The sequence below is a fragment of the Azospirillum sp. B21 genome (genome assembly GCF_008364825.1).
Taxonomy (GTDB): Bacteria; Pseudomonadota; Alphaproteobacteria; order Azospirillales; family Azospirillaceae; genus Azospirillum.
This window is the reverse complement of the sequence record NZ_VTTO01000008.1, coordinates 1-56,671: the sequence shown is the minus strand read 5'-3', so window position 1 is coordinate 56,671 and position 56,671 is coordinate 1. Positions and strand designations below refer to the sequence as shown.

The 56,671-nt window shown below is 68.6% G+C and carries 48 protein-coding genes, 1 pseudogene and 1 other annotated feature (1 of these 50 cut by a window edge); of the genes and pseudogenes, 22 read left to right on the top strand and 27 right to left on the bottom strand.

All coding sequences use genetic code 11. The features are described from left to right. The 3 genes from FZ983_RS19595 to FZ983_RS19585 all read right to left on the bottom strand — a co-directional run. Positions 1-93: the 5' end (the start) of a UdgX family uracil-DNA binding protein gene (locus FZ983_RS19595; RefSeq protein ID WP_149225204.1), read on the bottom strand. It extends 1,356 nt beyond the left edge of the window; only the first 93 of its 1,449 coding nucleotides appear in the window; its start codon is at positions 91-93; its stop codon lies off the left edge, out of view. A gap of 11 nt (positions 94-104) precedes the next feature. Continuing rightward, complete coding sequence (locus FZ983_RS19590; protein ID WP_149225203.1) at positions 105-1,316, bottom strand: putative DNA modification/repair radical SAM protein; 1,212 nt, start codon at positions 1,314-1,316, stop codon at positions 105-107. Positions 1,317-1,419: 103 nt separating this feature from the next. Further along, entirely contained in the window at positions 1,420-3,459 is a 2,040-nt protein-coding gene (locus FZ983_RS19585) for a tetratricopeptide repeat protein (protein ID WP_247883847.1), read from the bottom strand. A 402-nt stretch (positions 3,460-3,861) separates the two neighbouring features. Here FZ983_RS19585 and FZ983_RS19580 point away from each other — a divergent pair, with 402 nt between their 5' ends. Further along, positions 3,862-4,539: a DUF2076 domain-containing protein gene (locus FZ983_RS19580; protein ID WP_149225372.1), complete on the top strand. Its 678-nt coding sequence runs from the start codon at positions 3,862-3,864 to the stop codon at positions 4,537-4,539. Positions 4,540-4,593: 54 nt separating this feature from the next. Here FZ983_RS19580 and FZ983_RS19575 read toward each other — a convergent pair whose 3' ends face one another. After that, entirely contained in the window at positions 4,594-5,982 is a 1,389-nt protein-coding gene (locus FZ983_RS19575; RefSeq protein WP_149225202.1) for a nucleotide sugar dehydrogenase, read from the bottom strand. Positions 5,983-6,167: 185 nt separating this feature from the next. Between FZ983_RS19575 and FZ983_RS19570 the strand changes: the two genes are divergently transcribed. After that, the gene (locus FZ983_RS19570) at positions 6,168-7,034 is read left to right on the top strand and encodes a hypothetical protein (protein ID WP_149225201.1); all 867 of its coding nucleotides are present in this window, start codon (positions 6,168-6,170) and stop codon (positions 7,032-7,034) included. Here FZ983_RS19570 and FZ983_RS19565 read toward each other — a convergent pair. After that, on the bottom strand, positions 7,031-7,348 hold the full coding sequence (locus FZ983_RS19565; RefSeq protein ID WP_149225200.1) for a HigA family addiction module antitoxin: 318 nt from the start codon (positions 7,346-7,348) through the stop codon (positions 7,031-7,033). The two genes, FZ983_RS19570 and FZ983_RS19565, sit on opposite strands and share 4 nt — an antisense overlap. A gap of 257 nt (positions 7,349-7,605) precedes the next feature. Then, positions 7,606-8,505: a neutral zinc metallopeptidase gene (locus FZ983_RS19560; protein ID WP_149225199.1), complete on the bottom strand. Its 900-nt coding sequence runs from the start codon at positions 8,503-8,505 to the stop codon at positions 7,606-7,608. 384 nt (positions 8,506-8,889) lie between these two features. Here FZ983_RS19560 and FZ983_RS19555 point away from each other — a divergent pair, with 384 nt between their 5' ends. The 4 genes from FZ983_RS19555 (at position 8,890) to FZ983_RS19540 (ending at position 13,371) form a co-directional block, all read left to right on the top strand. Further along, the gene (locus FZ983_RS19555) at positions 8,890-9,114 is read left to right on the top strand and encodes a hypothetical protein (RefSeq protein ID WP_149225198.1); all 225 of its coding nucleotides are present in this window, start codon (positions 8,890-8,892) and stop codon (positions 9,112-9,114) included. A 55-nt stretch (positions 9,115-9,169) separates the two neighbouring features. Further along, a complete protein-coding gene (infC, locus tag FZ983_RS19550; protein ID WP_081506050.1) occupies positions 9,170-9,703 on the top strand; it encodes a translation initiation factor IF-3 in 534 nt (177 codons plus the stop codon). A gap of 298 nt (positions 9,704-10,001) precedes the next feature. Then, complete coding sequence (locus FZ983_RS19545) at positions 10,002-12,011, top strand: PAS domain-containing sensor histidine kinase (protein ID WP_149225197.1); 2,010 nt, start codon at positions 10,002-10,004, stop codon at positions 12,009-12,011. A gap of 130 nt (positions 12,012-12,141) precedes the next feature. Then, a complete protein-coding gene (locus tag FZ983_RS19540; RefSeq protein WP_149225196.1) occupies positions 12,142-13,371 on the top strand; it encodes a D-alanyl-D-alanine carboxypeptidase family protein in 1,230 nt (409 codons plus the stop codon). Positions 13,372-13,399: 28 nt separating this feature from the next. Here FZ983_RS19540 and FZ983_RS19535 read toward each other — a convergent pair whose 3' ends face one another. Together FZ983_RS19535 and FZ983_RS19530 are read right to left on the bottom strand one after the other, a co-directional pair. Next, positions 13,400-15,640: a cache domain-containing protein gene (locus FZ983_RS19535; protein WP_149225195.1), complete on the bottom strand. Its 2,241-nt coding sequence runs from the start codon at positions 15,638-15,640 to the stop codon at positions 13,400-13,402. 292 nt (positions 15,641-15,932) lie between these two features. Then, entirely contained in the window at positions 15,933-16,361 is a 429-nt protein-coding gene (locus tag FZ983_RS19530) for a helix-turn-helix domain-containing protein (protein ID WP_247883846.1), read from the bottom strand. Between the two features lie 225 nt (positions 16,362-16,586). Here FZ983_RS19530 and FZ983_RS19525 point away from each other — a divergent pair, with 225 nt between their 5' ends. From FZ983_RS19525 to FZ983_RS19515, 3 genes are all read left to right on the top strand, one after another. Continuing rightward, a complete protein-coding gene (locus tag FZ983_RS19525) occupies positions 16,587-17,561 on the top strand; it encodes a hypothetical protein (RefSeq protein WP_149225193.1) in 975 nt (324 codons plus the stop codon). 104 nt (positions 17,562-17,665) lie between these two features. Next, on the top strand, positions 17,666-19,906 hold the full coding sequence (locus tag FZ983_RS19520) for a heavy metal translocating P-type ATPase (RefSeq protein WP_211102957.1): 2,241 nt from the start codon (positions 17,666-17,668) through the stop codon (positions 19,904-19,906). A 40-nt stretch (positions 19,907-19,946) separates the two neighbouring features. Continuing rightward, the gene (locus FZ983_RS19515; protein ID WP_149225192.1) at positions 19,947-20,438 is read left to right on the top strand and encodes a DUF411 domain-containing protein; all 492 of its coding nucleotides are present in this window, start codon (positions 19,947-19,949) and stop codon (positions 20,436-20,438) included. A gap of 80 nt (positions 20,439-20,518) precedes the next feature. Here FZ983_RS19515 and FZ983_RS19510 read toward each other — a convergent pair whose 3' ends face one another. After that, entirely contained in the window at positions 20,519-21,682 is a 1,164-nt protein-coding gene (locus tag FZ983_RS19510; RefSeq protein ID WP_149225191.1) for an acyltransferase, read from the bottom strand. A gap of 279 nt (positions 21,683-21,961) precedes the next feature. On the opposite strand from FZ983_RS19510, the gene FZ983_RS19505 reads away from it, so the two are divergent. Next, positions 21,962-22,390, top strand: a complete 429-nt coding sequence (locus FZ983_RS19505; RefSeq protein ID WP_247883844.1) for a YkvA family protein — start codon at positions 21,962-21,964, stop codon at positions 22,388-22,390. Here FZ983_RS19505 and FZ983_RS19500 read toward each other — a convergent pair. Together FZ983_RS19500 and FZ983_RS19495 are read right to left on the bottom strand one after the other, a co-directional pair. Continuing rightward, positions 22,387-22,980 carry an HAD family hydrolase gene (locus FZ983_RS19500; RefSeq protein WP_149225190.1) on the bottom strand — a complete coding sequence of 198 codons (594 nt, stop codon included), beginning with the start codon at positions 22,978-22,980 and terminating at the stop codon, positions 22,387-22,389. The two genes, FZ983_RS19505 and FZ983_RS19500, sit on opposite strands and share 4 nt — an antisense overlap. 204 nt (positions 22,981-23,184) lie before the next feature. Further along, complete coding sequence (locus FZ983_RS19495) at positions 23,185-23,679, bottom strand: hypothetical protein (RefSeq protein WP_149225189.1); 495 nt, start codon at positions 23,677-23,679, stop codon at positions 23,185-23,187. 192 nt (positions 23,680-23,871) lie between these two features. Between FZ983_RS19495 and FZ983_RS19490 the strand changes: the two genes are divergently transcribed. Further along, positions 23,872-25,089, top strand: coding sequence for a helix-turn-helix transcriptional regulator (locus FZ983_RS19490; protein WP_149225188.1), 1,218 nt, complete (start codon positions 23,872-23,874; stop codon positions 25,087-25,089). Between the two features lie 265 nt (positions 25,090-25,354). Here the strand turns inward: FZ983_RS19490 and aqpZ are convergent, their stop codons facing one another. Further along, entirely contained in the window at positions 25,355-26,095 is a 741-nt protein-coding gene (aqpZ, locus tag FZ983_RS19485) for an aquaporin Z (RefSeq protein WP_149225187.1), read from the bottom strand. Between the two features lie 260 nt (positions 26,096-26,355). On the opposite strand from aqpZ, the gene FZ983_RS19480 reads away from it, so the two are divergent. Beyond that, entirely contained in the window at positions 26,356-27,522 is a 1,167-nt protein-coding gene (locus FZ983_RS19480) for an FkbM family methyltransferase (RefSeq protein WP_188092414.1), read from the top strand. 99 nt (positions 27,523-27,621) lie between these two features. On the opposite strand, the gene FZ983_RS19475 is transcribed toward FZ983_RS19480, so the two are convergent. Next, positions 27,622-28,533: a recombinase family protein gene (locus tag FZ983_RS19475; protein ID WP_149225185.1), complete on the bottom strand. Its 912-nt coding sequence runs from the start codon at positions 28,531-28,533 to the stop codon at positions 27,622-27,624. A gap of 302 nt (positions 28,534-28,835) precedes the next feature. On the opposite strand from FZ983_RS19475, the gene FZ983_RS19470 reads away from it, so the two are divergent. Continuing rightward, positions 28,836-29,288 carry a hypothetical protein gene (locus FZ983_RS19470; protein WP_149225184.1) on the top strand — a complete coding sequence of 151 codons (453 nt, stop codon included), beginning with the start codon at positions 28,836-28,838 and terminating at the stop codon, positions 29,286-29,288. Between the two features lie 127 nt (positions 29,289-29,415). On the opposite strand, the gene FZ983_RS19465 is transcribed toward FZ983_RS19470, so the two are convergent. Then, positions 29,416-30,687, bottom strand: a complete 1,272-nt coding sequence (locus FZ983_RS19465) for a tyrosine-type recombinase/integrase (RefSeq protein ID WP_149225183.1) — start codon at positions 30,685-30,687, stop codon at positions 29,416-29,418. Between the two features lie 237 nt (positions 30,688-30,924). Here FZ983_RS19465 and FZ983_RS19460 point away from each other — a divergent pair, with 237 nt between their 5' ends. The 3 genes from FZ983_RS19460 to FZ983_RS34775 all read left to right on the top strand — a co-directional run bounded on the left by FZ983_RS19460 (position 30,925) and on the right by FZ983_RS34775 (position 35,288). Next, a complete protein-coding gene (locus FZ983_RS19460) occupies positions 30,925-32,691 on the top strand; it encodes a Mu transposase C-terminal domain-containing protein (RefSeq protein WP_149225182.1) in 1,767 nt (588 codons plus the stop codon). Next, positions 32,685-33,584, top strand: a complete 900-nt coding sequence (locus tag FZ983_RS19455) for a TniB family NTP-binding protein (protein WP_149225181.1) — start codon at positions 32,685-32,687, stop codon at positions 33,582-33,584. The genes FZ983_RS19460 and FZ983_RS19455 overlap by 7 nt, the downstream gene beginning before the upstream one ends. A gap of 720 nt (positions 33,585-34,304) precedes the next feature. After that, positions 34,305-35,288 carry a hypothetical protein gene (locus tag FZ983_RS34775; RefSeq protein ID WP_247883843.1) on the top strand — a complete coding sequence of 328 codons (984 nt, stop codon included), beginning with the start codon at positions 34,305-34,307 and terminating at the stop codon, positions 35,286-35,288. Here FZ983_RS34775 and FZ983_RS19445 read toward each other — a convergent pair. The 8 genes from FZ983_RS19445 to FZ983_RS19410 all read right to left on the bottom strand — a co-directional run bounded on the left by FZ983_RS19445 (position 35,285) and on the right by FZ983_RS19410 (position 42,091). Next, positions 35,285-35,512 (bottom strand): hypothetical protein, encoded by a 228-nt coding sequence (locus FZ983_RS19445; protein ID WP_149225179.1) that lies wholly within the window; start codon positions 35,510-35,512, stop codon positions 35,285-35,287. The two genes, FZ983_RS34775 and FZ983_RS19445, sit on opposite strands and share 4 nt — an antisense overlap. A gap of 138 nt (positions 35,513-35,650) precedes the next feature. Then, on the bottom strand, positions 35,651-36,511 hold the full coding sequence (locus FZ983_RS19440) for a hypothetical protein (protein ID WP_149225178.1): 861 nt from the start codon (positions 36,509-36,511) through the stop codon (positions 35,651-35,653). A gap of 97 nt (positions 36,512-36,608) precedes the next feature. Continuing rightward, positions 36,609-37,376 carry a YkgJ family cysteine cluster protein gene (locus FZ983_RS19435; RefSeq protein WP_149225177.1) on the bottom strand — a complete coding sequence of 256 codons (768 nt, stop codon included), beginning with the start codon at positions 37,374-37,376 and terminating at the stop codon, positions 36,609-36,611. Positions 37,377-37,392: 16 nt separating this feature from the next. Beyond that, positions 37,393-37,866, bottom strand: coding sequence for a YchJ family protein (locus FZ983_RS19430; protein WP_149225176.1), 474 nt, complete (start codon positions 37,864-37,866; stop codon positions 37,393-37,395). 120 nt (positions 37,867-37,986) lie between these two features. Further along, positions 37,987-38,616 carry an SCO family protein gene (locus FZ983_RS19425; RefSeq protein ID WP_149225175.1) on the bottom strand — a complete coding sequence of 210 codons (630 nt, stop codon included), beginning with the start codon at positions 38,614-38,616 and terminating at the stop codon, positions 37,987-37,989. A 7-nt stretch (positions 38,617-38,623) separates the two neighbouring features. Then, the gene (locus FZ983_RS19420; RefSeq protein WP_188092413.1) at positions 38,624-39,082 is read right to left on the bottom strand and encodes a copper chaperone PCu(A)C; all 459 of its coding nucleotides are present in this window, start codon (positions 39,080-39,082) and stop codon (positions 38,624-38,626) included. Positions 39,083-39,120: 38 nt separating this feature from the next. Next, positions 39,121-41,325, bottom strand: a complete 2,205-nt coding sequence (locus FZ983_RS19415; protein ID WP_211102955.1) for a heavy metal translocating P-type ATPase — start codon at positions 41,323-41,325, stop codon at positions 39,121-39,123. Between the two features lie 121 nt (positions 41,326-41,446). Next, complete coding sequence (locus tag FZ983_RS19410; RefSeq protein ID WP_149225173.1) at positions 41,447-42,091, bottom strand: DsbA family protein; 645 nt, start codon at positions 42,089-42,091, stop codon at positions 41,447-41,449. Between the two features lie 729 nt (positions 42,092-42,820). On the opposite strand from FZ983_RS19410, the gene lnt reads away from it, so the two are divergent. Continuing rightward, positions 42,821-44,410 (top strand): apolipoprotein N-acyltransferase, encoded by a 1,590-nt coding sequence (gene lnt / locus FZ983_RS19405; protein WP_211102954.1) that lies wholly within the window; start codon positions 42,821-42,823, stop codon positions 44,408-44,410. Here the strand turns inward: lnt and FZ983_RS19400 are convergent. Next, entirely contained in the window at positions 44,378-44,887 is a 510-nt protein-coding gene (locus FZ983_RS19400) for a zf-TFIIB domain-containing protein (RefSeq protein ID WP_282187008.1), read from the bottom strand. The genes lnt and FZ983_RS19400 overlap by 33 nt on opposite strands. A gap of 59 nt (positions 44,888-44,946) precedes the next feature. Continuing rightward, positions 44,947-47,196, bottom strand: a complete 2,250-nt coding sequence (locus FZ983_RS19395) for a heavy metal translocating P-type ATPase (protein WP_149225172.1) — start codon at positions 47,194-47,196, stop codon at positions 44,947-44,949. Between the two features lie 77 nt (positions 47,197-47,273). Between FZ983_RS19395 and FZ983_RS19390 the strand changes: the two genes are divergently transcribed. The 3 genes from FZ983_RS19390 (at position 47,274) to FZ983_RS19380 (ending at position 49,418) form a co-directional block, all read left to right on the top strand. Next, positions 47,274-47,696, top strand: coding sequence for a helix-turn-helix domain-containing protein (locus FZ983_RS19390; protein ID WP_098736316.1), 423 nt, complete (start codon positions 47,274-47,276; stop codon positions 47,694-47,696). A 150-nt stretch (positions 47,697-47,846) separates the two neighbouring features. Beyond that, positions 47,847-48,341: a signal peptidase II gene (gene lspA, locus FZ983_RS19385; protein ID WP_149225171.1), complete on the top strand. Its 495-nt coding sequence runs from the start codon at positions 47,847-47,849 to the stop codon at positions 48,339-48,341. Between the two features lie 603 nt (positions 48,342-48,944). Continuing rightward, positions 48,945-49,418, top strand: a complete 474-nt coding sequence (locus tag FZ983_RS19380; protein WP_149225170.1) for a DUF411 domain-containing protein — start codon at positions 48,945-48,947, stop codon at positions 49,416-49,418. Positions 49,419-49,782: 364 nt separating this feature from the next. On the opposite strand, the pseudogene FZ983_RS19375 reads toward FZ983_RS19380, so the two are convergent. Then, positions 49,783-50,928 (bottom strand): annotated as a pseudogene (locus FZ983_RS19375) (IS3 family transposase). Next, positions 50,585-50,701: a sequence feature (AL1L pseudoknot), on the bottom strand. It overlaps the preceding pseudogene by 117 nt. A gap of 251 nt (positions 50,929-51,179) precedes the next feature. Here FZ983_RS19375 and FZ983_RS19370 point away from each other — a divergent pair. Further along, positions 51,180-52,124 (top strand): IS110 family transposase, encoded by a 945-nt coding sequence (locus FZ983_RS19370; protein WP_149225169.1) that lies wholly within the window; start codon positions 51,180-51,182, stop codon positions 52,122-52,124. A gap of 169 nt (positions 52,125-52,293) precedes the next feature. Here the strand turns inward: FZ983_RS19370 and FZ983_RS19365 are convergent, their stop codons facing one another. Then, positions 52,294-53,316, bottom strand: coding sequence for a TMEM43 family protein (locus tag FZ983_RS19365; RefSeq protein WP_188092412.1), 1,023 nt, complete (start codon positions 53,314-53,316; stop codon positions 52,294-52,296). 509 nt (positions 53,317-53,825) lie between these two features. Here FZ983_RS19365 and FZ983_RS19360 point away from each other — a divergent pair. Further along, positions 53,826-55,226 carry a nitrous oxide reductase family maturation protein NosD gene (locus FZ983_RS19360; RefSeq protein WP_149225167.1) on the top strand — a complete coding sequence of 467 codons (1,401 nt, stop codon included), beginning with the start codon at positions 53,826-53,828 and terminating at the stop codon, positions 55,224-55,226. 269 nt (positions 55,227-55,495) lie between these two features. Here FZ983_RS19360 and FZ983_RS19355 read toward each other — a convergent pair whose 3' ends face one another. Continuing rightward, positions 55,496-56,470, bottom strand: a complete 975-nt coding sequence (locus FZ983_RS19355; protein ID WP_149225166.1) for a recombinase family protein — start codon at positions 56,468-56,470, stop codon at positions 55,496-55,498. Between the last annotated feature and the right edge of the window lie 201 nt (positions 56,471-56,671).

Genomic DNA, 56,671 nt, shown 5'->3' with positions numbered 1-56,671 from the left:
CTCGTCCGGTTCGACGTCGAGCGCGACCAGCCCGCGCAGCGCGCGGCGGAAGCCGGCCAGATCGGCGCCATCCTTCAGGTCCACGCGATACATGGCTCAGAACCTCAGAACAGGCTGAGCTGCTTGGGCGGCGCCACCAGACGCTGCCGCAGGTCGGCGCGGTCGGTCAGCCCGCCCGGATGGTGGTCGGCGGCGATCAGGAAGGCGCGCGCCCGCTTCAGCCCCGACGACAGCCGCGCCACATCCTCCAGCCGCAAGGTGGTGTGGCGCCGCGCCTCGACGATCTTGTCGACCGCCCGCGCCCCCAGCCCCGGCACGCGCAGCAGCATCTCGCGGTCGGCGCTGTTGACGTCGACGGGGAAGCGCTCGCGGTTCTTCAGGGCCCAGGCCAGCTTGGGGTCGATGCCCAGATCCAGCATCCCGCCCTCGCCCCCGGCGGCGATCTCCTCCACCGTGAAGCCGTAATAGCGCAGCAGCCAGTCGGCCTGGTACAGCCGGTTCTCGCGCTGCAGCGGCGGCGGCTTGGCCGGCAGGGCGGAACTCGCCTCCGGGATCGGGCTGAAGGCCGAATAATAGACCCGGCGCAGCCCATAGCGGCGATAGAGCGTGTCGCTGGTCTCCAGCACCGACAGGTCGGTGGAGGCGTCGGCGCCGACGATCATCTGGGTGCTCTGCCCGGCGGGGGAAAAGCGGCGCTTCTCCTCCTTGGCCTCCAGGATGCGCTCGCCGACCTGCCCCATCACCGCCTTGATCGCGCCGCCGTCCTTCTCCGGCGCGAACTCCTTCAGGCTGCGGTCGGAGGCCAGTTCCAGGTTGATCGACAGCCGGTCGGCCCATAGCCCGGCCTGCTCGATCAGCCAGGGGCTGGCCTCCGGGATCGTCTTCAGGTGGATGTAGCCGGCGAAGCCATGGTCGCGCCGCAGCGTGCGCGCCACCAGCATCAGCTGCTCCATGGTGTAGTCGGGCGAGCGGATGATGCCGGAGGACAGAAACAGCCCCTCGATGCAGTTGCGCTTGTAGAAGCCCAGCGTCAGCTGGACCACCTCATCGACGCTGAACCGCGCCCGCCGCACGTTGGAGGAGCGGCGGTTGATGCAGTAGGCGCAGTCGAACAGGCAGTAGTTGGTCAGCAGGATCTTGAGCAGCGAGACGCAGCGCCCGTCCGGCGTATAGGCGTGGCAGATGCCGGCCCCGGTGGTCGAGCCGATGCCGTCCGGCCCGCCCGTCCGCCGCTTGGCGCCCGAGGACGCGCAGGAGGCGTCGTATTTCGCCGCGTCGGCCAGAATCCCGAGCTTGTCGAGCAGCGCGTCGTCCACCGTGGAGGCTTCCCTCTCCCTTGAAGATGTTCGCAATATGTTCTTTTGAAAGCAAAAGGCAAGCCGAATGGCGGGGGCAAAATCGCGCCTCCGGCCCGTCCCTTCAGCCCTGCCGCATCGCCTCGCCCAGTTCCCGCAGCACCCCGTCCCAGTCGCCCGGCGCCGTCTGCCGGAACAGCCGGACCGACGGATACCAGACCGTATCGTGGCGCCCCTGCATCCAGCGCCAGTCGGCGGCATGGGGAAGCAGCGCCCAGGTCGGGTGCCCCAACCCGCCGGCGAGATGGACGGTCGAGTTGTCCACCGATACCACCAGATCCATGGCGGCGATCAGCGCCGCCAGCCCGTCGATGTCGGCCCAGGCATCCAGCCCCGGATCGGCGATGCCGGCGGCGGCAACCTCCGCGGCGACGTCGCCATATTGCAGGCTGACCAGCTTGACATCCGTCCCGTCCAGTGCCCCAACCAGCCGGTCGAGCGGGATAGAGCGCAGATGCCCGACCGAGGCGTTCTTGCTGCTCCAGGAAACCCCGACCAGCCGATATCCATGTCCATGGCCGTCCCCGATCCGCTGCCGCAGCTCCGCCACCCGCTCGGGATCGGCCTTCAGGAAGGGAGGCTGGCGGCCGGCGAAATCCTCCATCCGCCGGCGCATCAGGCGCGGCAGGCTGCCGGCCGGGATTTGTGCGGCCACGTCCGGCGCGGTCAGCCGTCGGCTCAACGGTTCGCTGCGCGCAACCACGGTGACACCCGGCTGGGTGTTGGGCAGGCCGCGGGCGAACAGCGGGGCCAGCCGCGCGTCGCAGTCCAGCACCACCCGCACGCCTTCCCCGGCCAGCTGTGGGATCAGGCTGGCGAACATCACCTCGTCGCCCAGCCCCTGTTCGCCCCACACCAGCAGGCTGCCGTCGCCCCGCCCGCCGCCGCCTCGCCCGCCGTCGGCCAGGGGCTGCCCGTCCCAAAGCGGCTGGGGAAATCCGACCCGCGGGAAGCGGCCGGAGGCCACGGCCCAACCCTGTTCATACTCGTCCCACCCCTCTGCCAGCCGGCCGAGCGTCAGCAGGGCGATGGAGCGGTTGAAGCGGGCCTGAGCGTGGTTGGCCGGGTCGGCCTGCATCGCCCGGTCATAGGCGTCCAGCGCGTTCCCGGCATCTCCCCGCGCCATCAAGGCGGAGCCCAGCGTGTTCCAGCCCATGGCGAATCCGGCGTCCGCCGCGACCGCGGCCCGCGCGTCCCGCTCCGCCCGCTCCAGCCTTCCCAGCTTCAGCCAGCCGTCGGCGCGGTTGTTCAGCAGCACGGGATTCCCCGGCAGCAGGACCAGCCCACGGCCATAGCCGGCCACCGACTCCGCAAGGGAGTCCCCCTGCCGCCCCAGGCCCTTCAGTCGGTTGGCAAGCTCGTTCCACAGGACGGGGTCGTCGGGCGCGAGCGTCACGGCGATGCGTGCGGCCTCCGCCGCCCGCTCCGGCAGCCCCTCCCCCGCCAGCAGCGTGGCCAGGGTGGTGAACGGCCAGGCATCCGACAGGTTTCCCAGGGCGATCATGCCGCGACGGTGGATGGCCAGGGCGGCACCATTCCGCCCCGCCCCCTGCTCCATGGCGGCAAGCCGCAGCAGCGCCTTGGGGGACGCCGGCTCCAGCATCAGCACCGTGCGGAAGCCGTCCCGCGCCCTCGAAGCCTGCCCCTGCGCCTCGCACAGCAGCGCACGGTTCAGGTGGAGGTCGGCATGGAGCGGCGCCGCCGTCAGCAGTACCCCATACTGCTCCTCGGCCTCGGCCAGCCGTCCCAGATCCTGGAGCAACCCCGCCAGTTGGAAGCGTGTCCCCGCCTCGTCCGGCCGCAGGGTGACGGCATGGGCGTAATGCCGGGCGGCCCGGTCGGGCCGGTTCAGCGCGGCCTGGACCCGCGCCAAGTTGACATGGAAATCGGCGACGTCGGGAGTGACGGCGATGGCCTGCGCGATCCGGCCTGCGGCTTCCTCCGGCCGGCCGGTCAGCGCTGCCAGGATGCCCCACAGGTGAAGCGCATGGGGATGGCCGGGGGCGGCATCGAGGATGCGGCGATACAGGATGTCGGCTTCGCCGAAGCGCCCGGCCTCCTGATGATCCAGCGCTGCGATCAGCGCTTCCTGCAATGTTGCCATGGCCTCTTATAGGATGGGGAAAATCGCCGGTCCAGGCCCCGTCCAGGCCCGGCCCCCTTGGGGCGCAAATTGTGCGGGTGCCGTCTTGACAGGAAAGCGGGACGGGGCCACGTGCTCAACACCTGGATCCGGGCCCCTCTGGCGACTTAGACGTGGTCGCGATGTCGGATCTCTTCACCTGCTTTTGCGCCGACGGGCGTGACCGCACTTGGAGGGACTGATGTCCTCACCCCTTGGACCATCCCTGAGATGCCGCCCCCGGCTTCCGCCCCTTCCCGCCCCCGCCGCTTCCCCGACGCGCGCCGCCCCTTCGGCGCGCCGCCCACGCCTGGCGTTGCTTCGGGCAGTCGGCGCCGGTCGCGGAACCTTTCTTTCAACCTCTTCATGAAGACGAGCATCGCCATGGACCAGACCGAACGCCAGATCATCGACGACTTGTTCGCCAAGCTGCATCAGGCCGAGGCGCAATCCGGCCCGCGCGATCCCGAGGCCGAGGTGCTGATCCGCGAACGGATCGCCCGCCAGCCGGCCGCCCCCTACCTGATGGCGCAGGCCATCGTGATGATGGAACAGGCGCTCGCCGCCTCCCAGGGCCGCAACGAGGAGCTGGAGCGCCAGCTGCGCGAGCGTCCCGCCCCTGCAGCCGCCCCGGCCCAGTCCGGCGGTGGCGGTCTGTTCGGCAGCCTGTTCGGCGGTACCAGCCGCCCTGCTCCGCAGCCGTCATATCCGGCGGCCCCGGCCGCTGCCGCCACGCCGGCCGGTTCGCCGGCCGGTTCGCCATGGGGCCGTCCGCCTGCTGCTCCCGGCACTCCCGCCTACGGCGACCCGCGCGTCGCCGGCTATGCCCAGCAGCCGCGCGCCGGCGGCGGTTTCATGGCCGGCGCCATGCAGACGGCGGCCGGCGTCGCCGGCGGCATGCTGATCGGCAGCGCGCTGTCCAGCATGTTCTCGGGCGGCGAGGCGGTGGCGGCTGAGGCCGCGACCGCCGCCACCGACGCGGCCACCGCCGCCACCGACCATGTCGAACAGACGGTCGAGGACAGCGGCTGGGGCGATTTCGGCGGCGAAGAGGAACTCTGAGCCCCGCACCGGTCCGCGGGAGGGGGCGTCCCTCCTCCCGCGAACCGGGTATCTTCAGGCCTTCACGATGCGGTCGGCGAAGCCCTCGATGCCCTCCACGGTGCGCATGGCGTTGCGGGTATCGACCACCAGCGGGCAATGGGCGGCCAAACTCCGATAGTCGATGCCGTCATGGTCGGTGACGATCACCGCCGCGTCGAACCCCGCCAGCGTCTCCGCCGTCCAGTCGACCGAGCGGCGGCCTGCAAGCGCCGCATGCTCGCGGGTAACCGGCAGCACGGGGATGAAGGGGTCGTGGTAGTCGACCGCCGCCCCGCGCTCCAGCAGCATTTCCATCAGCCGCAGGCCGGGCGACTCACGGCTGTCGTCGACGTTCTTCTTGTAGGCCATGCCGACCAGCAGGATGCGCGACCGGCTGAGCCCGATGCCGGCGCGGCGGTCGAGCGCCACGGCCAAGCGGTCCACCACATGGCGCGGCATCATCGTGTTGACCTCGCCCGCCAGTTCGATGAAGCGGGTGGAGATCTGGTACTCGCGCGCCTTCCAGGTCAGGTAGAAGGGGTCGATCGGGATGCAGTGGCCGCCCAGCCCGGGGCCGGGATAGAAGGGCATGAAGCCGAAGGGCTTGGTCTTGGCCGCCTCGATCACCTCCCAGATGTCGATGCCCATCGGCTCGAAGACGATCTTCAGCTCGTTCACCAGGGCGATGTTGACGGAGCGGAAGATGTTCTCGGTCAGCTTGGTCGCCTCCGCCGCCCGCGTGCCGGACACCGGCACCACCTGCGGCACCACCTGCTCGTAGAGCGCCACCGCCAGCCGGCGCGCGCCCTCGTCGTCGCCGCCGACCACCTTGGGGATGGTGCTGGTGGTGAAGGTGATGTTGCCGGGGTCCTCGCGTTCGGGCGAATAGGCCAGGAAGAAGTTCCGCCCGCTGACCAGCCCGGTCTCCTCCAGGATCGGCCGCATCACCTCGTCGGTGGTGCCGGGCCAGGTTGTCGATTCCAGCACCACCAGTTGGCCCGGCCGCAGCCGGTCGCGGATCAGGCGGGTGGAGGCCTCGACGAAGCTCAGATCGGGTTCGCGCTGCGGCGACAGCGGGGTGGGGACGCAGACGATCACGGCGTCGCAGGCGGCGAACTCATCCGCGTCGGTCGTCGCCCGGAACCGCCCGGTCGCCACCGCTTCCGCGACGCGCGCGTCGGCGATCTGCCGGATGTAGGAGCGCCCGCCGTTCAGCGCCGCCGCCTTGGCCGGGTCGATGTCGAAGCCGGTGACCGCGAAGCCGGCCCCGGTCAGCGCCAGGGCCAGCGGCAGCCCGACATAGCCGAGCCCGATAACCGCCACCCGCGCGCTGCGGCCGCGATAGGCGCTTTCCAGAGACTGGATGTCGGGTGCCTGGAGATCGGGCGCCTGGAGATCGGGCTGCGGGGCCGCTGTGCTCATCATGCCGTTCCGTTCGAAAGGACTGGGCCGCCCGGACGGGCATCCCGCCTGCGGCAGTCGAATGTGTGACGGCCGGCACGGCTTTGCGCAACCCTCCGTTCCGTATGGGGTGCGGGGATCGGAAACTCTGGCACCGGGAGGGCGAAGGGTGCCAATTTGCCGGGAAACGACGGATCCCGCCCGCCATGATGCAGCACTCCCTGCCCCTCCTGCCCCAGCAGATCGCCCCGGTGGACGAGCGCCAGTCGGCGCTGACCGCCCGCCACCTGGGCGGTGATCCGGCAGTGCTCTACGGCTACTTCATGGCGCTCCGCGAGGAGAGCGACCGGGCGCTCGCCGGTCTGCCGCCGGCCGGCGGCAAGCCCTATCCCTATGGCCGCTGCGAGGAGATCACCCGCGACCTCTTCACCCGCCTCTTCCAGCGTCTGGCCCAGCCGGCCGGCCCGGTGGAGCGCGCGCTACGCACCTTCGTCGAGGAGGGCGGCGTGCTGCAGAGCGTCTGGGGGGTCCTGCGCGAGCAGTATTTCCAGAACGCGCTGCAGATCGGCGCGCTCTATGTCGACGTGTCGAACGACACGGTGGTGGTGACCAAGCCGAAGGTGGAGATCCTGCCCATCGAGTCCTCCGGCCTGGTGCCGGTGCGCGACCTCGACCATTTCCGGCAGACGGCGGAGCGCTATTGGGGGGCGGCGCTCTACGCCAACCATCTGGCGCCGACCCTGGCTCCCCTGCTGCCCATGCTGTCGGTCAGCCCCGGCCGGCTGGCTCCCGGCCTGCAATCGGCCTGCGACTACATGATCGCCCTGATGTGCCGCGACCGCTTCCGGGATGCCGAACGCTGGCTGGAGACCGCCCCCGCCCCGCCCGCGGAACTCGCCGCCGCCTGTCTCGCCGCCATCCCCGCCGACCTGCGCCCGCTGACCGGCCAACCCCGGCTGGAAGCGGTGGCGGCCTGCCGCCGCGCGCGCGAAGCCGCCTGCTGGGCCGACCCCGACTGGCGCACCGCCCGCGTGCTCGACTATCTGCGGCTCATGCGCGGGGCGGGGGGTTAAGCCGCCTTGCCCAGATGCGGCAGCGGCTTGATGGCGTCCAGCGCGTCGCCGATTTCCGCCCGCGCGACCTTGGTTTCGAAGATGCTCTGCAGGTTGGTCCAATAGCGGGCGTCGGTTCCGAAGGCCTTGCCCAGTCTCAGCGCCATCGGGGCGGTGATCCGGCGCTCGCCGTTCATGATCTCGGTCACCGCGTTGGGCGGCACGCCGATATGCTCGGCAAAGCGCCGGGCGCTGAGGCCCAGCGCCTCCAGCTCGTCGCGCAGGAACTCGCCGGGATGGATGGGTGGCAGATTGTCGGTGGCGGGATGGCTCATGACTCACATCTCGGTGGCTGCGATAGAACACCGGGGTGCGTCGATCATAGCCCCAATCAGTTGCGCATCGGAAAACAAGATCGACACGGATGTCACGGATTTAGCCACGGATTTCACGAATGTTTCTCCGCTTCGCTGTTGTTCCCGGACAGCCGGCGCGGTGCCGGTTCGGATATCCGTGAAATCCGTGCTCAAATCCGTGACATCCGTGTGGATCTTGCCCGCCGTATCAGTTCCCTGTCGGCGTGCAGCCCCCCTCACAGCCGGTCCGTGCCGAAGGTGTCGCAGGCCTCGATCCGGCCGCTTTCCAGGCCGGTGCGGAACCAGCGGACGCGCTGGGCGGAGCTGCCATGGGTGAAGCTGTCGGGGCTGACGGTGCCGCTCGCCTGACGCTGCAGGCGGTCGTCGCCGATGGCACTGGCGGCGGTCAGCGCCTCCTCGACGTCGCCGGGTTCCAGCATCTTACGGTCGCGGTTGGCGTGGTTGCCCCAGAGTCCGGCGAAGCAGTCGGCCTGCAGCTCCAGCCGCACCGACAGGGCGTTGGCGTCGGCCGGGTTGCGCGCCCGCTGCTGGGCCGCCTGCACCTGATCGGAGATGCCCAGCAGATTTTGCACATGGTGGCCGACCTCATGGGCGATGACATAGGCCTGGGCGAAGTCGCCCGGCGCCTGGAAGCGGTCGCGCAGCTCGCGGTAGAAGCCGAGGTCGATGTAGAGCTTCTGGTCCATCGGGCAGTAGAACGGCCCCATCGCCGCCTGGGCCCGGCCGCAGCCCGACGACACCGTGCCGGTGAACAGCACCAGCGTCGGGTCCCGGTACTGGCGCCCCATCTGCTGGAACAGGCCCCGCCAGGTGTCCTCGGTGTCGGCCAGCACGACGGAGACGAAGCGCTTCAGCTCGTCGTCGGCCTGGCTGCGCGGGGCGGCCTCGCCGATCTGCGTCCGCCCGGCCGTGCTCTGATCCGCCGGGTCGCCGCCGTTCAGCAGGACCATCGGGTCGACGCCCAGCACCACCGACACCAGCAGCAGCACGACGACCCCGCCGATGCCCAGCCCGCCCTTGCCGATGCGGATGCCGCCCCGGCCTCCGCCTCCGAAGCCTCCCTGGCCGCGCCGGTCCTCGACATTCTCGCTTTCCCGTCCGCCCTGCCACCGCATCGCCGCCCTCCTTCCGGCCATCCTTCGTGGTGGACCGGTGGAGACGAAACCATGGGGCCGCTCGCGCGTTCCCTGGAGACCCCTTAGCCAGAAGGAGGAGATGAGCGGAGCAACTTGAAAAAACCTCTCCCCACCCCCATCTCGGAACATGGCCGACACCGCATTCGCGGTGCGCTTCCCTGCCCCCTCCGGTTCATCGAGGGGGAGCTTTCCTGGGGAACGCCGGCCTTTTGGGGGCATGCCCGTTCCGGGGCCGGCCCCGCTTATCGGAGCCTTGCCGGGCGGTGTCCGCCGCAACGGCTCCCGTTTCAAGACGCCACACTCACGAAAGAGCCGGCCGGCCCCCGAGTCCATCGGTCCGCCCATCCGGCCTGGAGGATTTTCATGACGACCCCGATCCTGTCGACCGCTTCTCATTCCACCGGTCATTTCGCCGCCCAGTCCGCGCTTGCGCCGGCCCATCTGGCCGCCACCCGCCGTTCCTCCCACGCTGCTGCCGGCCAATTCGCCGCAGCTGACGGCAAAAAGTCGGATTTTCGCTCCAATCCGGAGCCGTCCGGCTTGACCCGGGGCGAACTGCGGCAGATTGTGCTCGACATCCTGGGCTGAGACTCTCGGCCCGGGCTCGTCCTTTTCTACCCCTCCACAGCCATAGGAGATCACCATAGCCAAGCTCTACGACGCGGACCCCGTCCGCGAAGGCCCGCGCCTCAACCGTGAAATCACCGCCCGGATGGTCCGACTCGTCGGCGCCGACGGCGAGATGGTCGGCGTGGTGCCGCTCCGCCAAGCGCTGGAAGCCGCCGCAGATGCCGACCTCGACCTCGTCGAAGTGGCGCCCCAGGCGGATCCGCCTGTCTGCAAGATCCTCGATTACGGCAAGTTCCGCTTCGAGGAGCAGAAGAAGGCCAACGAGGCGCGGAAGAAGCAGAAGATCATCGAGCTGAAGGAAATCAAACTTCGGCCGAACATCGACGATCACGACTACGACGTGAAGATGCGCTCCGCCATCCGCTTCATCGAGGAAGGCGACAAGGTCAAGATGACCATGCGCTTCCGCGGTCGCGAGATGGCGCACCAGGATCTCGGTCTGAACGTGCTCGTCCGCGTGCGCGACCAGCTCCAGGACATCGCCAAGGTCGAGCAGATGCCCCGGGTCGAAGGCCGCATGATGGTCATGGTGCTGGCCCCGCGCTGAGCGCGGGACCGGTCCTTGCCAAGGGGACCATGCGGGGCGGTCCGCCGCCCCGCCCCTTTTTATCCCGCCTCTTTTCCCTCGCTCCTTTTCCCGTCGCCGGACCCTTTTTCGACCGGTCCCGGTCCCGACGATTGAAGATCCCCTCTCAGAGTTCCCGAGGGCTCTTTTAGGAATATTTCGCGTGATGCGGCGGAATAATACCTGACTATTCGCATTGGGTTATTGACCCTGTCGGCATCGACCGCGGATCATCGGTGGCCTTGTTTCCTCTCCACCCGTGTTCCGGAAAGTCGTTGTTATGAAGGTTGAACACGCCACGTCCGCCTGGGAGCCCATCTCCGGTGAGCGGCGGTTCCAGCTGCTGGTCGAGAGCGTCGGCGATTACGCGATCTATCTGCTCGATCCGAACGGGATCGTCAGCAGCTGGAATTCCGGGGCCGCGCGCTTCAAGGGCTACACCGCCGACGAGATCATCGGCCGGCATTTCTCCAGCTTCTACACGGATGAGGACCGCGCCGCCGGAATGCCGCAGCGGGCGCTCGCCACCGCCTCGGCCGAGGGCCGCTTCGAGGCGGAAGGCTGGCGCGTGCGCAAGGACGGCACCCGCTTCTGGGCCAGCGTTGTGATCCGCGCCATCCGCGACGAGACCGGGACGCTGCTGGGCTTCGCCAAGGTCACCCGCGACATCACCGAACGCAGGATCGCCGAGGAGGCCCTGCGGCGCAGCGAGGAACAGTTCCGCCTGCTGGTTCAGGGCGTGGTCGACTACGCGATCTTCATGCTCGACACCACCGGCCGCATCAGCAGCTGGAATGCGGGCGCGGCGCGGATGAAGGGCTACGGCGCCGACGAGATCATCGGCCGGCATTTCTCCAGCTTCTACACGGACGAGGACCGCGCCGCCGGAATGCCGCAGCGGGCGCTCGCCACCGCCTTGAACGAGGGCCGCTTCGAGGCGGAGGGCTGGCGCGTGCGCAAGGACGGCACGCGCTTCTGGGCCAGCGTCGTCATCGACGCCATCCGCGACGAGGCCGGGGTTTTGCGCGGCTTCGCCAAGATCACCCGCGACATCACCGAACGCCGCAAGGCCCAGGAGGCGCTGGACGAGGCGCGCGAGGCCCTGGCCCAGGCGCAGAAGATGGAGGCGGTCGGCCAGCTGACCGGCGGCGTCGCCCACGACTTCAACAACCTGCTGCAGGCGATCAGCAGCAGCCTGGAACTGATCGAACAGCGGCTGGAGGCCGGCCGCACCGATATCGCGCCCTTCGCCGCCACCGCGCGCGCCGCGGTGGACCGCGCCTCCACCCTGACCCGGCGCCTGCTGGCCTTCGCCCGGCGCCAGCCGCTGAAGCCGGAGCGCGCCGACCTGAACACGCTGGTGGTGGGGCTGTGGGACCTGCTGCGTCGGTCGGTCGGCGAGACGATCCGGCTGGAACGCCGGCTGGAGGAGCCGCTGTGGCCGGTCCGTGCCGACGTGAACCAGATCGAAAGCGCCCTGCTGAACCTGGTCATCAACGCGCGCGACGCCATGCCCGGCGGCGGAACCGTGACGGTGGAGACCACCAACGCCAGCTTCACCGCGGCCGACCTCGTCAACGATCCCGGGGTGGCGCCCGGCGATTATGTGGCGATGACCGTGCGCGACAGCGGGACCGGCATGCCGCCGGACGTGCTGGCCCGCGTCTTCGAGCCCTTCTTCACCACCAAGCCGATCGGCCAGGGCACCGGCCTGGGGCTGAGCCAGCTCTACGGCTTCGCCCGCCAGTCCGACGGCTTCGTCCGCATCGACAGCGCGGTCGGCCGGGGCACGGCGGTGCATCTGTGCCTGCCGCGCGATCATGCCGCTGCCGCTGCCGCTGCCACCCCCGACGACGGAACCGGACCGGCCGAACTCCCCGCCCCGCCGCCGGAGCGGGCCGGGGCCGGCCGGGGCACCGTGCTGGTGGTGGAGGACGAGGAACTGGTCCGCATGCTGCTGGTGGAGGTGCTGGAGGGCGACGGCTACACCACGCTGGAGGCCGCCGACGGCACCGAGGCGCTCGCCCGGCTGAGCGAAGCCGAAGCGGTCGACCTTCTGGTGACCGATGTCGGGCTGCCCGGCCTGAACGGCCGCCAGCTGGCGGAGATGGCGCAGGCGCGCGATCCCGGCCTGAGGGTGCTGTTCCTGACCGGCTATGCCTTCCAGGCATTGGACGACCGGCCCGGCGACGGCGCCGACGGGCTGGGCCGCAACACGCGGGTGCTGGTCAAGCCGGTGGCGGTCGACGCCTTCCGTGCCATGGTCGGCTCCATGCTGTCCGGCCGGTGACGCCCGCCGGGGGACAGCCCCGCTCCACTCCGCCCTGCTCTGCCCGCCCTTTCCACCCCATGGGGGGAAACCACAAAGCCGACAGCGCCCGTGCCGCAGCGGGGCTGCGCCAACCGCCGGACCTGAGACGATGCCCCTGCTCGCCCGTGCTTCGACGCCGCTGCTCTCCCCGACCGCCTTTGCGGTCCTGTCGGCCGCGATCCTGCTGGTTTCGGCCCTGCTGGTCTCGCAGCCGGCCTGGGCCAAGGGCAGCCGCAAGGCGGATTGGGCGCCGGTGGCGGCGGAGATCCTGATGGAGGCGGGCAGCGGCAAGGTCCTGCAGGCGCGCAACGCCGACACCCCGACCTACCCGGCGTCGCTGACCAAGATGATGACGCTGATGCTGACCTTCGAGGCGCTGGACCGCGGCACGCTGCGGCTGAACCAGCGGCTGGTGGTGTCGCAGCATGCCGCCTCGATGCCGCCCTCGCGGCTGTGGCTGGCGCCCGGCAGCACCATCACGGTGGAGCAGGCGATCCTGGCCCTGGTCACCCGCTCCGCCAACGACGTCGCGGTGGTGCTGGCGGAGGCGCTGGGCGGCAGCGAACCGGCCTTCGCCGGCAAGATGACCGCCCATGCCCGCGCGCTCGGCATGCGCCGCACGGTGTTCCGCAACGCGTCCGGCCTGCCCGATCGGCTGCAGCGGACGACGGCGCGCGACATGGCGATCCTGTCCCGCGCGCTGATCCGCCGCCACGCCGGCCACTACGCCTATTTCCAGCGCCGCAGCTTCGACTGGCAGGGCACGACGGTCCATGGCCACAACCGCCTGATGGCGCGCTATCCCGGCATGGACGGCATCAAGACCGGCTACATCGCCGCGTCCGGCTTCAACCTCGCCGCGTCGGCCGTGCGGGACGGGCGCCGCCTGATCGCCGTGGTGATGGGCGGCCACAGCGCCGCCACCCGCGACGACCGCGTCGCCGACCTGCTGGACATCGGCTTCAAGCGCCCGACCAGCCCGGCCAAGCCGGCGCCCGCCACCCCGGATCTGGTGATCACCAGGAAGAGTTCGACGGCCGCCGAACGCAGCACGGCGGTGAGCGTCGCCGTGCCCTCCGCCAAGCCTTCCACCGGGTCCGCCGGCGGACCCTGGTCCATCCAGGTCGGCGCCTTCGCCAGCCGTGCCGCCGCGGCGCGCAGCGCCGGCGACACCGCCAGGCGCCTGGGGGCGCTCGCCGCCGGCGCCAGCCCCGAGATCGTCCGCTCCGGCGGCCTCTACAAGGCCCGGCTGACCGGCTTCCCCGCCGCGAACGCCGCCGCCGCCTGCGCCGCCCTGAAGGCCGGCGGCCATGGCTGCTTCGCGGTGGAGGGGCGCTGATCGGAGCCTCCCGTCCCCTACAGCTCCCCTACAGCACCGCCGTGATGTGCCCGATCAGCGCCGAGGGCGGGATGGGCTTGGACAGGATGCGGATGCCGGGTTCGGCGCCCAGATCCTGCAGCACCGCCTTCTCCGCATAGCCGGTGACGATCAGGACCGGCAGGTCGGGGCGGTGATGGCGGGCGAGGCGGGTCAGATCGGCACCGGTCATGCCGGGCATGGCGAAGTCGGTGACCAGGATGCCGATCCCGTCATCCGCCTCCAGCAGGGCCAGGGCCTCCTCGCCGGTGGCGGCCTCCGTCACCGTCATTCCGGCTTCGGTCAGCACCGCGGCGTTCGCCATGCGGACCAGGGCGTCGTCCTCCACCAGCAGGACGCGGGCGGGGCCGGCCGGCAGGGGCGGCGGTTCGGCGGCGGTGGAAGCGCCATCGGCAGGCGTTCCGGCCGGAGGATGGGCCGGAGAATGAACCGGAGCATGGGGCAGGTACAGGGTGACGGCGGTGCCAAGCCCGAGATGGCTTTCCAGGCGCATGCCGCCGCCGGACTGGGCGGTCAGGCCATGCACCATGCTCAGCCCCAGCCCGCTGCCCTGCCCCACCGGCTTGGTGGTGAAGAAGGGCTCGCAGGCCCGCGCCAGCACGTCCGCCGGCATGCCGGCCCCGCTGTCGCGCACGGTCACGGCGACATAGCCGCCGGGCGCCAGGGCGGGGGAAATCCCCAGGTCCGCCGCCTTGTCGTCTGCCATGTCGTCCGCCACCCTGCGCTCCACCGACAGGCTGGTGACGGCGATGGTCAGGGTGCCGCCCTCCGGCATGGCGTCGCGGGCGTTGATGGCGAGGTTCAGCAGGGCGATGTCGAACTGGTGGGGATCGACCAGGGCCGGCGGCACGGCGGGCGGCATGGCGTCGTCCCGGTCGATGCGGATGCGGATGGCGCCGCCCAGCGTGCGTTCCAGCAGCGCCGCCATTCCCGCCACCTGGGCGCCGAGGTCGACCGGCGCCGGGGCCAGCCGCTGGCGGCGGGCGAAGGCCAGCAGATGCTGGGTCAGGGTGGCGCCGCGGTCGACCGCCTGGGTTGCCACCTGCAGCGCCCGGCGGGTCTCCGTCCCCCGGATCTCGCCGCCGACCTCCAGCAGATGCAGGCCGGAGCGCACCGCCTGCAGCAGGTTGTTGAAGTCGTGGGCGACGCCGCCGGTCAGCTGGCCCAGCGCCTCCATCTTCTGCAGCTGACGGACATGCTCCTCCGCCTCGTCGCGGGCCTCCACCGCCTGCCGGCGTTCGCCGAGCGCGCGGTTGGCGGCCTCGTAGGCGAGGAACTGGCGCGCCATCGCCCACAGCATCAGGGCGAGCGCCACCGCGCTGACCAGACCGGCGGCGGCGATCACCATCGCCGAGCTCTGCCAGCGGGCCAGGATCTCCGCCCGCGTCCGGCTGACCCCGACCACCAGAGGATAGTTGCGCAGCACCTGGAAGGACAGGATGCGGTCCTTGCCGTCGACCGAAAGCGGCGTCTCGTAGGTGCCGGCCTCATGCCGGGCGATCCGCTCGGTGACGCCGGGGCTGGTGGCGATGGTTCCGACCTTGTCCGGCACTGCCGGGAAGCGCGCCAGCAGCATGCCGTCGCGCCACCACAGGCTGAACCCGCTGCCCGGCGTGACATGGAGGCTGCGGTAGAACTGCTCGAAATAGGACAGCCGGATGGCGCCGACCGCCAGCCCCGACAGCCCGCCGTCGGGGCTGTTGACGCGGCGGGCGATGTAGAGCGTCCATTCCCCGGTGGCCAGGCTCTTCGCCGGCCGGCTGACGTAGACCCGACCGGGATCCTTGTCCTTGAGCGCACGGAAATAGTCGCGCTGCGACAGGTCGAGCGCCGGGGCCGGGAACTGGCGGGTGAAGTTGATCAGGCTGCCATCGGCGGCGACCAGGCTCAGCGCCTCCAGCTGCGGCAGGCTGGACGCCTTGGCCTGCAGGATCTCGTAGACCTGCCGGTCTCCCTGCAGTCGTTTGAAAGCTTCGGGGCTGCGCCGGTACTCGGCCGGGATCTGCTCGGCGATCCCGTCGACGGTCAGCGTGATGCCTTCGATGGTGCGCGCCGTCTGCTCGGCCAGCGAGGCGTTGAGCGTGCGCAGGCCCAGCGTGGCCTCCGCCACCGTCTCGTCGTGCAGCCGGTCCAGGATCGCCACGGTGCCGCCGCACAGTGCCGCCAGCACCACCCCGCCGAGCGCCACGATCCGCTGGAGCGGACGGTTGGTCCTCAAAAGCCGCAGCATGACGCCCGCGTCCAATCCGCCTGCACCACCGTTCCCGCACCCCTGTCCCAGCCCTGTTTCCCCGGCCCTTGCCGTCGCCATGGCGATCGATTCCGCCCGCGCCGTCCCTGTGCGGGACCCGGCGCCCTCCTGGCCGGAGGCACGGAAGGTTTCGACACTGCACGGGTCCGACTATAAACACCCCCATCGGCCGGGCAACCGGCTCCAGGTCATAGGGGCCGCCGGATGCTGCGGCGCTTTGCCCCGGCGGCAACCCGATGCCGGCCCCGATGCCAGCCCTCAGTGCCGGCCCTCAGTGCCGCTCATGCAGGCAGTGGGCGTGGTCGGCCAGCACCTCGATCACATGGCAGCTGCGCACCTGGTCCTGGGCGCAGCCCTCCACCATGCGCCGCACCTCGTCGCGCAGGGCCTCCAGCCGGGTGATCCTGGACTCGATCTCGGCCAGATGGGCGCGGGCCAGCACGTCGGCCTCGCGGCAGGGCCCGCCCGGATCGTCGGCCAGGGTCAGGAGCTGGCGGATCGCCTCCACCTCGAAGCCCAGTTCGCGGGCATGGCGGATGAAGCGCAGGCGGCGGACCGACGCCTCGTCGTAGGTGCGCCGGTTGCTGCCGGTGCGCGGCGCCTCCGGCAGCAGGCCGATGCTCTCGTAATAGCGGATGGTCGGAATCTTCACGCCGGTCCGCTTGGCGAGCGCGCCGATGGCCAGGGTAGAGGTGGGCATGGCAGTCATTTCTCCTCAATCCTCCAGTCGCTGGAGATTCTAAGCGCTCTGGGGGGTGCCGGCAACGCCTCCGCCTTTCGGGATGGAGGGCGCCAGGGAGGCCATGGGGGCGGAAAGACCAAGCAACCCCAAGTTTTCAGCCTTTCCATTTCGGCTTGTTCGCACGGTGCACAACGGCTATCACCCTGCCCCTTAGTCTTGGACCCGTTCGGCAGGGGCGTCATCGTGAAGATCCTGTGCGTGATCCCGCATTTCTACCGCCCGAAGGCCGATCATGCCCCCGGGGGAAACAACTCCAGCGACATCAACCGGAAAGCCGAACGCATCGCGGTCCTTGGCGAAACCATCTCCGCCTTCCATCAACTCTATGGAAGCCGGCTGGCCGGGCTCGATCATTGGCGCAAGGTCGCATGGCAGGCCGCATCGCCGCACCGCGCCGAGATCGACGTTCTGGTCTGCACCATCGGTGACGACCATCTGCTGGATTCGTTGAAGATCAGCCCGGTCCTCTACCGGCGGGCAAAGATAAACGACGACTACCCGCCGACCCGCCTTGGGTTCGGCGCCCATATGGTGATGCGGGAATTGGCGGGGCAGTATGACTGGTACTGCTATGTCGAAGACGACATCGTCATGACCGACCCGCTGTTCTTCCGCAAGCGGGCGTTGTTCGATGCGAAATTCGGGCCGGAAGCGCTGCTGCAGCCCAACCGCTTCGAGAACACCTCGCCCTTCGGCTACAAGGTCTATCCGGATTACGTGCTCGGCCGGCCCTGGACGACCGAGCATCAGGACCTGTCCGACCAGCCGGAACTGAGCCTGGATTTCATCGGGGAGCCTGTCCGCTTCGAACGCACCTCCTACCCGGCGGCCGGGAGCTTCTTCCTCAACGCGGCCCAGCTGGAACGCTGGATCTCGCATCCGTCCTTCCTCGACATGGACGAATCCTTCCTGAGCCCGCTCGATTCCGCGGGCATCCTGTCGATCATGAAGACCTTCCGGGTCTACAAGCCGGTCCTGGACCATGGCTCCTTCCTGGAGGTGAAGCACGGCTCGCCCCGCTGGGCGCATGTCGTCGGGTCGGAAATGCACCCCGTCATCACCAGGGACCAACCGTTCACCGGGCTTCCGGAGCATTCGCCCGAGTACGACGAAGCGGATGCCGATGCCGGCGACGCGGGGCCTGCCGCCACCGCCTGACCGTCTGGCCATCCGGCTGCCTTTTTCCGCTTGATCCTCCAGTCGCTGGAGAATTTAGGCTCCCGGGACGCTGCCCACAGCGCGTCACGACGAGGAGCTTGACCATGCATGGAATGGAGGACGGGGTCCGGGCCGGGGACATCGCCTTGCGCACCAGCCGCTACCGGGTGTCCGGCATGGATTGCGGATCCTGCGCCGCCAAGATCGAGACCGCCTTGCGCCGGGTGCCGGGCATCCGGGAGGTGCGGGTGTCGGTGCCGGGCGGAACGGTGACCATCTCGCACGAGGCGGCGCTGGGCGCGGACGCCGTCGTCCGGCCGCTGGCTGCCCTCGGCTATGGCGCCGCCCCCGCCGATCCGGTGGCGGAGGCCGCGGCGCCCGCCTGCGGCGGGGGCTGCTGCGGGCCTGCCCACTCCGATGCCGGCCACTCCCACGCTGCCCATTCCCACTCCCATTCCCACGCCGATCCGGCCAAGGCGCCCTGGTGGCGCGGGCGCAAGGCGGTGCTGACGCTGTCGGCCGGCGCCGCGCTTGGCGCCGCGACGCTTCTCGGCCTGCTGGTGCCGGAGACGGAGGGCTGGGCCTTCCCGCTGGCGCTGATGGTCGGGCTGGTGCCGGTGGCGCGGCGCGCCCTGGCGGCGGCGCGGGCCGGCACGCCCTTCTCGATCGAGACGCTGATGACGGTCGCGGCCGTCGGCGCGCTCGTCATCGGCGCGGTGGAGGAGGCGGCGACGGTCCTGGTCCTCTTCCTGGTCGGCGAATTGCTGGAAGGGGTGGCGGCCGGACGGGCGCGGGCCGGCATCCGCGGCCTGACGGCGCTGGTCCCCGACACGGCCCTGATCGAGCAGGACGGCGCCGCCCCGCAGACCGTTCCCGCCGCCGGGCTGGCGGTCGGCTCCGTCATCCTGGTCCGCCCCGGCGACCGGGTGGCGGCCGACGGGATCGTGCTGTCCGGCAGCAGCGCCGTCGACGAATCCCCCGTCACCGGGGAGAGCGTGCCGAAGCCCAAGGGTGCCGGCGATCCCGTCTTCGCCGGCACCATCAACGCCGACGGTGCGCTGCGCGTCCGCGTCACCGCCGCGGCGCGCGACAACACCATCGCCCGCATCGTCCGGCTGGTGGAGGAGGCGCAGGAGAGCAAGGCCCCGACGGAGCGGCTGATCGACCGCTTCGCCCGCCTCTACACGCCGGGCATCGTCGCGGTGGCGGCCCTGGTCGCCGTGGTGCCGCCGCTGGTTTTGGGGGGCGGCTGGACCGAGTGGATCTACCGTGCCCTGGCGGTCCTGCTGATCGGCTGCCCCTGCGCGCTGGTGATCTCCACCCCGGCGGCCATCGCGGCCGGCCTATCCAACGGCGCCCGGCGCGGCCTGCTGCTGAAGGGCGGCGCGGTGCTGGAGGCGCTCGGCCGCATCACCACCGTCGCCTTCGACAAGACCGGCACCCTGACGGAGGGCAGGCCCCGCGTCACCGACCTGATCCCCTTCAGCGGGAGCGAGGCGGAACTGCTGGCCGACGCCGCGGCGCTGGAGGCCGGGTCGAGCCATCCGCTGGCCCGCGCCATCCTGGCCGCGGCGGCGGAGCGCGACATCGCCCCGCCGGCGGCGGACGAGGTCACCGCGCTTCCCGGCGCCGGGCTGCAGGGCCGGGTCGGGGGGCTTGCGGTGGCGCTGCTGTCGCCGAAGGCCGCCGCCCCGTCGCTGACCGCGGAACAGGCGGAGCGGGTCGCCGCCCTGGCGCAGGCGGGCAAGACGGTCTCGGTCCTGCTGGTGGAGGGCCAGGGCGGCGGACGGGCCGCCGGGCTGATCGCGTTGCGCGACGAACCGCGTGCCGACGCCCGCCAGGGCATCGAGGCGCTGGACCGCGCCGGCATCCGTTCTCTGATGGTGACCGGCGACACCGCCGAGACCGCCGCGGCGGTCGCCGGCATGCTGGGGGTGGAGGCGCATGCCCAGCTGCTGCCGGAGGACAAGCTGCGCATCGTCCGCGACCTTCAGGCCGGCGGGCAGCGGGTGGCGAAGGTCGGCGACGGCATCAACGACGCCCCGGCGCTCGCCGCCGCCGATGTCGGCATCGCGATGGGCGGCGGCACCGACGTGGCGCTGGAGACGGCCGACGCCGCCATCCTGCACGGCCGGGTCGGCGACGTGGCGGCGATGGTGGCGTTGTCACGCCGCACCATGGCCAACATACGGCAAAACATCGCACTGGCCCTGGGCTTGAAGGCGGTGTTCCTGGTGACCACCGTTCTTGGCGTCACCGGGCTGTGGCCGGCGATCCTGGCGGACACCGGCGCCACCGTGCTGGTCACCGCCAATGCCCTGAGGCTTCTGTCCATCCGGTCCTGAACGGATGAGGCAAGACACTGATTTGATTTGGAGAGTTCCGATGAAGATGACGCGGCGGACGATGGTGTGGGGGGCGGCCCAGGGAGCGCTGATGGCCGTCCTGACGCTCGGCCTCGGAGCCGTGGCGCTGCCGGACATGGTCCGCGCCGCCGCCCCCGCCGCCGGTGCGGCGGTCGAGGTCTGGAAGTCCGCGGGCTGCGAATGCTGCGACGGCTGGGTGCGGCACATGCGCGCGGCCGGCTTCGACGTCACGGTCCACACCGTCGACGACATGACGCCGGTGAAGCAGGCCGCCGGGGTGCCGGACGAGCTGGGCTCCTGCCACACCGCGCGGGTCGGCGGCTATGTGTTGGAAGGCCATGTGCCGGCCGCCGACGTGACGCGCCTGCTGACCGAACGGCCCCAGGCCCGCGGGCTGTCGGCGCCCGGCATGCCGCAGGACGCCCCCGGCATGGACATGGGCACCGGCCAGCCCTATCAGGTCGTGCTGTTCGGCGGTGCCGGCGGGCCGCAGGTCTTCGCCCGCCATTGATGCCGGAAGGTCCGGGAAGAGGCGGCGCTCACGCCGCCTTGCCCGTCGCGGTGCTCACGCCGCCTTGATGGTCGCGGCGCTCACGCCGCCTCGGCCACCGGGCTGGCCGGTGCGGCCTTGCGCGAGCGGACCAGCAGGCCGTTGACCATGGCCTGACCCGGCACCTCGATGAAGCGGTAGGTCAGGGCCGACAGGCCGATGACCGCCAGCAGATAGCCGACGCCGACCAGATCCATCATCCAGGCATCGCCGAAGGAGATCAGCCGGTCGGTCTCGCCGCCGATCTGGCGTTCGACGAACAGCGGCCGGCCGAGAGCTCCTTGCGCCACCATCGTGCCCTTCTGCAGCACGGCGATCACCAGGGCATGCACCATGTAGATCGAGTAGGACCAGGCGCCCAGCCGCTGGAAGGGGGAGGTCGCCAGCAGGCGGGAGACCGGCCCGGCTTCGAAGGCGAACACCAGAACCACCAGCCCGAACAGCAGCGGCGCCGCCAGCGATAGGGCGTTGCCTCCCGCAGCCGAGACGAAGGCGACCACCGCCAGCAGCGCTCCCGCCTCGGCCAGCCCGCCGGCAGGGCGGGACATCCGCCTGTCGCCGATCGCCTGATACAGCCGATAGACGAGACAGCCGGTGAAGAAGCCGTACAGGCAGCGGAAATAGCCGTAGTCGATGCTGGTGTCGATGTGGTTGGCGGAGAACCCCGTCACCACGCCGGCGCCGACGGCGGCAAGCGCCACCATCGCCGCGATCAGCATCCTGGTCCGCCGCACGGTCAGGAACAGGATGGCGAAGGTGATGTAGACGAAGAACTCCGCGCTGATCGACCAGCTCGGGATGTTCCAGGTCCACTGGTCCTCCACCCCCAGCGCATGGACCAGCGCCAGGTTGCTGACCAGGGCCGACGGGGCGAAGGCGCCGGTGAAGGCGGCATTTCCCCCCGCCGATCCGGAGAGGGCCTTCACACATTCCAGCGCCACGAATGCCAGCAGCACCGCCGCATGCAGCGGCCAGACCCGGCCGAAACGGCGGACCAGGAAGGATCCGGCCGATGCGGCCCCGCCGATGCGGGCGGAATAGGCGTGGGTGATGACAAAGCCGCTCAAAACAAAGAAGAAATCGACAAAAAGGTAACTGCCGCGCACGAAGTCGAACAGGTGGAAATGATCGAGTGTGTGCAAATGATATAGGGCCACGCATAACGCGCACAGACCGCGCCATCCGTCGAGTACCGGGAACCGCATAGGGAGCCTCCGGGTTTTTGGTCAAAGGCGCTTCTTGGAAAACCTGCTTGTAGGGGCAGCAAAACCTACGACTGATTGCGCATGACCGGAAGGACGCGGGAGGTTTATTCCAAAGGATCGCCGCGCCTACCCAAGGCGGCCGAGATCACGCTCCCCTCTCGTTCGGGTGGTATCGGCTCCGTCGCTGCAGGAGTCGACGGGCCGCCGGGGTTGGGTTAAAGCCTTTCACCCTGCCTGCCGTTCGGCGGATGGGAGGGGCAACAACCGGACATCAGCGGCATGATTTCGAACGCGCAGGCATCGGCAGTGGCACGTGCCAAGATGCGTGCGAAGACATGGGCACGCGGGATCAAGCGTGACGTGCTTGCCGTCTATCTGGCGGCGCGCGACCCGCGGACGCCCCGGCATGTCCGTCTGCTGGCGATGGCGGTTGCCGCCTATGCGCTGAGTCCGATCGACCTGATCCCGGACTTCATCCCGGTGCTGGGCTATCTGGACGATCTGCTGATCGTGCCGCTCGGCATCCTGCTGGTCGTCCGCCTGGTCCCGCCGCAGCTTCTGGCCGAACACCGGGCCGCCGCCGCGGCGCGCCAAGCCGCCCGGCCGGTCAGCGTCGCCGCGGCCGCGGTGATGGTCGCCCTGTGGCTGGCCGCCGCCGTCCTGCTCTGGCTGTGGCTGGCCCCCTGGCTTGAAACGTGGCTTCCTTAGCGGACGGCTTCGACCTCCGCATCGGTCCCGGAGGGTGCCCCGGAGCGTGCAAGGATGCCGGCCACCAGAGCGTCGAGGTCGCCGCCGCGGTAGAGCGTGCCTTCGATCCCTGCCCGCTGCGCCGCCTGGACGTCGGTCTCGCGGTCGCCGATCAGGAAGCTGCCCTGCGGCTCCACCGGCCACTCCGCCATCGCCTGCAGCAGCATCCCCGGTTCCGGCTTGCGGCAGCGACAGTCGGTGCGGTAGGGCGGCTCGCCGTGATCGGGATGGTGCGGGCAGTGGTAGAAGGCGTCGACATGGGCGCCGACGGCGCGCAGTTCCTCCTGCATCCAGCGATGCAGCGTGCGTACATGCTCCTCGCTGTAGAGGCCGCGGGCGACCCCGCCCTGGTTGGTGACGACGAACACCAGGAAGCCGGCATCGTTCAGCCGTCTCACCGCCTCCCTGGCCCCCGGCATCCAGGTGATCTGGTCGGGGCGGTGCGCGAAGCCGATGTCCTCGTTCAGCACGCCGTCGCGGTCGAAGAAGGCGGCCCTGCGGCGGCCGTCGCCGACAGCGGCGCTCTGGGCCGGGGCGAAGTCGTCGGGCATGCGCATCTCCTCGCAAAAACAATCGGTCCGGCGATCCGGCCGGGTCGAAAAGCCGCTGGGTCGGGGGGCTTGTCAACCCGGAAGTCGTCAAGGAACCGGTATCTCCTGTCCGTGGCTCCCGTCCACGGCCTGGGCGATCATCAGAACAGCACAAAACAATATGATATGATTTCATGAAAACATATGAAGTCCATTGCCGCCACGTCAGCTCCGTCCTCCTTCGATCCGGCGCACGCAGTCCAGCAGCAGAACGTCCAGGTTCAAAGGCGCCAGGTCGATGTGGATGATATCGAAGCCGCGGTCGCGCGCCCGAAGCATCAGGTCGTGGTTCGACGCCGCGATGGACAGCAGGACCGGGCGTGCCGTGCCCCGGATCGCCGCCAGCCGGTCGAGAGCGGACGGCCAGGATGTAGCCGCCCTCCGGCGCCCCGCCTCCCCCAGCACGATCAGGTCGGGAACGATCTCCGGGGATGGGATGGTCGTGGGCGCCAGCAAGCCCAGTCCCTCGTCCACCGTACCGGCCGCCACGACCCGCCATCCCAGTGTCTCCAGGTAAAGCCGCAGTCCCTCGCGCAGCAGGGGGTTGCGGTCGGCGACCAACGCCCAGCGCACCCGGCCGTCCGAGCGGGTGGCCGGCCTTGCGGTGGGGGATGACGGCGTATGGTCATCGGTCATTGCGACGGTCATGCAGGAGGTCATGGCGGTGGCTCCGGCTCGGAGGCTCCCGTTTTTGGCGGGGGCTCCCGTGTCATCGACTTTTGAGGAAAATCCCGCCGACGCGCATCCTTCACATGACGGGCGAACCTTCGTCCGATGGATATACGCAACTGATCGGTCTTGAGGGCCGGAGGTTGCAAACGGGAGATTGTCCCGAGGCGGAGGAGTTCTCCCATGGGGCAATCGGCTGACCGACTGATCGAGGACATCTACGACACGGTGACTTTCCCGGAGCGCTGGGGAGGAGTCCTGGAGCGGATCTGCGCGTCGGCCGGCGCCACGCACGGCTTCCTGTTCACGGCGGCGCTCAACCAGGATGCCCGGACCATGGCGCTTTGGGCGCGCCACAACATCTCCGATGCGCTGCTTGGCGATTATGCGACCCATTTCCGCCATCGCGACCTCTGGGCCAACGCGGCGGCGGCGCAGGGCCTGCTGGACCGCTGCGTGGTTCGCCGCGGCGAGGAACTGGTGCCCGAGGCGGACCTCCACCGCTCGATGATCTTCAACGACATGCTGAAGCGGGAGGGGATGGGGCGGCTGTGCTCCGTCTCGCTGGCCGACGGCGGGGAACTGACGCCGATGCAGCCGGTGCTGAGCCTGTTCCGTCCCGCCGACAGGCCGCCCTTCCCCGAGGAGACGCTCCGGCTCCTGCAGGATTGCGCGCCCCATCTTCAGCGCGCGATGCGGCTGCGCGTTCGGCTGTGGGCCCGCCGGGATGGCCGGGAGGAGACCGCCTGGAGCGCCCGCATGATCGACCGCCTGCCGATGGGGGTCGTCCTGCTCGACGCCGCCGGGCGGACGGTCGCCGTGAACCGGGCCATGCAGGCGATGATCGACGCGCGTGACGGGCTGCGGATCGTGCAGGGCCGCCTGCAGGCCGAACAGGGGGCCGAGGCGCGCCGGCTGGCGCATATGCTGGAGGCGTCGCTGTCGGGCGGCGGAAGAGCGCCCGGCCGGGCCGGAGCGGCGCATTCACTGCCCGGCCTGCAGGGGGCCGACCTCCGGGTGTCGCGCCCCTCCGGCCGGGCGCCCTATCTGCTGACCGTCCTTCCGTTGTCATACGAGGCGGCGGGGCCGTACGGCGGAGGTGGTGGAGGGGATGGGGAGCGGATCCGGACTGCGGTCTACATCGTCGACCCGGCCGCCGTGGCGCCGGGGCTGGAGGCACGGCTGGGCGCCCTGTTCGGCCTGACGCCGGTGGAGGCCCGGCTGGTCGCCGACCTGCTGACCGACCTGACCCCGGCGGAAAGCGGCGACCGCCGCGGCGTCGCGATCAGCACGGTGCGCAGCCAGCTGCGCAGCATCTTCACCAAGACCGGAACCACCCGCCAGAGCGAACTGATGAACCTGGTCAACCGCTGCCTGATGCTGCCGGGAACGGGGCCATGAACGGCGGGCGTGAGAGGCGCCCTATGGCAGCGCCGATACCACCAGGAGACCGAAATAGATGCCGATGAACAGGCCCAGCACGATGCCATAGTCGGCTTCGGTCATCGGGTTGGAATCGGGGTCGAACTGCCGCATGGAGACGCCTTCTGCACCGTTTGTCCTGCCTGAATAGCAGTGGACGGCGTGGCGGTGCTGCGACATCGGCGGGTATCGGGGTAGGTGGCATCCGGGGCCGGTCCTGACGATCCGGCCCCGTCGTCCCGGTTCAGGTGGAGCTTTTCGCCTCGCCGGTGATGGCGGGCTTCGCCGGCATATCCTCGGCAAGCGCGCGGTAGGCCAGTCCGCCCACCAGCCCGCCGGCCAGCGGGGCGATCCAGAACAGCCACAGCTGCTGCAGAGCCCATCCGCCGACCACCAGTGCCGGGCCGGTGCTGCGTGCCGGGTTCACCGACGTGTTGGTGACCGGGATGCTGATCAGGTGGATGAGGGTGAGCGCCATGCCGATGGCCAGCGGCGCGAAGCCGGCCGGTGCCCGCCGGTCGGTGGAACCCAGGATCACCAGCACGAAGAAGAAGGTCAGCACCAGTTCGATCATCAGGGCCGAGATGACGTTGTACTGGCCGGGCGAATGCGCCTCGTACCCGTTGGCGGCGAGCCCGTTGACGGCCAGGCTGTAGTCGGCCTTTCCTGTGGCGATGACATAGAGGACCAGGGCCGCCGCGAAGGCCCCGACCAGCTGGGCCAGCACATAGGGCAGGATGTCCTTGGCCGGAAACCGCCCGCCGGCCCACAGCCCGACCGTCACCGCCGGGTTCAGGTGGCAGCCGGAGATGTGGCCGATGGAATAGGCCATGGTCAGGACGGTGAGGCCGAAGGCGAAGGACACGCCGAGCAGCCCGATCCCGACCTGCGGAAAGGCGGCGGCGAGCACGGCACTGCCGCAGCCGCCGAAGACCAGCCAGAATGTTCCGAGAAATTCAGCGGAGCTGCGTCGGACCATATTCATGTCGACCTCTCACTGCTGTCACGAATGACGAAGTCCGCCAATCGCCGGTAGGTGGACAAGCGTAGATCCGCATCGGCAAGGGGAAGCCCACGCGTTCGGACAGGAGGGATATGGCAGAAGAACAGGAGGGGTGGCAGACGGGGGCGGCAGGGCGTCGCACCTGCCCGATCCGTCCGCAACTTCCGCCCACTGAGGGGGAGGGCGTGCTGCTATGCTCCGCGAAATCCGGCGCGGCAGAGGGCAAGGGCATGGGGAGAGGCATGGGAAATGGTGGTGATGAGGTGCCGGCGCTGCGCCATGCGCTTGGCTGGCGGTTGGACCAGGCGGCGCGGGCGCCCGGCGATTGGCGCATGCTTCAGGCCGAAGACCGCCGGGATTTGGATCCGGGCGAGGTGCCGCTGATCCTTCTCGGTGCCGGGTCGGTGATGGCGCAGCCCCTCGTGCGGCATGCCGTCGGGCATTGGAAGGTCGTCGGGGTCGTGGACAACGCCCGCGCCGGCCTGCCTTTGGGGGACGGGACGATCCTCGGCGATGACGGGCTTCGTGACCTGCTTCGGCGTGAACCCCGGGCCGTCGGCGTCATGTGCTGCAGCTCCGACGAGGCGGTCGCCCATTTCCACGCGCTGTGGCAGCCCAGCGGCCGGCCGTTGCTGTCGCTGTTCGAGGCGATGCGGTCCGCCGGGCTGTGCCCGCCCGGCATGATGGGGACCGCCGGACAGATTGCCGCCCTGGCGGAGTGGGAGGCGGACTGGAACGGCTTCGACGACGATGCCAGCCGCCGCTGCTTCCTGTCGGTGATGCTCTACCGCCTGACCTGGGACGCCCGTTGGCTGGAACCGGTCCGGCTTCCCTATCGGGACATGTATTTCTTCACCGATGCCCTGGCCGTCGGCAGGGATGAGGTGCTGGTGGACGGCGGGGCGTTCGACGGCGACACCGTGGCGGCCTTCGCCGCATGCGCAGGGGGCGCCACGGGGGGCACCCATCGTCACATCCACGCGTTCGAAGCGGACCCCTCGAACCTCCCCCGCCTGCGGGAGTGCGTCGCCGCCCTTCCCCGCGTGACCATTCATCCCATCGGTCTGTGGAGCCATGCGGACACATTGCTCTTCTCCAGCGGCCGCGGACCGGGCGGCCGGCTGGACGAAGGGGGCGACGTGAGCGTTCCGGTCCAGGCGCTGGACGATCTCGGGCTGGGCCCTGTGACTTTCATCAAGCTGGACATCGAGGGGGCCGAGATGCCCGCCTTGCGCGGGGCGGAACGGACCATACGGCACCATCGGCCGAAGCTGGCGATCGCGGTCTATCACGACATCGGGGATTTTGCGGCGATCCCCCGCCTGATCGAGACGATGCGCCCGAACAGCCGCTACCGGCTGCGCCATCACAGCCCGATCCACCACGACACCGTACTTTATGTCGAATAGGGGCTGAACCGCGCCGGCGTCTTCTGAGGCCGTCAGGGTCGAGACCGAGCATGATGACGGTCTTCCCGAAAGCCCACGGCGTCGGCGGCCGACCAACCGTTACGCGGTCTCCGGTTCCCGGACCAGTCCCTGCTCCCTGGCGCGGTCGAGCAGGTTCTTCACCGACGACCGGCTCCAGCGCAGTCCGCCGCGCGGCGTGCGCTGTCCCATGCTTTGCAGCCGGCGGGCGATGCGGTCGAGCGTGATGCCGGGCTCCGAGCGCGCCAGCCCTGCCACCATCAGCACGAGATCGTCGCTGTCGATGCGCTTTGGCGCTGGGTCGAGCACCTCCTGACGGACCAGTCCCGCCGCCGCCAGCCGGCGCACCGCCCGGATCAGGCTGTTGGGCGTCCACGGCTTGCCATCCCAGGGCCTGCGCCTGCCCTGCCCTTTCAGCGCCCGCACCACCTGATCCCAGGCGGTCATCGGCCGCAGTGCCTCCACCGTCGGCAGGAACTCCCGGGCATGGGCGATCACGATCTCGTCCCGCGCCACCTCGCGACCTTGGCGTGCTTTCTCCAGCGCCGCCGGGTCGCGCCGGCGCAGACCGGGATTGCCGGGTTCCTTTCCCCTGGCGACTGCCGCCTTCAGCCCGGCGATCGAGCGTTCGCGGATCAGCGCCCGTTCCAGCTCGGCGGCGGCACCCAGCACCTGAAGGGCGAAGCGCCCTTGCGGGCTGGTGGTGTCGATCGGATCGCCCAGCGATTTGAAGGCGATGCCTCGCTGCCCCAGCCCATCGATCACCTCCAGAAGGTGGAACAGCGAGCGTGCCAGCCGGTCGATGCGCGCCACCACCAGCGTGTCGCCCTTCTTCAGGCTGGCGAGCGCCTTGGCAAGAACCGGCCGGTCGCGGTCGCCACCCGACGCATGCTCTTCGAAGATGACGGTGCAGCCGGCCTGGCGCAGGGCGAGCAGCTGGGAGTCGGTGGACTGGTCTTCGGTGGAGACGCGGGCATAGGCGACGAGGGCCATCGGGGTGTCCTGGAGGTTCCGGGCTGCGAGCCGCCCGCCGAGCCCCTTTGTACAGACTATGGGTATGCCTCATCCACCCGGATGAATATGGACGCAGAAGCCACAGCCGTACCTTCCGCCCTCTCACCACGCTCCGGCTCTTCGGATCACCTCATCGGCAAGGCCCTGCCCACACGCCCGTCGGGGCGCCAGCCCAGGAGCCAAACCAGCACCCATATAGAATTCACCATTGTGAATCTATCTGCAGGATAACTTCATTATGCTTTGCCAAGTCGGCGCCGCTGTGAGGAGTTCGATCGCCCATGCCCATCTCCGCCGACCTCGCCGCCGCACTGGAGCGCACCGCCCTGGCGCTCGGCCGCCTCGATGCCGCCCTCGATCATCATCCGCTGCTTCCAGCCTGGCAGCACGCCATACGCCTGGAGGCGGCCTGCGCCCATGCCGGCTTCGACGGCGCCCATGTCGAACCGCAGCGCCTCGCCGCCCTGGTCGAGGGCTTGCGCCTGCGCCCGCACGCCAGCCCGGCCGCCGTCGAGCGCGGCGCCGACCTCGATGCCCTGCACACCGGCCTCACCCTCTATGGTCTGATGACCGCAGCCGCCGACCTGCGCTCCGAGCGCGACATCGACGACGGCACCGACGCCCTCGACCATCGGCGGCTTGTCGAGGATGCGCTGTCGGCCCTCACCCGGTGTCGCTTTCTCCTGAAAATTTTCACTGAAGATTTTCAGCGTCAAACACTCTTGATCGCATGACCCGAAGCCGTTCGGACGTCTGCCAAGTTCAATGGAATCAACGGGCCGGCAGCCAGGAAAGATTTGAATTGCAACGTTGGTCGGTGCCACAGGGGCATTCACTCTGCCTGCATATTTCAGCCGACCGCTAGTTTCGCTCGTCCTTTCCCCGCCGCACCCGAGCCACCGCCCCCCGCGTCGCCCGCAGGCGCTCGGTGTAGCGCGCCGGCATCACCGGCGACGTCCACCGCCCCGCCTGCATCAGCCCGGGCAGATCGACGCCGGCGGCCAGCAGGTCCTGGGCGGCGCCGACGCGCAAGCTGTGGCCGCTGAAACCGACGGCGAGCGGGTTGGCTTCGCCGGTGCGCCGTTCCACCACGCAGCGCACCGCCGCCGGGCTCATCCGCTCGCCAGTGCCACTGCGCGACAGGTGGCAGAACAGGAATGCGCCTTCCCGGATGCGTGGCCCCTCCCCGTCCTGTTCGGCCGGCCACCGTGGTGCCACCGCGCGCCAGGCGGTGAGCGCCGCCACCGCCTCAGCCGACAGCCAAGCCTCGGCGCCCTGCCCCTCCTGGTCGGTTTTGGAGCGGCGGATCCGAATGGTCGCCTCTCCCGGGCGTGCATCCGGGTTCAGGGCAAGATCGACCGGGTGCAGGTCGGCCCAGCGCAGCGCCACCAGCTCGTCGGCGCGGGCCAGGGTGTCGCGGCCGACCAGCAGCAGCGCCCGGTCGCGCAGGTCGATCGGACGGAGTGGCTTGCGCCGGTCAGGCTGGGCCGGATCGAGGCGGTTGAGGATCGGCGCCAGCACGGCATCGGTCAGTGCCGCCGCCTGCCGCCGCTCGGAGCCCACCGCGCGCGCATGCCCGCGCCGCTCCAGCGTCACGCTCCAGTGCCGGCAGGGGTCGGTGTGCCCGGCGGCGCGGTGGATCAGGCTGATCGACGCGAGGTAGCGCGCCACGGTCGTCGGCTTGCGGGAGCCGCCGATCTCCTGGATGTAGCGCCGCACCGTCGCCGGCTCGGCGGGCAACCAGGACAGCCCTTGCGGCCCGCACCAGCCGGCGAACAACCGAACGTCGGCCTCGGTGGCGCGCAGGGTTGCCTTGGCATAGCCGCGCTGGGCAACTTCCATAAATGTGCGCAGCGCCGCCATGGCGGCATCCGCAAGGTCAGGCTTGGGCACCGGCACGGCCACGGCCGACCCGGCGCACGGATTGGCGAAGCCGCCAGCGGCGTGCCACCAGGCGAGCGAGCTGCGGTAGCGCCGCAGGGTGGCGGCCGATCGGCCATCGGCCGCCGCCGCGGCCAGGAAAGCCTCCACCGTCTCCCGGCTGGCCGGCATCGCTGGACGCTTGGTCTGCCCGCACCAGCTCACGAACAGACGCCCGTCGCCGAGCAGGGCGCGCCGGGTGGACGCCGCCATGGCGCGCGTGGCGAAGGCGGCGCGGAGGCGGTCAACGTCACCGACTGACAGGGCAGGCTCAAACGCGAAGGGAATGGCGGCCTCTGTGGCCGTCGGTGTGGGTCTTCTCAATAAGCTTAACTCGCGAAATGTTGATATCCAAATGCTTAGCCCGGCAGCAATATTGTTAACCGGATACCAATAACGCAAACTGAAGCACGAGCCTGACCTCAATAAGGTTAACCGGAGCGCACGCCAATGTCGACCGACCGCTCCGGAGGGCGACTGCGGTTTCTGGACCAGTCAGATACGGAAGCGGCTCAGCAGCGTGCGCGGCTTGATGCTGTGACCCGGTTGGCGGGACTGACACAGCGAACCCGCCAGGATGTCGAACGGGAAGCTGCGGCACTCGGCATCAGTGCGGTGACCCTGTACAAGCTGCTGGGTCGGTACATGGACAATCCAAAGCCAGAATCCGTCCTGGAATTGCGCCGAGGCTGGACCAAGGGCCGGTCCCGGCTGAACACCCCGACAACGGACATCATCTCAGCGGCTATCGACGACACCTATCTGACGCGCGAGAAGCCGCCGGTCTCCAAGCTGGTACGGGAGATCAACGGTCGTCTGCGACGGGCCGGTCTGAAAGAGGTCATGGCAACGACGGTTCAGCGGCGTGTGAAGAGCTTGCCGGCCGATCTTGTTCTCAAACGGCGTGAGGGGTCCAAAGCGGCCCGTGACGAGTTCGGGCCGCACACCTGCCGGTACGAGGTCGAGCATCCCCTCGACGTGATCCAGATCGATCACACGCTGGCCGATGTCATCGTCCTCGACGACATCCATCGTCAACCTATCGGCCGGCCGTGGCTGACCTTGGCCATCGACCTCCGAACCCGGATGGTCTTCGGCTTCCACGCCTCGCTGCGCCCCCCGTGCGAATGCAGCGTCGCCTACGCCCTCGAACAGGGCATTCGGGCAAAGGCGGCTTGGCTCGCGGCCCGCGGCATCACGACACCCTGGCCGGTTTCCGGGGTGCCGCGCGCCCTGCATCTCGACAACGCGCGGGAGTTCAAGGCTCGCGGCTTTCTCTGGGGATGCCGGCGGCATGGGATCGAAACGGTGCCCCGCCCCGTCAAGGTTCCGCACGTCGGCGGCCACATTGAGCGACTGATTGGCCGCCTGATGGGCGAGGTGCATCTGCTGCCCGGCACCACCTTCTCCGACCCCCGGCAGCGCGGCGAGTATGACGCTGAAGGCCGGGCGCGCATCACCCAGTCGGAGTTCGAGCGGTGGTTGGCGCTGCAGATCGTCGGAATCTACCACGCCAGCGATCATCGCCAGCTCCTGCGCCCTCCTGTGGCCGTATGGAACGAGGCCATCGCCGCCCTCCCGGCCCATCGGCGGCGGGACCCCCCAGCAAGCGACGATCCGTTGCTGCTGGACTTCCTGCCGTTCCGCACCCCGACCGTCGATGGGCAGACCATCCAGCTGTTCAACCTCGTCTACCACGATCCCATCCTGAAGCATTGGCAGGTCCGCCGCGAGAAGCCGATCGTCCGCTATGACAAGCGGGACATGAGCCAGGTCTGGGTGTTCGACGACGCGGCGGACCACTACTGGCCAATAGGCCTGCGGGATCCGGTTCCCGGACGGATATCGTTCTGGGAACACCAGCAGGCCCGACAGGCGCTCCGGGCCCAGGGCTACCGCGAGGTCGACCAGAAGTTGGTCTACGAGACCATCCTGGAGTGTCGGGCGTTGGTCGCCGAGGGGGACCGGCGGACCAAGCAGGCGCGCCGGGGGCTGCAATCCACGCTCGAAGCCTTCCGATCCCTCGACCTGATCGACGTGCCCTCACCGGCCGCCCTCCCGCCCCCCACCCCGCCGATGCTTCTCCTGCCGCCACCCGAGCCAAGCGCAGAAGTCGCCCTTCCCCTCCAGGGGGGCGGGCAGGACGGCTTTGCACCACGGTCTGCTCCACCCCGACCAAGTCCTGCCGATCTCGCCGACGAGGTTGAAGAATGGTGACCCCTACGGATTTGAGCCACCTGGGTCCGGCCCAGCAAGAAATCGCCGGCCGCTCCGACGAGGAACGCATGCGCTACATCCTGTCGGATCGCTGGGTGCCCTACCGGGTCGCCCAGTTGGTGGAGGAGCGGTTCCGCTTCCTCATCGACTTTCCCAAACGCTCCCGCATGCCGTGCCTGCTGGTCAGCGGCGATCCCGGCATGGGCAAGAGCCTGATGGCCGAGAAGTTCATTCGCGATTATCCAGTCTCATTCAATGAAGGAACCGGAGCGACGATCCGACCGGCTCTGCACATCGAGATGCCGGACGAGCCGACCCCGCAGGCGATCCGGGAGGAGTTGCTCGGAGCGCTCGGGGCGCCGGCGGGCAAGTCGGACAACCGCACCGTCGCCCGCCTGGTGGAGAGCGTCGGCTGCCGCCTGCTGTTCATCGACGAGGTCAACAAGATCGGCGACGTCGGCCCCAAGCAGCAGACCCTTTGCCTCACCGCGCTCCGCACGCTGCACAACAGTCTGAAGATCCCGCTCGTGGCGCTCGGCACCCCCGGCGCGGACATCGCCATTCGTCTGGACCCGGCCCTGGCCGAGCGGTTCGAGGTGCTGGGATTGCCGCATTGGGGAAGCAATGAGGATCTGCGCGATCTGCTGCTGCGCGTCTCGGCGGTGCTGCCGCTCCGCCGGCCATCGGAGATGGGCACTCCACGGTTCCGCCGTCTTCTCATCGATGCCACGTCGGGTGTGACGAGCCGCATCTTCCGGCTGCTGGAGACGGTCGCCATCGCCGCGATCCGCACCGGCCAGGAGCGGATTGACGAAGACAGCCTGTCCGACGACAAGCTGCTCTTGCCTCTCGTGTCCATGGTGCGGAACCGCCGTCCCAAAGCCATGGCCTAGACCATGGCGGTGTCTCCCCTGCCGGTGGTGCCGCGCCCGCTGCCCGAGGAATACCTCACCGCATGGTTCGGACGGGTGGCCGGCGTCTACAGCATGACGTCTCTGGAATTGCTCGATCATATCGCCAAGCAAGCGGGAGGGCGGAGTCTCTCCGATGCCCTGTCCCACCATCCCAATCCTGACTCGCTGGCGGTCCTGTCACGATCACTCGGCCTGCCTGCGCAAACCCTGGTCGGGTTGACAGTGCCGCGCCTGCGTCCCTTGTGGGGCAGAACCTTCCGCACCGCCTGTACCGTTGGATCGCCGTTCCTCCATTGTCCCGCGTGCCTGGCCGGCGACGAAGCGGCTGGCCGTCCTCACCATCTGCGGGTCGACTGGACCTGTGCCCTGGCCTTCCATTGCCCAGTGCATGACATCGCGCTCGTGCCGGGGTGTCCCGTGTGCCGGCATCCTGTGCTCGTGTTTTCGGGACCTCCGGCGACGGCCCGCCTCCACTGCACCCTCTGCCGCACCCGGCTGGGAACCCGGTCGGCGGAATCATCAGATCGGCTTGACGACCCGGGCCGCTGGCCCGCAGCTAATCGGCGGCAGGGTCCAGACCCACAAGCGACAAGCGAACCACCGTTCCGGGCGTTCATGAACGCTGCCATACGGTCGTTGGCTTGGATGCCAACGGAGGATGCCTGGTCGAGGACCGGGTGCCCTGCTGCGGTCCGAGCAATGCTGGTCGGCCTCTTGGACGTGCTCGAAATGTCCCCCCGGTTCAACAGCGGGCCGGCGCATCGGACGATGTTGGCCGACAATATCCGTCTGCCTTGGGCGCGGATGGCGATTCCCGCTTGGCTGAATCCCGGCTCTCTCATCGCCGACTTCAGCACGCTTCCAGGCCCGGTGCGCTTCGATCTTCTGGTGACGGTCTATGCGATGCTCAGCGGAGCCGAACGGCTGATTTCGTTTCGGCAATGGTCTCCTCACTGGGAGGATTGGCGCGTCTATTGCCTGGGCGACCCCATCGCCCAACTGTTGTGTGCCGCAGACCCCGAGGCGCATATCGCGGTTCTTGAACGGTCGAAAAGCTGGGCACCACCCCTCGCTCAAAGATTCGCAGCAGCCTACGCTTCCATGCAAGGCGCAGAAGATGAGCGTCGACGGGCGGAAGAGCGGCACCGGGACCGAGGGGCTCTCATTCCTATTACGGAAGCATCACTGCCTGATCGCTATTTCTTCCTTCGCGATGCCAAAGGGCTCAGCGATTACGACATGTTTACGGTGGACGACCTGCTGGTGCTGGATTATCCGCCCAAAACGTACAAAAGCAGAACCAACACCGACGCGGAGCTGACAAGCGCCGTTACGGCAAAACCTCCAGCACATAAGCGACCGGAACACGACACGCCGCAGCGATCACCGCCGGTTCCCGCTGCGGTTCCGCCGCCAGTTACGCTTCCGGACATCAAGCCCGCGGCCCCAATACCGGAACCGGTCCCTATCACGCTGTCACCTGACCTGTTCCTGGCGGCCGCCCATGCCGCCATTGCCATGAAAGGCCCATCCCGGGCCGAGTGGGCAGATTCCAAGTCCCGACGGCAAGCATGGTTCCGGATGATGAAGGAGGCGGCTTCCCAGCTGAAAAGGCTAAAAAAGGAGCGGTACCCTGCCCCAGCACCCAACTCGCAGGCGCCGGGTGACGATCTCGGCACTTAGGACCCATAGGTCAACCTGCCAGTACCTTGATGATCTGGAGAAAAGCCAACTGCCGGCACTCGGTCCACGCCCAGCACCCGGGAAGCGCGGTATCCCCAAAAACACTCCGGTGCTGTCGCCGCCGGCAGCCAGACATGAGCCGCCTCGCCGATCTGGGTAGGCAGGATGTCAACGATGACGCCGAGCAGGCCGCCGCGCTTGATGGCTCCGACGATCAGATCCACCTGCGCCGGCCGGTCGCCGTCGGGGACGCTGTCCGCTTGGAAATGCGACGATGTCTGCGGTGAGAGGGCTTGCCGTAGCGTCGCCGTTCTGCCACTTGCGGCGCGATCGAAGTGCCGATGATAACCGGGCTGCTCCTCTCACCAGTTGAAGTCGGGCCCGCTTACATCGAAGGTGAAGCGGCTCGCGAACACGGCGTCGTAGGATCGCTGCAGGTAGCAGAGGCCCGCCAGGATTCGTCTGAAGACGATCCTGTTCTCCTCCAGATACAGAGGGATGGCGTTCCGTGACCAGTCGTCGGGACGGAATGCGCCGGTTCTGTAGAAATCCGCGAAGTCCTCAAGATCGCTTTCCGTCCAATCGAAGCCGTTCGAGCAGAGGACCAGCCGCACCGGCCCATCGTCCTCCGGCTGCAGCAGCGCAGCCCTCTGTTCGACATCGGCGGTCCTGCTAAGAAACCCCCAACGGGCCTTGACGGCTTGCCCGGCAATGACCGCACCCGCGAGTTCCCGTTGGACGATCAGCCTGGCGTTCCCCGGAAAGTCGGCCGCCAGCCGCTCGAAGCGTTGCCAGGAGGCATCGCCGTCGTCCCAGCTTGGCCGGATGCTCTTCACCTCGAACCACGCCCGTCTCCCGTCATTGGACCGGACAAGGAAATCGATCCGTTTCTTGGTCCCCGCCAACGGCGGCTCATAGTGCAGGGTGGCGCGAGCCTCCATCCGATCCAGGAGCGACGCCGCGGTGGCCATCTCGTTCACGTCCTCGATGAGCGCGCGGATGTAGTCCCGGTTTTCGGGCGCCGTTCCCAACAGCGCCGCTAGGCGCCGGACCTTCCCAATAAGCGCGTCGGCGTTCACAAAGCGCTGGTCATCCACGAGGCGCGGAACGAGCTGCGCCTCAATCCGATCGATCCATTCCATCCGGCTCGCTGGCCAATCGATCACGATCGTCGCTGGGTCGAGGCCGACGCCGTCGGAGTGGTCACGGTCATCATCTGCCATGACTTCCCCTCCTGGATGTTTTATCGAGCGAACTCAACGCTCACCTTCCAATGTGAGGGAAGAATATGGCATGGGCGTTGGTCGCCCTGTTGAGCGTTCAGCCAAGCTTGCGCCGCGCCAAACTCTCCATCTCCTTGGCCCATCCGCTGTAGTTGCGATGATAGTCGCGCAACGCTGGATCGCCCTTCGTCCGCTCCGCCATCGCCTGGAACAGCGGGGCCTGGGCGGCGGCAATCTCCGCGGCGTCCGGCCGGCGGGTGGCAGTGAGGAAAGAGGACAGGCTGGTGACCAGATTGCCGCCGGTCGGCTTGGCCGCCAGCTTCGCCAACTCGTCGACGATCCACGGCATGTATTTCAGCATGTAATCGGCATAGCGCTGGATCGCCGGCGTCTGGTCGATCAGGTTGTCCCGCTCGCGGTCGAAATCGGCACGGTCGAGGATCGCATGATCGCTGTAGACGACCGGCGCCGCCACCGAGGTGTCGCATTGCCAGCCCTTGCGCGGGATCAGCAGGTCGGCCTGATCCTTCTCCTCGCGGTAGGGGTAGAAGGGCATGGTGCGGCAGCGCGACGGCTTGGTCTCATGGATGCCGCACAGCCCGTCATCTCTCAGCTCCGGACAGGGATAGGCGGTCGGCAGATACGCGGTCGGCACGATCAGCACCGCCACCGTCTTCCGGTTGGGTAGGCGTACCGTGGCACCCAGCCGGGTCGCCAGCTCGTAGGAACGGGCATTGGAGCGCACCGGCGTCCACACCATGGCCAGCGGGAAGCGGCCGGCATGGGCGACGGCGTCCGTCAGCGTCAGCGGCAGCCAGCCGTGACAGCACTTGCCGCAGGCGGTGCAGGAGAAGCGCGGTTCCATGGCGGCGTCCGTCCGCTCACTTGCCGCAGCAGGCTTTGTATTTCTTGCCCGACCCGCAGGGGCAGGGCTCGTTGCGCCCGACCTTAACCACGCGGCGCGGCTCGCCCTTCGGGTTGACCTCGCCGCTGACATAGAACCAGTGTCCGTCCTCCCGGCGGAAGCTGGCGCGTTCGTGGTGGCGCATGTCGTTGCCGTCCCGGCGGAAATGGATCAGGAACTCGACCATCCCATTGTCGCCTTCCTCGCTGGCACGCAGGATGTCGAGCCGCTGCCATTCCGACTCATCGGCGACCCGCTCGGCCTCGCCGCGGTTGAAGTCCTCCCGGATTTCCGGAGCGTGGGTGCGTTCGACATGGTCGAGGTCGTGGCGGACGAAGGCGGTATAACGGGAGCGCATCAGCGCCTCGGCGGTCGCTGCCGGTTCCCCGGCCAGAATGGGTCCACAGCACTCTTCGAATGAACGGTTCGAGCCGCAGGGGCAGGAGGTCATGGGAAATCCTTCGGATTTGAAGTCGTTTCGATCTGGTACGGGACGACGTCCGGGATGGCAACGCGCACGTCCATCCCAGCCATCCGGCGGCGCCTTTCCGATGGAAAAGCCGCTGCATCACTATCCTGGCGCGCCCGGACCGGCCAGAAGGCGCTCGACCTTCCGGACCGCCGCCTCTGCCTCTTCATGGATGTCCAGCGTCGAGCGCAGGCGCCCAGACGAGTCGAGCAGCAGGATCGTCGCGCTGTGGTCCATGGTGTAGCCGCCGCCGTCCTGCGGCACCTTCCGGGAAAAGATGCCGAGGCTCTTCAGGGCCGCCGCCATCTGATCGGGCGCGCCGGTGACGCCATGGATGCGGGGGTCGAACAGGTCGGTGTAGTCGGCCATGACGGCGGGGGTGTCCCGTTCCGGATCGACGGTCAGGAACAGAGGCCGGATCGCCTCTCCCCGCGGCCCAAGCGACCGGAGCAGGTTCGCCACGTAGGACAGGGAGGTCGGGCAGACATCGGGACATTGGGTGAAACCGAACACCATCACCGTTGGCCGTCCCGGCAGATCGGCGGGCGTGAAGGGTTGATTCCGCTCGTCCAGCAGCTGCCATCGGCTGCCCTCAGCCAGCGGGCGGCCGGGGTCCGGCCGTGTGGCAGGGACCGGACCGCCGGGCGAAGCCCGCCAGAGCAGCACAGAGCCCGCGACGAGCGCCACGCCCACCGCCGACCACAGAATGAGACGAAGGTGGCGCAGCGTCATCCGGCGGTCACTCCGGCCCCATGGCGCCGGCCCGGCCGACCGTCACCGGCACCGCGAGCGTTCCCGCCCGTTCGAAGGTCACGGTCAGCGGAAAGGACTGGCCCGGCTTCAGCCCGCCCTTCAAATCCATCAGCATGATGTGCGTACCACCCGGCTTCATCTCCAGGGCACCGCCGGCGGGGATGCTCAGCGGACCGGTTTCGGCCATGCGCAGCACGTCGCCATCCTGCTTGGTTTCATGAGGCGTGGCGTGCCCGGCGACCGGAGCCTCCAGAGCGACGATACGGTCGGGCTGGGCACCGCCGTTGCGGATCGTCAGATAGACCGCCCCGGTCTGGGCCGAGGGAATGGTCGCGCGCGCCCAGGCCTGCTCGATCGACAGGTCTCCGGCACGGACGGTTTCGGCGGTGGCCGGCAGGGCACAGGCGGCGAGGAGGACGGCGCCTGCCGTCAGAATCGATTTCACGGTCAATGCTCCTTGGGGATGAAATGGACTGTCTGGCGTCACGCCGCCTGGCCGGCGGCCGGGAGAGGCCCGATCTTCGGCCGGCGCAGCAGCCGGAGAGCGTTCAGGGTGACGATGACCGTCGCCCCGGTGTCGGCGAGAATGGCCAGCCAGAGGTCGGTCACGCCGATCAGGGTGGTCACGAGGAAGATCGCCTTGAGGCCAAGGGCGAAGGCGACATTCTGGCGGATGTTGGTAACCGTGGCCCGCGACAGCGCGACGAGTTCGGCCATGCCGGCCACCCGGTTGCCCAGCAGCGCCGCGTCGGCCGTCTCCAGCGCAACGTCGGTGCCGCCACCCATGGCAATGCCGATATCGGCGGCGGCGAGCGCCGGCCCATCGTTGATTCCATCCCCCACCATTGCGGTCGGCGCCGCCGCCTTCAGGGCGGCGATCTCCCGCAGCTTGTCTTCGGGCAGCAGGTCGGCCTTCACCGCGATGCCGAGGCTGCGGCCGATGGCCTGCCCGGTGCGGGCGTTGTCGCCGGTGAGCATCACGCTCTCCACCCCGAGGCGCCGAAGCGCCGCGATGCCGGCGGCGGCATCGGCTCTGGGCTCGTCACGCAGCGCGATCAGCCCGACCGGCCGGTCGCCGGCAATGACCACCACCACCGTCTTGCCCGCATCCTCCAGTGCTGCGATGCGCTCGACCGGCAGGCTGTCCACCCCGCAGCGCTCGGTGGCGTGGCGGGGTGAGCCGACCTCGACCGGTGTTCCGCCGACCACGGCCCGTGCCGCCTTGCCCGGGATGGCCTTCTGGTCGCGGGACGGGCGCAACGGCACGCCGTCGGCGGCGGCGCGCTCCAGGATGGCGCGGGCGAGCGGGTGGCTGGAGCCGTTCTCCACCGCCGCGGCGAGGCCAAGCACCGAGCGCTCGGTGCCGGACAGGGCGACGAGGTCGGTCACCTGCGGCCGCCCCCAGGTGAGCGTCCCTGTCTTGTCGAAGGCGATGGTGCGGGCGCGGCCGATCGCCTCAAGGGCTGCTCCGCCCTTGATCAGCAGTCCCTGGCGCGCCCCGGCCGCAATGCCCGAGGTGATCGCGGCGGGCGTCGAGAGCACCAGGGCGCACGGGCAGCCGACCAGAAGCAGGGCCAGTCCGCGATAGATCCAGACGTGCCATTCCGCCCCGGCTGCGAGCGGCGGCACCAGGATGGCGAGGATCGCCGCGAGGATGACGAAGGGGGTGTAGCGCGCGCTGAACCGCTCGATGAAGCGGGCGGTCGGTGCCTTGCTGGACTGCGCCTCCTCGACGAGGTGAATGATGCGGGCGATGGTGTTGTCGGCGGCGGCGCGCGTCACCCGCACCCGCAAGGCGCCGGTGGTGTTGATGCCGCCGGCGAAGACCGGGGATCCGGCCCGCTTGGGCACGGGAACCGATTCACCAGTTACCGCCGACTCGTCCGCGTCCGATTCGCCCTCGGCGACCTCGCCATCGGCCGGAACGCGGTCGCCGGGACGGACGAGGACCAACTGCCCGACCTCGAGCCGTTCCGCCGGGATCTCGCGCGCCACCTCGCCGTCGAGCAGGAGCGCGGTTCGGGGGATCAGCGCGGTCAGCGCCTTGATGCCCGAGCGCGCCCGTCCGGCAGCGATGCCCTCCAGCAATTCGCCGACGGAAAACAGCAGCACGACGATGGCAGCTTCGGCGGTCTCGTCGATGGCGAGCGCGCCGGCCGTGGCGACCGACATCAGCATTTCGATGCTAAAGGGCGAGCCCAGCCGGGCGAGCGTGACGGCTCGCCGGCCGAACACCGCCAGCCCGACCAGCGCCGCCGGAACCAGGGCGTAATCCTCAACGGCGGGGATCAGCCAGAGCCCGGCATAGCCGGTGGCGACGAGCAGGGCGATGCCACCGGTCAGCCGTGCCTTCGGCATGCTCCACCAGGACGGCTCCGCCGCCGGACCGGCAGCGGTCTCGACCGCCCCGTCGCCGGACACCACGCGGACTTCCCCCATGGCGTCGATGCCGAACCCCAGGCTGCGGACCGTAGTCTCCAGCGCGGCCTTCGGCGTGGCCGCTTCGTCCAGTTTCAGCTTGAGCAGGCCGGAGTGGTAGGAGACGGAGATGTCGCTGACACCGGACAACCGCCGCAGGGCGGTTTCGATCTTAGTGACGCAACTTGGACAGTCCATGCCATCCACCCGGTAGCGCAGACTCTGCCTGCCGGAGCTGTTCACCGCATCCATGGCCGTGCCGTCCTGCATCATCCACTCCACCCTTGCCGATCCGGTTCTGGCACGCCGCCGTCGTCGACCATGCATCCTCCAGCCACTGGAGGATCAAGGCAGAATTGCCGGAAGCTCCGGAATTTTCCTGCTCCGACCGTCAGGGTGCCGGCAGCAGGGGCGTCACGGCCTTCTTGAAGTCCTCGAACGGCAGAACCCCTTTGTAGGTCTTGCCGCCGATCACGAAGGACGGCGTGGAATTTACGCCGTGGAGCCGTTCGCCGTCCAAGCGGGATTGCAGGATCGCATCCTGAAGTGCCTGGTCGTTGCGGCAGGCGTCATAAGCGGTGCGGGACAGGCCGGCGAGCGCGCCGAGACGGGCGAGGACCTCCACCGGATCCTTGGCGTGCGACCAGTCGTCCTGCTTGGCGAACAGCACCGAGAGCAGCGGGAAATAACGCTCCGGTGTCACGCAGCGGGCCAGGGTCGCGGCCTCCACACCGCTCCGGTCGAGTGGAAAATCGCGATAGACGATGCGGATTTTGCCGGTATCGACCAGTTCCTGCTTCACCTGCGGCAACACCGTGTTGTGGAAGGTGGCGCAGTGATGGCAGGTGAGCGAGGCATACTCGATCACCTCGACCGGAGCCTGGGGATCGCCCAGCACGCGCGGCATGGTGGCCGTGGCCGGAACGGCAGCGGTGACGGCGGTGGGCGTCTGCGCCGGAACGGCGCCGGCCACCAGCCAGGCGGCGAGCGGCGCGGCGAACAGAACGGCGGCACGAAGGGTGCGGCTTGCGAACATGACGATGGAACATCCGATGGCGTGGGGAGGCGACGGGACGCAGCCTGTGCGGCGCCCGAAGCCTTCCGGATTGCAAGGCGAGGCCGGTTGGCGGGCTTTCAAGGAAAGCCGTTCCATAGGGCAGCGGACCGGCGGACGGACTTGCCCGCCGGGATGCGCTCAGACAGCCATGGATGCGATTGGAGGTCGCTGGTCGGGAGCCAAATTCCGTCCCGCTGCGAGGATTGGCGAAACAGGACGGTACCGCTCAGCCACCCGGGCGGGGAATGCCACCCCAGCCGGTGAAACCGGGAGGACGACACAGCCGCCACCATGCAGGCAGGTCACAGCTGGGAGATTTTCCGCGTCGGCCTCGCCCCCGCTGCCGGAATCGCAGCCATCCGGCAGGCAGGCCGTCCAGGGCAGCGCGACCGTTCCTGCGCTTCTCTCCGGCCACCCTTGGCCCGCAACGGCCTGCACCGCACCGAGCACGAAGCTCAGCAGCAGCAGGACGGGCATGAGGCGGCGCAGGCGGATCATGCCGGGATGGTAGCGCGTCCGGAGATGCATCAACAACCGCAAAGGACACCGGCGGGCCGCCCGCCCCCCGGCGGAGCGGCGCACGAAGATAGCTCTTGCTTCTCCAGCGGCTGGAGCATGCACGGTCGGGAGCTTTAGCAGAGGCGGAGAGCGGAAGATCATGGCGGCGGAGGCAATCCTGCACTTCAGGGGCACGCAGGGGACCTCTCGATGAGGCGATGGAAGGCGGCCCTGGCGCGCCTTGCCCGGCACCCCGCGGTCGCGGTGCCGGCCGGCGGTATGCTGGGCGCGCTGACCGTCCTGGCTCTGCCGCCCTTCTCGCTCCCTCCCTTTCTCGTGCTGGGACTCGGCGGTCACTTCCTGCTGCTCCAGGGCGCCTCCCCGCGTCTGGCCGGATTGATCGGCTGGAGCTTCGGCCTGGGCTTCTTCGTCGCCGGAACGCATTGGATCGCCGAGAGCTTCTACGTCGAGGCCGACCGCTTTGGCTGGATGGCCGTTCCCGCGGTCGGAGGACTGAGCGCGTTCCTCGCCCTGTTCCTCGCCGCCCCGGCCTGGGCCTTTGCCCGGCTGCGCATCGGCGGCATGGCGGGCGCCCTGGTCTTTGCTCTGCTCTGGATGGCCTCGGAGTGGGTACGCGGTCACGCGCTGACCGGCTTTCCCTGGAACCTGATCGGCTATGCCTGGGTCGATCATCCCGGCGCCCGGCAGATCGCCGCCCTGGTCGGCAGCTATGGCCTGGGTCTGCTGACGGTTCTTGCCGCGGTTCTGCTGCCCCTGTCGCTGCTGGCATGGTCACGACGGGAGCGCCGCCGGGCGCGCATGGGGGCGATCCTTGCGCTGCTGCTGTTGGGCGGAGGTTCCCTGCGCCTGCCGGCGACCGATGGCGGCGAGGGGTCAGGGCCCGTGTTGCGGATCGTCCAGGGGAATGTCCCGCAGGCCCGCAAATGGCGGCCCGAGGAGCGGGCCGCGACGGTCGAGCGGTATCTCGACCTGTCATTCCGCCCGGGACGCTACGATCTTCTCCTCTGGCCGGAAACTGCCTATCCGGGCTTCCTGGACGAAGCCCGCGACGTCCTGGCCCGCATCGCCTCCCGGCTGCCGCCCGACGCGCAACTTCTGGCCGGAACGCCGCGCCGCACGCTGGAGGCGGCTGGACCGGCATTCTGGAATGCGGTTGTCGGGGTGGACGGGGCCGGCGCCATCGTCGCGGCCTACGCCAAGCATCATCTGGTCCCGTTCGGCGAATATGTTCCTTTGCGGCACATCCTGCCCTTCGACCGCTTCACCGCCGGTTTCGGTGAATTCTCCGCCGGACCGGGTCCGCGGACCCTGACGGTCGGCAAAACAGCGGTGGGGATCGCGATCTGCTACGAAGCCATTTTCCCAGGTGAGGTGGTCGAGCGCGACCGGCGGCCGGACTGGATCTTCAACCCCACCAACGACGCCTGGTTCGGGATGTCGATCGGTCCGCACCAGCATCTCGCCTCGGCCCGCATGCGGGCGGTCGAGGAAGGGGTGCCGATGGTGCGCGCCGCGAACACCGGCATATCGGCGATCATCGACGGCTACGGCACCGTTCGCGCCAGCCTGCCGCTGGGCGAGACCGGCGTCATCGACGCGCCGCTGCCGCCGGCACTGCCGCCGACCCTCTACGGCCGTTATGGCGACCTCCTTCTGGTGCCGCTCGCTGGAGCCATCTTGGTCCTGGCTGTTCTGCTCGGCGGTGGGAAACACGTGTCGAACAGGACAGCAGGGTCTCGGGCTGGCTCATACCGGCCCGGCACCCGTTCGGACCGGTAAATCGAAAAGCCGGCCGAAGACTGATCCATGACGGCCGCCATGCGTTCGCTGGGAGCCATCATCGCAACCTTCGCCAGCCCCATGCCCGCCATGCCCATCCCGATGTCCGGCCTGGTGATCCGCAGGGCCGGACACGGGACGGAAGGACTCGTCGCCGTGAGGCCGCGCCGGGCATGCGGGCGCGGACGGCACGGCTCCCCACGGGCTGCCCGGACCCTGGGGAAGGAAGCGGCCGGCAGCCTGCGGAGCTCCAGCCGGTTCGGGATCAAGGGCGCCGCCCGCCGAGGGGGATGGCGACTGCATCGCATAGCGGGCGCTGCGCTCGATGATCGTGTCGAGTTCTCCACGGTCGAGCCACACGCCGCGGCATTTTGGGCAATAGTCGATCTCGACACCCTGCCGTTCCGACATGACGAGCGTGATCCGGCAGTTGGGGCAGGACAGCCCGTCCCCCGTCGTCGCAACCTGGTTCCCCAATCGGCACTCCTGCTGTCAAAGGAAGACGCGAAGCGAGCGTTCATCGGGTTGAAGGCGGGTCAGGGGCGGACGGAGAGAAGCCGCAACGCGTTGGCCGTGACCAGCACGGTGGCCCCGGTATCGGCGAGGATGGCCGGCCACAGTCCGGTGATCCCAACCACGGTGGTGACCAGGAACACCGCCTTCAGTCCCAGGGCGAGGCCGATGTTCTGGCGGATGTTCGCCATGGTGCGACGCGACAGCGCGACCATCGCGGCCACATCACCGACCCGGGCATGCAGCGCGGCGGCGTCCGCCGTCTCCAACGCCACGTCGGTGCCGCCGCCCATGGCGATGCCGACGTCGGCGGCGGCGAGCGCCGGGGCGTCGTTGATGCCGTCGCCGACCTTCGCCACCCGCTCGCCGCGGGCCTGCAATTCGCGGACGATGCGCTGCTTGTCCTCCGGCAGAAGCTCGGCATGCGGCTCGACACCCAGGCTCTCAGCCACCGCCTTCGCCGTGCGGGCATTGTCGCCGGTCACCATCAGCGAGCGGATGCCGGCAAGGGTCAGCGCCTCGATCCCGGCGCGCGCGTCGGGCCGCGCCTCGTCGCGCATCGCCAGCAGGCCGGACAGCCGGCCGTCGACCAGCAGGACCGACACCGTCTTGCCCTCGCCATTCAGCACGGCGACCCGCTCCGCCTGCTCGGCGGACAGCCGATCCGCGGCCGCTTGCGGTGAAACGAGCATCAGCTCGCGGCCGTTCGACCTTCCCCGTACCCCCTTTCCGGCAAGCGCGCCGATGTCGGACGCCGCGGTGACCGTCAGCCCGGCCTCTTCGGCGGCGGCGAGGATCGCCTTGGCCAGCGGGTGGCTCGACCCGGTTTCCAGCGCCGCGGCATCGGCCAGAACCTCCTCCTCGTTGCCGCCGGCGGCGACGACATCGGTGACGCGCGGCTTGCCCTCCGTCAGGGTGCCGGTCTTGTCGAACGCGACGGTGGTGATGCGGCCCAACGCCTCCAGCACGGCACCGCCCTTCATCAGCAGGCCGCGGCGCGCACCGTTGGACAGGCCGGCAGCGATAGCGGCCGGGGTGGAGATCACCAGGGCGCAGGGGCAGCCGATCAGCAGCACCGCCAGTCCCTTGTAGATCCACTCTTCCCAGGCGCCACCGCCCAGCAGCGGCGGCAGCACGGCGACGAGCGCCGCCACCACCACCACGCCCGGCGTGTACCAGCGGGAGAAGCGGTCGATGAAGCGTTCGGTCGGCGCCTTGGTCTCCTGCGCCTCCTCGACCAGCCGGACCACGCGGGCGATGGTGTTGTCGTTTGCCGTCGCGCTGACCCGCACCCGCAGGGCGCCGTCGCCGTTGATGGTTCCTGCGAAAACCTGTGCGCCCTCGCCCTTGCGCTTCGGCACGCTTTCGCCGGTCACCGGCGCCTCGTCGAGCGCGCTGTCGCCGGACAGGATCACGCCGTCCGCCGCCACCCGGTCGCCTGGCCGCACCAGGATCACGCTCCCCACCGCCAGCGACGATGCCGGCACAGTCTCGGTCCTCCCATCGCGTTCGAGCAGGGCGGTGTCCGGGACAAGCGAGATGAGCCCCTGGATGCTGGCCCTGGCCCGGCCAGCCGCGACGCCTTCCAGCAGTTCACCGACCAGGAACAGGAACACCACCGCCGTGGCCTCTTCCACCGCGCCGATGACCACGGCACCGATGGCGGCCACCGTCATCAGCATCTCGATGGAAAAGGGCGTGCCGACGCGTGCCGCGGCGAAGGCCCGCCGGGCGATCGGAACCAGCCCGACCGCCATCGCCAGCAGGAAGGCCCAGCTTTCCATCGACGGGACCAGCCTGCCCACGAGATAGGCGAGACCGAGCGCCAGCCCCGAGGCGAGCGTCAGGCGTGCCTTGGGCGTCTTCCACCAGGGACCGGAGCCGGCGTCATGGCTGTGAAGGTGCCCATGGTCATGCGCGTGGGCCTGGCCGTGCTCCTTCCCATGATCGTGTCCATGGCCATGATCATGGCTGCAACCGCCATGCTGCCCGTCGCGGTGTTCCGCTTCGGCCTTCGGCCCGCCCAGCATTTCACCCGGACCAGTCTGGAAACCGAGCGCGTTCACGGGACGGGTGATGGCGTCGCCGGTGACGGACGGGCTATGGGTGACGGTCATCGTACCGTTGGGCACCGACACCCGAACCTCGTGGATGCCGTCCACCCGCCGCAGGGCCGTTTCGATCTTGCCGGCACAGGAGCCGCAATCCATGCCGCTCACCCGGTACCGGGTCCGCTGCGTGGCAGGGGTCTCCTCGTTTTCAGTCACGCGCATCGGGCGCTCCCTTGTCGATCTGCTGACCCGACCGTACATTCTCCAGCGACTGGAGGATCAAGAGGGAAAAACGCAAGATGAAGCCTTTGACCATCGGAGAGCTGTCGGCTCAGGCCGGGGTGAAGATCCCGACCATCCGCTATTATGAATCGATTGGCCTGCTGCCCGCTCCGCTCCGAACCGACAGCAATCGGCGCACCTACGACGCGGCGGCGGTCAGCCGGCTGCGCTTCATCCGGCATGCCCGGGAACTCGGCTTCGAAGTGGACGCCATCCGCCAGCTCCTGATGCTGGCCGACGATCCGGCGCATCCGTGCGGTGAGGCGGATGCCTTGGCCCGTGCCCATCTGGCGGACATCGAGTCCAAGATCGCCCGTCTCCAGGCATTGCGGGCCGAAGTCCGGAACATGGTCGAGCCATGCCCGCAGGGGCAGGTCCGGACCTGCCATGTGATCGAGGTGCTCGCCGATCACAGCCACTGCCTGCACGATCACCACTGATTACCGGCATCACCGGACGCTTCGGCGTCCGGTCGCCATTCCCTGCTTGATGCTCTAGTGGCTGGAGCATTCAGAATGCCAAGGCGGCCCAAACGTTGAGAAGGAGGACTGTTCGACATGATTCATCGGCGACCGCCTGGAGGTCTTTGGATGCCCCTGTCAGCGGTGGTGCTCGTCATGATCCTGGATCAGGCGAGCAAATGGCTGATGCTGACCCACATCCTGAATCCGCCTGAGATCATCCCGATCACCTCCTTCCTCAATCTGAGGCTTGGCTTCAACCCCGGCGTCAGCTTCGGGTTCCTGGGAGGTGGAATGGCCGGTCCCTGGCTGCTGAGCGGCCTGGCCATGGCGATCGTCGCCGGCTTGTCCGTGTGGGCGGCGCGCACCGACAGCCGCACCGAGGCCGTGGCCATCGGCGCGATCATCGGTGGCGCCATCGGCAATGTGATCGACCGCGTTCGTCAGGGCGCCGTCACCGATTTTCTCGATCTTCACGCCTTTGGCTGGCATTGGCCGACCTTCAACATGGCGGACATCGGCATCACCGGCGGCGTCGGCCTGCTGCTGTTGCACGGGGTGCGGCAGGGCCGACGGGCTGCCGCTATTGACCAGGATCAACGCGAAGCGCGCATAGATGGATAGGATGGCCTCGTCTTGGTGGTTCTCGCCGAGGCCGAAGAGGGCAGGATCGTGACGCGGACTTTCGCAGCGGGATTTCGGTGGATGGCAATCGTCCTGCTGGTGCTGGCTGTCCTCACTGCCCCGTTTGCGCTCTTGTTCGCCTCGGCCCCCGCTAACGGTCTTTCCATCCCGTGCGGACCGGCGGCCGAACACTGCGGTGGAACAGGTTGCACGCCTTCCGGCTTGGCGGCAGCAGACGGAACGCTCGTCTCGCCCTCCTGCCCGGGCGGCCATGAAGCGCCGGCATCCGACGACGCCTGCACGATCTCCGGGTGCCACGCGATGCCGGTCACCCTTCCCACGGGGCGTGCTCCTCCTCCCATCATCCGGTTGCCGGTTCCCTTGGCCATCCCTGCTCTCGCCCTTCCGGCCGGCATTGCCGTCGACCCCGCGCCGAAACCTCCACGCGCCTCCCTCTGATCGCCCCGGAACCGCCGGGTTGCGCCGGGTTGCGGCCTGGTGCCGGGCCGATGCTGGTGCCGACTGTATCGATCCTCGGACTGGCGACCGTCTTTGGGCGGCCTATACCGAGTCCGAACATGAATAGAGAGTGCGGAGAGTTCCATGACATCCAGAACCATCATGGCGGCGCTGGTCAGCGCCGTTCTGACCGGAGGCGCCGCCGTCGGTGGCCTCGTCCTGTTCGGTGACCGCCCCGCGGCAGCGGCCCAGACCGTCGAAGTTTGGAAGGCGCGGAGCTGCGAGTGTTGCGTGGGTTGGGTCAAGCACATGCGTACTGCAGGGTTCGCCGTGACCGTGCACGAGGTCGAGAGTGTCGAAACGGTGAAAAGGGACAACGGCGTCCCTGAAGCCCTGGAGTCTTGTCACACCTCGCTGGTCGGTGGCTACACGATCGAGGGCCATGTTCCGGCTGGGGACGTGGAACGCCTGCTGGCCGAGCGCCCGCAAGCCAAGGGGTTGGCGGCCCCCGGTATGCCCCAGGACGCCCCCGGAATGGACGGAAAGTCAGGCCAACCCTATCAGGTCGTGCTGTTCGGCGCTCCCAACGGCAAGGTGCAGGTGTTCGCGAACCACTGAGCATGTGGCTGGCTGTAGCAAGAGCAGCGATAGAGGATCGTTCGAGCTTCGGCGCAAGGTGGCGACGCTCTTTGCTGTGGCCGCATGGAACGGGGCGGACGCTGAGGCTGCCACCGACGGCTGGATGACGCACGATACGGTGCGCGCCCAGCTGGTTTCATCGGTCGAGACAGTCATCGGTCATGGCTCCCCTTTGTGGCTGGCCAAGGGATGGAAGACATCCTGACGCTTGTCCACTGGCGCGCTTCCAGTATCGGAGCCTCGAAGACGACGGAGCAGGTGCCGGACAGGTCGGCATTGATCCTATCCGGGGGGATGCTGCAGGTGAACCGCTCCGGGTTTCTCGGAGGCCATTCGGCTTGAGTCACGCCGCCAAGCCGGCGTCCTCAGTTTGAGCATAATAACGCGCTTCAGCCTCGACAGGAGGAATGTTGCCGATGGGTTCGACCCACCCCAAGGTGGCGAACTCGACGGCTTCCAGGGTGCGCCACGGTTCGCGACGCCGGATCACCTCGGTCTTATAGAGACCGTTGATGGTCTCGGCCAAGGCGTTATCGTATGAACCGCCGACGCTACCGACGGAGGGCTCGACACCAGCATCGGTCAGGCGCTCGGTGTATCGAATAGCGACATATTGCGACCCACGATCCGAGTGGTGGATGAGGCCGCTGCTTTTGGCCGGTCGGCGGTCATGAAGTGCCTGCTCCAGAGCGTCCAGCAAAAAATCAGCGTGGGCTGTGATGGACACCCGCCAGCCTACGATCCGGCGAGCGAAGGCGGCGATGACGAAGGCCACGTAGAGGAAGCCCTGCCATGTCGATACGTACATGAAATCCGCCACCCACAAGGCGTTCGGGCGGGGCACCTGGAATTGGCGGTTCACCCAGTCGGCGGGACAGGGCGCTGCCCGGTGGCTGATCGTGGTGCGGACTGTCTTGCCCCATGTCGCGCCCTTCAGGCCCAATTGGCGCATTAGCCGGGCCACTGTGCAGCGTGCCACGTCGATTCCTTCCCACAGCAACTGCCGCCAGACTTTACGTACCCCATAGACCTGGAAGTTTTCATTCCAGACCCGCCGGATAGCCACGCTCACCTCCGCGTCGCTTCGCGAGCGGGCTGGCGCCTTCTGGATCGGCCCGCCGGGCGGCATAGGCGTGGTAAGTCGACAGGGCGATCAGCAGCACTCGGCAGATCGGCTCGCCCCCATGAACGGCGCGGTGCGCGTCGATGAAGGCGATCATTTCCTGAATGGGCGGTCGAGCTCCGCCTGGGCGAAATACGCCGACGCATTGCGAAGGATTTCTTTCGCCTAGCTAAGCTCCCGCACCTCACGCTCCAGTGCCTTGATCCGTTCCTGCTCGTCCGTTGTCGGCCCCGGCCGCTTGCGCTGGTCACGCTCGGCCTGCCGGACCCAGCCCCGCAAAGTTTCCGGAGTGCAGCCGATCTTCGCCGCGATCGAACTGATCGCCGCCCCCTGCGAGGCATGTTCGCCTTCGTGCTCGAACACCATCCGAACCGCGCGCTCGCGGACTTCAGGGGGCGTACTAGGGTGATGTCTGCTTCGTCATGATGACCCCAGTCTCTTGTATCTCTTCCTTGCCCGCCAACGTGAAGCCGGCGAGGCTGTCGGCGGACGGGAGCCCGCCCATCTCTCGGGCGATCGAGCCCGTTCTTGAGCACGGTGCCCCGTCCGCCGGTTCCATCCGGAACCCGAACAGTCGCTCGGGCCGCAAGGTGAGCCCGCATTCGCAAGGACGGGTCATGGAACAACCTTCTTCGCCAAGCTTCGTCGGCATTGACGTCTCGAAGGACCGTCTCGACGTACACATTCTGCCCGCAGGGCAGGCCTTCGCCGTTGCGCGCAACGGCGAAGGCCTGGATCACCTCGTCACCGAGTTGCGCACGCGTGCCCCCACCCTGATCGTGCTGGAAGCGACGGGCGGCTTCGAAGTGACCGTCGCCGCCGTCCTGGCGGGCGCTGGTCTGCCCCTGGCCGTCGTTAATCCGCGTCAGATCCGCGATTTCGCCCGCGCCACCGGGCGGCTCGCCAAAACCGACGCGCTCGATGCCCAGATCATCGCCCTGTTCGCCGAACGCATCCGCCCCGAACCTCGCCCGATCGCCGACGCCGAGAGCCAGGTGCTGGCCGAGTTGGTGGCGCGGCGTCGGCAAGTGGTCGAGATGATCGGCATGGAAGCCAACCGCCTGCGTCAGGCCCGCAGCCCACGGGTCCGCCGCACCATCGAAGCCACCCGGAAAACCTTGGAGGCTCAACTGGTCGAGTTGGACAAGGACATTGACGACAGCGTGCGTGGCTCCCCCGTCTGGCGAGCTGCCGACGACCTGCTGACGTCAGTCCCCGGCATCGGCGGCATCACCGCGCGCACGTTGATCGCCGACCTACCTGAACTCGGCCGCCTTGACCGCCGGCGCATCGCCGCCTTGGTCGGCGTCGCGCCCGTCAACCGCGATTCTGGACAGATGCGTGGCCATAGAGCCATCGCCGGTGGCCGCACCGCTGTGCGCAACGCCCTCTACATGGCTGCGCTCTCGGCGGTCCGCTGGAACCCCGTTATCAAGGCCCATTACACCAGGATCGTGGCGGCGGGGCGTCCCAAGAAGGTCGCCCTCGTCGCTTGCATGCGCCATCTCCTCACCATCCTGAACGCCATCATCAAGACAGCCTCGCCATGGAAAACCGCTTGACCCGCAACACAGTCGCTCAAGAAATGGGGCCTCCAGGAAAGCCGGAGCGGTTCACCTCACCTGAAGGGTTGCGAGGGAAACACCATAGCGTTTCTTCCGATCGAGTGCGACCCGCTTGAGGAGTTCTTTGGTGGCTTGATGCGGTGCTGCGACGCCTCCCACGACCGGATCAGACTAGGACGCCACGCCTCCGGGCGGCCAATCCGATCAGCAGCACATACCCGAGTGCAACGGTTTGCCCAGTGAGAAAGCTGCCGGCCACGCCACCCGGCACGGCCGCGACCGAAGCGGCGGTGAGTGTCGCGAGGATGCCGCCCAAGGGGACAATGGTCAGGGCGATCCAGCGCTGCACCGGTGCCCAGATCGCCGGGATCAGGAACAACACCCATCCGGCGGCAAGAGCCCAGAGCATCGTTTCCGCACGCGCCGTGTTGGCGTTCTTCAGAACGCTCTCGACCATGGTCGCAGCATCGACGCTTCCGTTCGCCAGGAGCGCCACGTCATCCCCGTCGATGCGAAGCGGCACCAATCCGTGGCCGCTCCGGTCGACCGCAGCGATCACGCTCAAGGGGCCGTCACGCAGAGTCCGGTAGAGGAGTCGACGGTCATTGGCCGCCGGATGAGACACCGGGTCGGAATCCCGTGCATTGCCACTTGGTTGATAAGCCGCATGGGGATCGCTGTCGGCGAGCACCATACCCGCGGGCAACCGGTAATCCTCGCCCGGGCGCAAGGGCCCCAGCGCCGAGGGCGTCGCGGCCAGAAGCGGGTCCGTCAACGCCCATCCGTCGAGACGCGCGCCGGACGACGGCATGAACTGCGTCTCCTCCGGGGTCCAGCCTGCCTTCCGGCCGCCGCGGTACCGCTCCACGATCCTCTGGGTGATCAGCGTGTTTTCGAAGATGACGCCCGTGCTGCTGTCGGTGATCGGCTGCCCGGCCGCTGCGGTTCCCTGGACGTAGACGACACGCCCGGCCAGATCTGGACCAGGCTTGGCGGGGTCAAGGCTGACGAGCAGCGACCGAAGCTCGCCCACGCGGGCAACCCGCACCGCGGCGTCGGTATGGAACCAAGCGTAGGCGCTGACGAGCAGGAAACTCAGGAAGAGGAACGTCACCGACGCCATCATGAACAGAACCGTCCGCTGCCTCCAGGGTACGCTCGGCTTCGTGGATGCGACGGTGTCGGTCATAATGTGAGCTCCTGTGATCATGGCAGGTCCAGTCCCGGTGATGTCTAAGGGTGGGGAAGAGGAGAGCAGCAGGTGCGATGACGCGGCGACCGCCGCCCACGCACCCACCAATTCGGCGAATGAACGACCGCGTTGGCGGTCGGCCTCGGCGTCTTCCGTTGCGCGAACGCCTCAACGGGCACGGGCCGAACCTTACCCCGCCGAGTTGGGGCGCGACTTGACTTCAGGCAAGTAAACCATCACTCGGATCCGGCCGCAAACTCGACAAGACCATCGACATCAAGGCGCTCAACGTGCAGGCCGGGCATCGGAACCGGCCAACTTGTCGTTGGTCAAGGCACCGCGCCTCTCAGCGGGCTTTATGGTGCTGGACACAGACAATCCCGAAGCTCGTGGGTGACTCCTTCATGCAGCACAGCGGAACAGGCCGCACCATGACGACCAGGACGGCGGATGTATCCGGCCGCGGGCTGTTCCACAGGTGTCGGGCACGCGCGGTTCGCGCCGGAATGGTCGGCATCGCCGCGACCATCGTCGCCACGGCCGCCGCAGCTGGCACCGTGCGCGTTCCCGCGGGCGAAGAGGCGTTGCAGGCAGCCGTGGACGCTGCCGCGGTCGGCGACGTGCTCGTGCTCGAGCCGGGCGTGCATCTTGGCCCCGTCACGGTGTCGCGCCCGTTGACGCTCCACGGCGAAAGCGGCGCCGTGGTCGACGGGCGCAGCCGGGGTCCGGTGATCATGGTCAAAGCTCCGGACGTCACCGTGCGCAATCTGGTCGTCCAGAATTCCGGCACGGATCGTGAGCGGATCGCGTCCGGTATCCACCTGGACCGCGCCGCCCATCGGGCGGTGATCGAGGGCAACCGTCTCGAAGGAAATCTCTTCGGTGTCTACCTCTGGGGACCGTCCGACGCCCTGGTGCGGGACAACACAATCATCGGCCGCGACGATCTCCGGATGTCGGAGCGTGGCAACGGGGTATCCGTCTGGAACAGCCCGGGCACCCGCATCATCGGCAACCGGATCGTCAACGGTCGTGACGGCATCTTCGTCAGCAAGACCCAGCGGAATGTCTTCAGCCGTAACTGGCTGGAGGGCGTACGGTTCGGCATCCACTATATGGACGCCAACGACAGCGAGGTGTCCGGCAACATCTCGGTCGGAAACCAAGTCGGCTACGCGATCATGATGTCCAACCGCATCGCCGTCCGGGGCAACCTCTCACAGGGCGACCAAGAACACGGCTTCCTGCTTCACTCCGTCAACGGGTCGCGGTTCGAGGCCAACGCCGTGAATGGGCGCTTCCTGGGCACGGCCCCGATCCAGAGCGACCGGGACGATCCGGACCCGGACGTTCCACGGGAAGCCGAACCGGTCGACGGGTCACGGATCGGCACCGGCAAGTGCCTGTTTGTTCTCGGATCCGTCCGAAACGAGATCCACGGCAACCGGTTCGAGGGCTGCGAGATCGGCGCCCACCTCACCGGCGGCGCCGAACGCAACACAGTCGTCGGCAACGCCTTCATCAACAACCGCACCCAGGTGAAGTACGTCGGCGCCCGCGTGGTCGAGTGGTCGGAGAAGGGGCGCGGCAACTACTGGTCCGACAACGCCGCCTACGACCTAAACGGTGACGGCATTGCCGACGAGCCATACCGGCCGAACGATCTGGTGGACCGCGTTATGTGGGCCTATCCCACCGCCAAGCTGCTGCTCAACAGCCCCGGCATCCAGGCAATCCGCTGGGCGCAGAAGCAGCTTCCCCTGCTTCAGAAAGGAGGCATCGTGGACACCAGCCCGCTTATGGCGCCACCCGAGACCGGCATGCTCACACAAAGCCCCGGTGATGCGCCTACCGGCGGTCCCCTCCCTGGTCGTCGCGTTGAACGCGGAAGGGGTAAGGCAGGCTGAAGCGCCGCGATATAAGCCCGAACGCACGCGGCCGTATTCCTTCACTCCCGCTCCTACGGGAATAGCCTTGAGTGATAGGGTGATGCGGTGGAGGTCCCTTTTCCGAATGCCGGTAAAAAGCGTTGAACGTCGAAGACACCACCTATGGGAGCCCGCAATGGGCGTGACGCCGATCGGTCTGGATCTGACGAAGAGTGAGCTAGACCTTTGCGGAGACGCAGTGGAGACGTTCGTGCTGCTCCGCTGATCACGTGCATTGACTGTCGCCGTTATGGAGTGCTTTGCAGGCCTTTGAGCGATTTTGGCGGACGGCCGCGCCGGCGAGGCGCTTCCGGAGCGGGAAGCGGCCGGTCTTCCAGAAGCCCCTGTGCGACGGCCTGACCCAGAAGGTTCTGAACTGACGAGACCGACCAGCGCGTTTCCCCGCGGGGCGTCCGGCAGTGCAGCTCCTCAAGATGCCGGGCAATGTTGGTCAGGGTTGGGTTGTCCAGCGTCTTCACCGCCGAGGCAACCAAGGTGACAAGGTCATCGCTGTCGCGCCGCCGCGGCGTACGCTCCAGTACCTTGTCGTTCACGAACCCGTCACGCGCGAGGCGACGGACGGCGCGCACCAGGGCCGCTCCGGTCCACGGACCACCGTCGGGGCGCCGCGAGCCATTTCTGTCCAAGCTGCGGGCGACGGTCGCCCAGGAATAGCCGGGTCGCATCGCGCGGACGTGGGGCAGAATATCATCGGCCACCCGCAGCACATCAGCGTCGCGCCGCGCCTCGCGGGCCTCGTTGACGGCGCGCACCGCCGACGCGGAACGGAAGCGCAGGCCTGGATTGCCGCCGGTGCGGCCGCGGTCCCTGGCGGCCTTCAGTCCGGCTTTGGTGCGCTCGCGAATGAGCGCGCGTTCGAACTCGGCCACCGCGCCAAGGATCTGCAAGGTGAAGCGGCCTTGCGGACTGGTGGTGTCGATGGGATCACCCAGCGAGCGGAAGCCCGCCCTTTGGGAGTTGAGCGCTTCGATGATCTCCAGGAGGTGGGCGAGCGAACGGGCCAGCCGGTCGATGCGCACGACGACCAGCACATCACCGGCACGGCAGCGCGCAATGGCGCGCTTCAGCTCTGGACGTGACCGGTCGCCGCCGGACCCATGCTCCCGGTGAATCGTCGAGCAACCGGCCGCCTTCAGCGCGTCGAGTTGCGGGTCGGTGGTTTGCTCGTCGGTTGAAACGCGGGCGTACCCGATTAGGGCCATGGACCTCTCCCAGCGCAGCGGTCCGGAAACGGTGCACGCCGCCGAATTTCACCCGATTGAGCGACAGACACCCTCGCCAGCGTCCAGTTGGGGCATTTTACCAAATACGCAGACGCCACGTAAGGACCGTTTGGTAAAATATCTATGCGCCGCGGCCCGGCTTGCGCTCCGTTGATCGCTTGAGGCCGTCAGCCGGCGCGA

Excerpts from the sequence above, each read along its gene's own strand:
- FZ983_RS19585 (WP_247883847.1), bottom strand. The coding sequence starts at position 3,459 with ATGGCAACATTGCAGGAAGCGCTGATCGCAGCGCTGGATCATCAGGAG.
- FZ983_RS19580 (WP_149225372.1), top strand. The coding sequence starts at position 3,862 with ATGGACCAGACCGAACGCCAGATCATCGACGACTTGTTCGCCAAGCTG.
- FZ983_RS19575 (WP_149225202.1), bottom strand. The coding sequence starts at position 5,982 with ATGAGCACAGCGGCCCCGCAGCCCGATCTCCAGGCGCCCGATCTCCAG.
- FZ983_RS19570 (WP_149225201.1), top strand. The coding sequence starts at position 6,168 with ATGATGCAGCACTCCCTGCCCCTCCTGCCCCAGCAGATCGCCCCGGTG.
- FZ983_RS19565 (WP_149225200.1), bottom strand. The coding sequence starts at position 7,348 with ATGAGCCATCCCGCCACCGACAATCTGCCACCCATCCATCCCGGCGAG.
- FZ983_RS19560 (WP_149225199.1), bottom strand. The coding sequence starts at position 8,505 with ATGCGGTGGCAGGGCGGACGGGAAAGCGAGAATGTCGAGGACCGGCGC.
- FZ983_RS19555 (WP_149225198.1), top strand. The coding sequence starts at position 8,890 with ATGACGACCCCGATCCTGTCGACCGCTTCTCATTCCACCGGTCATTTC.
- FZ983_RS19545 (WP_149225197.1), top strand. The coding sequence starts at position 10,002 with ATGAAGGTTGAACACGCCACGTCCGCCTGGGAGCCCATCTCCGGTGAG.
- FZ983_RS19540 (WP_149225196.1), top strand. The coding sequence starts at position 12,142 with ATGCCCCTGCTCGCCCGTGCTTCGACGCCGCTGCTCTCCCCGACCGCC.
- FZ983_RS19535 (WP_149225195.1), bottom strand. The coding sequence starts at position 15,640 with ATGCTGCGGCTTTTGAGGACCAACCGTCCGCTCCAGCGGATCGTGGCG.
- FZ983_RS19530 (WP_247883846.1), bottom strand. The coding sequence starts at position 16,361 with ATGCCCACCTCTACCCTGGCCATCGGCGCGCTCGCCAAGCGGACCGGC.
- FZ983_RS19520 (WP_211102957.1), top strand. The coding sequence starts at position 17,666 with ATGCATGGAATGGAGGACGGGGTCCGGGCCGGGGACATCGCCTTGCGC.
- FZ983_RS19515 (WP_149225192.1), top strand. The coding sequence starts at position 19,947 with ATGAAGATGACGCGGCGGACGATGGTGTGGGGGGCGGCCCAGGGAGCG.
- FZ983_RS19510 (WP_149225191.1), bottom strand. The coding sequence starts at position 21,682 with ATGCGGTTCCCGGTACTCGACGGATGGCGCGGTCTGTGCGCGTTATGC.
- FZ983_RS19505 (WP_247883844.1), top strand. The coding sequence starts at position 21,962 with ATGATTTCGAACGCGCAGGCATCGGCAGTGGCACGTGCCAAGATGCGT.
- FZ983_RS19500 (WP_149225190.1), bottom strand. The coding sequence starts at position 22,980 with ATGCCCGACGACTTCGCCCCGGCCCAGAGCGCCGCTGTCGGCGACGGC.
- FZ983_RS19495 (WP_149225189.1), bottom strand. The coding sequence starts at position 23,679 with ATGACCTCCTGCATGACCGTCGCAATGACCGATGACCATACGCCGTCA.
- FZ983_RS19490 (WP_149225188.1), top strand. The coding sequence starts at position 23,872 with ATGGGGCAATCGGCTGACCGACTGATCGAGGACATCTACGACACGGTG.
- aqpZ (WP_149225187.1), bottom strand. The coding sequence starts at position 26,095 with ATGAATATGGTCCGACGCAGCTCCGCTGAATTTCTCGGAACATTCTGG.
- FZ983_RS19480 (WP_188092414.1), top strand. The coding sequence starts at position 26,356 with ATGGGAAATGGTGGTGATGAGGTGCCGGCGCTGCGCCATGCGCTTGGC.
- FZ983_RS19475 (WP_149225185.1), bottom strand. The coding sequence starts at position 28,533 with ATGGCCCTCGTCGCCTATGCCCGCGTCTCCACCGAAGACCAGTCCACC.
- FZ983_RS19470 (WP_149225184.1), top strand. The coding sequence starts at position 28,836 with ATGCCCATCTCCGCCGACCTCGCCGCCGCACTGGAGCGCACCGCCCTG.
- FZ983_RS19465 (WP_149225183.1), bottom strand. The coding sequence starts at position 30,687 with ATGGCGGCGTCCACCCGGCGCGCCCTGCTCGGCGACGGGCGTCTGTTC.
- FZ983_RS19460 (WP_149225182.1), top strand. The coding sequence starts at position 30,925 with ATGTCGACCGACCGCTCCGGAGGGCGACTGCGGTTTCTGGACCAGTCA.
- FZ983_RS19455 (WP_149225181.1), top strand. The coding sequence starts at position 32,685 with ATGGTGACCCCTACGGATTTGAGCCACCTGGGTCCGGCCCAGCAAGAA.
- FZ983_RS34775 (WP_247883843.1), top strand. The coding sequence starts at position 34,305 with ATGCTGGTCGGCCTCTTGGACGTGCTCGAAATGTCCCCCCGGTTCAAC.
- FZ983_RS19440 (WP_149225178.1), bottom strand. The coding sequence starts at position 36,511 with ATGGCAGATGATGACCGTGACCACTCCGACGGCGTCGGCCTCGACCCA.
- FZ983_RS19435 (WP_149225177.1), bottom strand. The coding sequence starts at position 37,376 with ATGGAACCGCGCTTCTCCTGCACCGCCTGCGGCAAGTGCTGTCACGGC.
- FZ983_RS19430 (WP_149225176.1), bottom strand. The coding sequence starts at position 37,866 with ATGACCTCCTGCCCCTGCGGCTCGAACCGTTCATTCGAAGAGTGCTGT.
- FZ983_RS19425 (WP_149225175.1), bottom strand. The coding sequence starts at position 38,616 with ATGACGCTGCGCCACCTTCGTCTCATTCTGTGGTCGGCGGTGGGCGTG.
- FZ983_RS19415 (WP_211102955.1), bottom strand. The coding sequence starts at position 41,325 with ATGCAGGACGGCACGGCCATGGATGCGGTGAACAGCTCCGGCAGGCAG.
- FZ983_RS19410 (WP_149225173.1), bottom strand. The coding sequence starts at position 42,091 with ATGTTCGCAAGCCGCACCCTTCGTGCCGCCGTTCTGTTCGCCGCGCCG.
- lnt (WP_211102954.1), top strand. The coding sequence starts at position 42,821 with ATGAGGCGATGGAAGGCGGCCCTGGCGCGCCTTGCCCGGCACCCCGCG.
- FZ983_RS19395 (WP_149225172.1), bottom strand. The coding sequence starts at position 47,196 with ATGCGCGTGACTGAAAACGAGGAGACCCCTGCCACGCAGCGGACCCGG.
- FZ983_RS19390 (WP_098736316.1), top strand. The coding sequence starts at position 47,274 with ATGAAGCCTTTGACCATCGGAGAGCTGTCGGCTCAGGCCGGGGTGAAG.
- lspA (WP_149225171.1), top strand. The coding sequence starts at position 47,847 with ATGCCCCTGTCAGCGGTGGTGCTCGTCATGATCCTGGATCAGGCGAGC.
- FZ983_RS19380 (WP_149225170.1), top strand. The coding sequence starts at position 48,945 with ATGACATCCAGAACCATCATGGCGGCGCTGGTCAGCGCCGTTCTGACC.
- FZ983_RS19370 (WP_149225169.1), top strand. The coding sequence starts at position 51,180 with ATGGAACAACCTTCTTCGCCAAGCTTCGTCGGCATTGACGTCTCGAAG.
- FZ983_RS19365 (WP_188092412.1), bottom strand. The coding sequence starts at position 53,316 with ATGACCGACACCGTCGCATCCACGAAGCCGAGCGTACCCTGGAGGCAG.
- FZ983_RS19360 (WP_149225167.1), top strand. The coding sequence starts at position 53,826 with ATGGTCGGCATCGCCGCGACCATCGTCGCCACGGCCGCCGCAGCTGGC.
- FZ983_RS19355 (WP_149225166.1), bottom strand. The coding sequence starts at position 56,470 with ATGGCCCTAATCGGGTACGCCCGCGTTTCAACCGACGAGCAAACCACC.